Annotated in this window: 38 protein-coding genes; 28 read left to right on the top strand and 10 right to left on the bottom strand. The window is 50.2% G+C overall.

Annotation, left to right across the window (positions count from 1 at the left end):
* From BMW41_RS07210 to metF, 3 genes are all read right to left on the bottom strand, one after another.
* The coding region (locus BMW41_RS07210; RefSeq protein ID WP_177171189.1) for a homocysteine S-methyltransferase family protein at nucleotides 1-1,542 on the bottom strand (1,542 nt) is incomplete at its 3' end.
* Between the two features lie 127 nt (nucleotides 1,543-1,669).
* Nucleotides 1,670-2,575, bottom strand: a complete 906-nt coding sequence (locus BMW41_RS07205) for a vitamin B12 dependent-methionine synthase activation domain-containing protein (protein WP_074649511.1) — start codon at nucleotides 2,573-2,575, stop codon at nucleotides 1,670-1,672.
* A gap of 24 nt (nucleotides 2,576-2,599) precedes the next feature.
* Nucleotides 2,600-3,463 (bottom strand): methylenetetrahydrofolate reductase [NAD(P)H], encoded by an 864-nt coding sequence (metF, locus tag BMW41_RS07200; protein WP_074649510.1) that lies wholly within the window; start codon nucleotides 3,461-3,463, stop codon nucleotides 2,600-2,602.
* A 559-nt stretch (nucleotides 3,464-4,022) separates the two neighbouring features.
* Between metF and BMW41_RS07195 the strand changes: the two genes are divergently transcribed.
* The 10 genes from BMW41_RS07195 (at nucleotide 4,023) to BMW41_RS07150 (ending at nucleotide 18,385) form a co-directional block, all read left to right on the top strand.
* Nucleotides 4,023-4,988, top strand: a complete 966-nt coding sequence (locus tag BMW41_RS07195) for a P1 family peptidase (RefSeq protein ID WP_074649509.1) — start codon at nucleotides 4,023-4,025, stop codon at nucleotides 4,986-4,988.
* A 335-nt stretch (nucleotides 4,989-5,323) separates the two neighbouring features.
* A complete protein-coding gene (locus BMW41_RS07190) occupies nucleotides 5,324-6,598 on the top strand; it encodes an ATP-binding protein (protein ID WP_074649508.1) in 1,275 nt (424 codons plus the stop codon).
* A 50-nt stretch (nucleotides 6,599-6,648) separates the two neighbouring features.
* Nucleotides 6,649-9,231, top strand: coding sequence for a type I restriction-modification system subunit M (locus BMW41_RS14945; protein WP_074649507.1), 2,583 nt, complete (start codon nucleotides 6,649-6,651; stop codon nucleotides 9,229-9,231).
* A 1-nt stretch (nucleotide 9,232) separates the two neighbouring features.
* Nucleotides 9,233-10,474: a restriction endonuclease subunit S gene (locus BMW41_RS07180; protein WP_074649506.1), complete on the top strand. Its 1,242-nt coding sequence runs from the start codon at nucleotides 9,233-9,235 to the stop codon at nucleotides 10,472-10,474.
* 122 nt (nucleotides 10,475-10,596) lie between these two features.
* A complete protein-coding gene (locus BMW41_RS07175; protein ID WP_074649505.1) occupies nucleotides 10,597-11,175 on the top strand; it encodes a restriction endonuclease subunit S in 579 nt (192 codons plus the stop codon).
* 94 nt (nucleotides 11,176-11,269) lie between these two features.
* Entirely contained in the window at nucleotides 11,270-11,683 is a 414-nt protein-coding gene (locus BMW41_RS07170; protein ID WP_074649504.1) for a restriction endonuclease subunit S, read from the top strand.
* A gap of 19 nt (nucleotides 11,684-11,702) precedes the next feature.
* Nucleotides 11,703-14,888, top strand: a complete 3,186-nt coding sequence (locus tag BMW41_RS07165; RefSeq protein ID WP_083378825.1) for a type I restriction endonuclease subunit R, EcoR124 family — start codon at nucleotides 11,703-11,705, stop codon at nucleotides 14,886-14,888.
* 44 nt (nucleotides 14,889-14,932) lie between these two features.
* A complete protein-coding gene (locus tag BMW41_RS07160; RefSeq protein WP_074649502.1) occupies nucleotides 14,933-15,862 on the top strand; it encodes a site-specific integrase in 930 nt (309 codons plus the stop codon).
* Between the two features lie 114 nt (nucleotides 15,863-15,976).
* Nucleotides 15,977-16,807, top strand: a complete 831-nt coding sequence (locus BMW41_RS07155; protein WP_207646874.1) for a GIY-YIG nuclease family protein — start codon at nucleotides 15,977-15,979, stop codon at nucleotides 16,805-16,807.
* A 168-nt stretch (nucleotides 16,808-16,975) separates the two neighbouring features.
* Nucleotides 16,976-18,385 carry an alanine/glycine:cation symporter family protein gene (locus tag BMW41_RS07150; RefSeq protein WP_177171188.1) on the top strand — a complete coding sequence of 470 codons (1,410 nt, stop codon included), beginning with the start codon at nucleotides 16,976-16,978 and terminating at the stop codon, nucleotides 18,383-18,385.
* A 311-nt stretch (nucleotides 18,386-18,696) separates the two neighbouring features.
* On the opposite strand, the gene BMW41_RS07145 is transcribed toward BMW41_RS07150, so the two are convergent.
* The 3 genes from BMW41_RS07145 to BMW41_RS07135 are packed head-to-tail and all read right to left on the bottom strand — an operon-like array spanning nucleotide 18,697 to nucleotide 21,094.
* A complete protein-coding gene (locus BMW41_RS07145) occupies nucleotides 18,697-19,656 on the bottom strand; it encodes a hypothetical protein (protein ID WP_074649500.1) in 960 nt (319 codons plus the stop codon).
* Nucleotides 19,653-20,402, bottom strand: a complete 750-nt coding sequence (locus BMW41_RS07140) for an ATP-binding cassette domain-containing protein (RefSeq protein ID WP_242870308.1) — start codon at nucleotides 20,400-20,402, stop codon at nucleotides 19,653-19,655. The genes BMW41_RS07145 and BMW41_RS07140 overlap by 4 nt, the downstream gene beginning before the upstream one ends.
* Nucleotides 20,399-21,094: a GTP-binding protein gene (locus tag BMW41_RS07135; RefSeq protein WP_242870307.1), complete on the bottom strand. Its 696-nt coding sequence runs from the start codon at nucleotides 21,092-21,094 to the stop codon at nucleotides 20,399-20,401. Before BMW41_RS07135 ends, BMW41_RS07140 begins: the two co-directional genes overlap by 4 nt.
* 448 nt (nucleotides 21,095-21,542) lie before the next feature.
* On the opposite strand from BMW41_RS07135, the gene BMW41_RS07130 reads away from it, so the two are divergent.
* The 5 genes from BMW41_RS07130 (at nucleotide 21,543) to BMW41_RS07110 (ending at nucleotide 26,228) form a co-directional block, all read left to right on the top strand.
* Nucleotides 21,543-22,214 carry a Crp/Fnr family transcriptional regulator gene (locus BMW41_RS07130; RefSeq protein WP_177171187.1) on the top strand — a complete coding sequence of 224 codons (672 nt, stop codon included), beginning with the start codon at nucleotides 21,543-21,545 and terminating at the stop codon, nucleotides 22,212-22,214.
* 73 nt (nucleotides 22,215-22,287) lie between these two features.
* Nucleotides 22,288-23,184 (top strand): sugar phosphate isomerase/epimerase family protein, encoded by an 897-nt coding sequence (locus BMW41_RS07125; protein ID WP_074649513.1) that lies wholly within the window; start codon nucleotides 22,288-22,290, stop codon nucleotides 23,182-23,184.
* 231 nt (nucleotides 23,185-23,415) lie between these two features.
* On the top strand, nucleotides 23,416-24,195 hold the full coding sequence (locus tag BMW41_RS07120) for a class I SAM-dependent methyltransferase (RefSeq protein ID WP_074649497.1): 780 nt from the start codon (nucleotides 23,416-23,418) through the stop codon (nucleotides 24,193-24,195).
* Between the two features lie 298 nt (nucleotides 24,196-24,493).
* Nucleotides 24,494-25,363, top strand: a complete 870-nt coding sequence (locus BMW41_RS07115; RefSeq protein WP_074649496.1) for an ATP-binding protein — start codon at nucleotides 24,494-24,496, stop codon at nucleotides 25,361-25,363.
* A gap of 517 nt (nucleotides 25,364-25,880) precedes the next feature.
* Entirely contained in the window at nucleotides 25,881-26,228 is a 348-nt protein-coding gene (locus BMW41_RS07110; protein ID WP_074649495.1) for a hypothetical protein, read from the top strand.
* A gap of 131 nt (nucleotides 26,229-26,359) precedes the next feature.
* Here the strand turns inward: BMW41_RS07110 and BMW41_RS07105 are convergent, their stop codons facing one another.
* On the bottom strand, nucleotides 26,360-27,229 hold the full coding sequence (locus BMW41_RS07105; RefSeq protein ID WP_074649494.1) for an AraC family transcriptional regulator: 870 nt from the start codon (nucleotides 27,227-27,229) through the stop codon (nucleotides 26,360-26,362).
* A gap of 404 nt (nucleotides 27,230-27,633) precedes the next feature.
* Here BMW41_RS07105 and BMW41_RS07100 point away from each other — a divergent pair, with 404 nt between their 5' ends.
* On the top strand, nucleotides 27,634-28,506 hold the full coding sequence (locus BMW41_RS07100) for a DUF4392 domain-containing protein (protein WP_074649493.1): 873 nt from the start codon (nucleotides 27,634-27,636) through the stop codon (nucleotides 28,504-28,506).
* Between the two features lie 20 nt (nucleotides 28,507-28,526).
* Here BMW41_RS07100 and BMW41_RS07095 read toward each other — a convergent pair whose 3' ends face one another.
* Nucleotides 28,527-29,144, bottom strand: a complete 618-nt coding sequence (locus tag BMW41_RS07095) for a hypothetical protein (protein WP_074649492.1) — start codon at nucleotides 29,142-29,144, stop codon at nucleotides 28,527-28,529.
* Between the two features lie 401 nt (nucleotides 29,145-29,545).
* Between BMW41_RS07095 and BMW41_RS07090 the strand changes: the two genes are divergently transcribed.
* From BMW41_RS07090 to BMW41_RS07065, 6 genes are all read left to right on the top strand, one after another.
* A complete protein-coding gene (locus BMW41_RS07090) occupies nucleotides 29,546-31,381 on the top strand; it encodes a peptide ABC transporter substrate-binding protein (protein ID WP_074649491.1) in 1,836 nt (611 codons plus the stop codon).
* A gap of 99 nt (nucleotides 31,382-31,480) precedes the next feature.
* Nucleotides 31,481-32,416, top strand: coding sequence for an ABC transporter permease (locus BMW41_RS07085; protein ID WP_074649490.1), 936 nt, complete (start codon nucleotides 31,481-31,483; stop codon nucleotides 32,414-32,416).
* A gap of 3 nt (nucleotides 32,417-32,419) precedes the next feature.
* On the top strand, nucleotides 32,420-33,415 hold the full coding sequence (locus tag BMW41_RS07080; protein ID WP_242870306.1) for an ABC transporter permease: 996 nt from the start codon (nucleotides 32,420-32,422) through the stop codon (nucleotides 33,413-33,415).
* A 4-nt stretch (nucleotides 33,416-33,419) separates the two neighbouring features.
* The gene (locus BMW41_RS07075) at nucleotides 33,420-34,424 is read left to right on the top strand and encodes an ABC transporter ATP-binding protein (RefSeq protein WP_074649489.1); all 1,005 of its coding nucleotides are present in this window, start codon (nucleotides 33,420-33,422) and stop codon (nucleotides 34,422-34,424) included.
* Entirely contained in the window at nucleotides 34,421-35,377 is a 957-nt protein-coding gene (locus tag BMW41_RS07070) for an ABC transporter ATP-binding protein (protein WP_074649488.1), read from the top strand. The genes BMW41_RS07075 and BMW41_RS07070 overlap by 4 nt, the downstream gene beginning before the upstream one ends.
* 174 nt (nucleotides 35,378-35,551) lie before the next feature.
* Nucleotides 35,552-36,985 carry an aspartate ammonia-lyase gene (locus BMW41_RS07065; RefSeq protein ID WP_074649487.1) on the top strand — a complete coding sequence of 478 codons (1,434 nt, stop codon included), beginning with the start codon at nucleotides 35,552-35,554 and terminating at the stop codon, nucleotides 36,983-36,985.
* On the opposite strand, the gene BMW41_RS07060 is transcribed toward BMW41_RS07065, so the two are convergent.
* Nucleotides 36,986-38,569, bottom strand: a complete 1,584-nt coding sequence (locus BMW41_RS07060) for a glucose-6-phosphate isomerase (protein ID WP_074649486.1) — start codon at nucleotides 38,567-38,569, stop codon at nucleotides 36,986-36,988.
* Between the two features lie 372 nt (nucleotides 38,570-38,941).
* Here BMW41_RS07060 and BMW41_RS07055 point away from each other — a divergent pair, with 372 nt between their 5' ends.
* Nucleotides 38,942-42,214, top strand: a complete 3,273-nt coding sequence (locus BMW41_RS07055) for a response regulator (protein WP_074649485.1) — start codon at nucleotides 38,942-38,944, stop codon at nucleotides 42,212-42,214.
* Complete coding sequence (locus BMW41_RS07050; RefSeq protein WP_051684632.1) at nucleotides 42,214-42,615, top strand: response regulator; 402 nt, start codon at nucleotides 42,214-42,216, stop codon at nucleotides 42,613-42,615. Before BMW41_RS07055 ends, BMW41_RS07050 begins: the two co-directional genes overlap by 1 nt.
* Before the next feature lie 191 nt (nucleotides 42,616-42,806).
* Here the strand turns inward: BMW41_RS07050 and BMW41_RS15300 are convergent, their stop codons facing one another.
* Entirely contained in the window at nucleotides 42,807-43,808 is a 1,002-nt protein-coding gene (locus BMW41_RS15300; RefSeq protein ID WP_074649484.1) for an FKBP-type peptidyl-prolyl cis-trans isomerase, read from the bottom strand.
* Between the two features lie 765 nt (nucleotides 43,809-44,573).
* Between BMW41_RS15300 and BMW41_RS07040 the strand changes: the two genes are divergently transcribed.
* From BMW41_RS07040 to BMW41_RS07025, 4 genes are all read left to right on the top strand, one after another.
* Nucleotides 44,574-45,797, top strand: coding sequence for a M20 metallopeptidase family protein (locus BMW41_RS07040; RefSeq protein WP_074649483.1), 1,224 nt, complete (start codon nucleotides 44,574-44,576; stop codon nucleotides 45,795-45,797).
* A complete protein-coding gene (locus BMW41_RS07035; RefSeq protein ID WP_074649482.1) occupies nucleotides 45,790-47,166 on the top strand; it encodes an MATE family efflux transporter in 1,377 nt (458 codons plus the stop codon). The genes BMW41_RS07040 and BMW41_RS07035 overlap by 8 nt, the downstream gene beginning before the upstream one ends.
* A gap of 284 nt (nucleotides 47,167-47,450) precedes the next feature.
* A complete protein-coding gene (locus BMW41_RS07030) occupies nucleotides 47,451-48,143 on the top strand; it encodes an FAD-dependent thymidylate synthase (protein ID WP_074649481.1) in 693 nt (230 codons plus the stop codon).
* The gene (locus BMW41_RS07025) at nucleotides 48,143-48,868 is read left to right on the top strand and encodes a class I SAM-dependent methyltransferase (protein ID WP_074649480.1); all 726 of its coding nucleotides are present in this window, start codon (nucleotides 48,143-48,145) and stop codon (nucleotides 48,866-48,868) included. The genes BMW41_RS07030 and BMW41_RS07025 overlap by 1 nt, the downstream gene beginning before the upstream one ends.
* The last annotated feature ends 36 nt before the right edge of the window (nucleotides 48,869-48,904 follow it).

The following is a 48,904-nucleotide window of genomic DNA, read 5'->3' as shown; positions in this document are numbered from 1 at the left end:
CGACACACCGAGAATCGAGCTTCCGCCCAGTTCATCCCGGATCCGGCGAACGGTCTCCAGTGTGGTGATCGCGCTCCGGGGATCACTTGAGATGGTCATACAGAGTCCGTCGATGATGACATCTTCTTTCGGAATGCCGTAGGATGCTGCCGTCTCATAGATCTTTTTTGCAATCCGGATGCGGCCGTCGGCATTGTCCGGGATGCCGTCTTCATCGAGCGCCAGGCCGACGATGACACCGCCGTATTTTTTGACCAGCGGAAATACCGCCTGCATAACCTCCTGCTTTCCGTTTACGGAATTGATCAGTGCCTTGCCGTTGTAATGCCGCAGTGCCCTCTCCATGGCTGCAGGATTTGCCGTATCAATCTGGAGCGGAAGTGCCAGCACACTCTGGAGACGGATGATAACCTCGTCCAGAAGCTCTGTCTCGTCAATCTCCGGGGAGCCGACATTGACATCCAGAACGAGAGCGCCGGCATCCTCCTGCTGAAGACCCTGCTCCACGATATAGTCAATGTCATGCTCGATCAGTGCCTGCTTGAAGCGTTTTTTGCCCGTCGGATTGATACGCTCGCCGATGATGACCGGTTTTGCGCCGCCGCCGATTTCTACGGTCTGTGAGAAGGAGGAGATGACGGTGTGTTTTTCCGGTGTCGGTATACGGAACGGAAGCGCTGTGACTGCAGCGATCTCTTTTCGGATATGTTCCGGCGTTGTTCCGCAGCAGCCGCCGAGCCCGGATGCGCCGAGTCCGGCGATGGTTTTCATGTAACCGGCAAAGGCATCCGGATCCACATCGTAGACGGTCTTTCCGTCAACGGATTTCGGAAGCCCCGCATTCGGGTTGACGATGACCGGAACGTGGGCAGCTTTCACCAGACGCTCCACGATGGGGATCATCTGCCGTGGTCCGAGGGAACAGTTGGTACCCAATGCGTCGACGCCGAGACCCTCCAGCATCGCGGTCACCGATTCCGGCGTTCCGCCGGTCAGCATTTTTCCGGATCCGTCGAAGACACAGGTGATGAAGACCGGAAGATCGCAGTTTTCCTTTGCGGCGAGAACGGCTGCCTTCGCCTCATAGGAATCGTTCATGGTCTCGATGAGGACGAGATCCGCGCCTTCTCTCGCTCCGATGCGCACGACTTCGGCAAAGATCTCAACCGCGTCGTCGAAAGAAAGATCGCCCATGGGCGCAAGGAGTTTTCCGGTCGGTCCGAGATCCAGGGCAATATAGGCGTCGTTCTCGCGGCCGGCACGGGTTCGGGCTTCTTTCGCGAGACGTACGGCGGATGTGACGATCTCGTCCAGATTCTCCGGGAATTTCAGACGGTTGGCGCCGAAGGTGTTCGTGTTGAAGATATGAGAACCGGCATTCAGATAACCGAGATGCAGGTCAATGATGTCGTCCGGATGGGTGAGATTCCATGTTTCCGGGAGTTCGCCCGGCTGAAGACCTTTTTCCTGAAGAATCGATCCGGTACCGCCGTCAAAAAATATCCATTCTTTTCCGATCCGGTCTAATATGTTTTTGCGCATCGCAGTTTCTCTCTTTCTTTCTGAACTATCTTTCATGAAATCATTCTGTCCGAACACCCGCGGAATGCGGGAATCGGACGATACATATGCCGCGGGGAATGTGCGGGGCTGAATTACGGTTTGACGTTCAAGGAGTGTTTGCGCCCGGCTGTTTCCGGTAGAGGCAGTCCGGAGCGTGGCTGCAGGTCAGACACGAGTCCGATTCCGAAGGAATGCCTGTCATGTCGGAGGTCTGTTCCGGCTGTTCCGCATCCCTGTCGGGGGAACGGAAAGACTGGTGGGAGTCAGGCTCCGGTTTTTTACATGAGGTTTCCAGTTCCAGCGGATTGACAATATCGGCGAGATATTCGGAATCATCCGGATTGGAGCCGGTTCCGGAGACAACGGTTTCATAGACCGCGGTTCCGGAGACGATTCCTCCGGAGACACCGGTTTCTCTGTTGATCCGGTCGGAATTCTTCACGCATCCGATGAAGGCGGTGATGGATTTGCTGGGGACCATGAGGAGCGTATCGGTCAGAGTGATGCCGCACCATTTTTCCATATCCAGAAGACGCGAAAAGTCCCTCTGAAGAGACAGAGGGAGATCTCCGTAACCCGGGGAATACCGGGGACGGAATGTGTAACCTGTTTTTTGGGCTTCATCGGCGAGGTCCCGGACTTCGGCGTCTGCATAAGCTTCGATCATCGCCGCGCCCGCCGCCTGATAGATCGCGGCGTCCAGAATGCTTGTGACCTCGCTCCGGCGGATGAGCCGGTCGATGCCGACCCCGACGGTTGCGGCAAAGAGGATTACTTCATCGCAGCCCTTCAGGTTTTTATACAGGTTTTTGGACCGGATCGTCAGATCCGCGATGAAAACAAGATCCGGAGATTTGGTCCGGACCGGAAATCTCCGGTGGATGCTTCGCGGAGCAGCTGACTGCTGCATTTTTCCAATGCAGCGGCGGATCCGTTCATCGAGTTCGTCTCCGGGGCGGATGGTCCGATCCCCGAGAAAACGGTATACCTCATGCAAATTGATGTCAATCATGATTTCTTTCCGCGGACAATCGCATCAGACCTTCAGGATTTCGGAGAGATTCTTCTGAATGGCTTCTGCGATATCCGGCTTGTTCATGGAGTAAACGTGGATGTGGCGAACGTCGTTCGCGATGAGGTCCACGATCTGTTCGGTTGCGTAAATGATGCCGGCCTGCTTCATCGCTGCCGGGTGGTCTCCGAACTTGTCCACGATCTCACGGAAGCGGGTCGGGACACTGGTTCCGGACAGGGCAACGGAGCGGCTGAGCTGCACGGCGTTTGTGATCGGCATGATACCGGCAAGCACCGGAACGCGGATGTCGTTTTCGCGGAGGCGATAGAGAAAGTTGAAAAACTCCGCGTTGTCAAAAAACATCTGCGTGGTGAGGAAATCCACACCGGCGTCGACTTTGCGTTTCAGGTTTTTGATGTCTTCATTTTTGTGAGAACACTCGACATGACCTTCCGGATAGCAGGCTGCGCCGATGCAGAAATCACCGTGAGCGCGGATATCCTCAATCAGCTCGGAAGCATAGTGGTAGTCGTCGTGCGGGGCACCGTCCTTCGGGATATCGCCGCGGAGTGCCATGATATTGTCAAAACCATTGGCCTGTATCTTCCGGAGCATCTGATGGACATCCTCTTTGGTGGAGGAAACGCAGGTGAGGTGCGGAAGCACCTCCACACCGTATTTGTCGCGGATATTTTTGGCAATGTTGAGCGTGAACTCGGAGGTTCCTCCGCCCGCGCCGTATGTCACGGACATGAAACTCGGTTTTAATGCGGCAACTTCCTCGGTGACCTGCTGAACGGAATCAAAGTTCTCGATCTTTTTCGGCGGGAATACTTCAAAGGACAGCGTTGTTTTCTTCTTGTTCAGTATATCAATAATTTTCATGATGGTTCCTCACTTTTAGTATATTTTTTTCGCAGTAACTGTCCGCAGTAAAATGTAGTCCGCCGGACGCCTTTGCTTATATGACCTGCCGGATTTTTCCGCAAACGTCCGGAACTTGCCGGAGCGTGATTTGCCTTGGTTTCTTTAAAACATAGGAGTTTAATTGGTTATTGCCATTAAAGCATGTTTTTTGCGGAAAATACAATATTTTATAAAAGGGGATAGCCATAGATTTTTGCTATGACAAATGGGATGAAATGATGAATGATCTATGCTCTGTGCCTGGCAATTCTTCACGGCCGGATAAACCTGCGAAGGAACAGAGTGTAATCTTTCCGGCGCGTTCATTGAGCCTCTGCCGGATTGACCGGGAAAACCGGCGAAAGATCAGATCGCAATGACGGTATATTATCGAGTCTTTTTTTATAGTATAATTAGCAAAGAATTCGAAAGCAGGGCAAGTGTTATGGAAAAAACAGAGCTTGGAGCGGAAAAGGGGCAAAACCACAAAAGCTGATTGGCTGCGGGTTTTGCTGGAAAATGACGGGGAGAAGAGAGCATGAAGCAAATCGGAATTAATGACATTAAAGGTTTTCGGATCGGACAGGCAGAAAATGCGGAAGCAGCCACCGGCTGTACGGTGATTCTTGCCGAAGGAGAGATGGCAGCGGGTGTGGATGTGAGAGGCGGCGGCCCGGCTTCACGGGAATGTGAGTTACTTAGACCGTTTTCCACAACGCCGACAATTCACGCGCTGGTTCTCGGCGGCGGAAGCACCTTTGGTCTGGGGGCGACGGACGGCGTGCTGCAGTACCTCGAAGAGCGGGGAATCGGATATGATATGGGAGTCACGCATATTCCACTGATCTGTCAGTCGGACATCTTTGATCTGACGGTCGGCGATCCGATGGTGCGTCCGGACAGGGCGATGGGATATCAGGCCTGTGTCAATGCGGAAAAACGGAACTACCGGGATGGCAATTACGGCGCCGGCTGTGGGGCGACCGTCGGAAAATATCTCGGCATGGATTACTCCATGAAGAGCGGAATCGGAAGCGCCGCCGTGCAGATCGGCGATGTTCAGCTCGGTGCGATCGTTGCGGTCAATGCCATCGGCGATATCTATGATCCGGAAACGGGAAAGATGATTGCAGGTCTCCTCACGGAGGATAAAAAGTCTTTCCGCAGCACCGAACAGGTGATGTATGAGATGGCGGAAAACAAAAATAAAGGCTTTGTCGCCAATACGACCATCGGAGCGATCCTGACCAATGCGGTGTTTGACAAGGCCCGGCTCTCTAAGATCGCATCCATGACACACAACGGATATGCCCGCTGTATCCGCCCGGTGCACACATCGCTGGATGGTGATACCATCTATGCTCTCTCTAACGGAACGGTTCAGGCGGATATGGATATGGTCGGAACACTGGCTGCACAGGTGATGTCTATGGCGATCGTAACCGCGGTCAAGAGTGCGGTGGGAGCATACGGTTTTCCGGCATATGGGGATATCAACCTGTAACCGCTGAAGAAAAGGACCGCAAACAAAGGAAAACAGGGAACGAGTCAAAGAAAGAGGAATAATTTGGAGCATCCCTGTCCGTAGTTTTTTGGAACGACAGGAAAAGCCACAGAGCGTCAGACGCAGCAAAAGACTGCGGAAGGATGTCCTGTGGCTTTTTTTGAACGAAAAGTGCCAACTCGCCGAACGAAAATGCGCCAACTCGCTGAATAAAAACGCGCCAACTCGCCGAATGAAAACGTGCCAACTCGCCGAATGAAAACGCGCCAACTCGCCGAACAAAAAGTTGCCAATTCGCCGAAAAAGTATTATTCTTTGAGGTAAGAGGTGAATCTATGAAAGAATACAAACCACGTATTGTAGATGATATATTAAAGGACAAACTGGAAGCGAAGGGAGCAGTCGTTATCGAAGGACCTAAATGGTGCGGAAAGACAACCACCGCCATGCAGGTTGCGAACAGCGTACTTCGAATGGATGAACCGTCCAGGCGGGATGCCAATATTCAGCTGTCGGAGATTGCGCCGGAACGACTTCTTCAGGGAGAGGTTCCGCGACTGATCGATGAATGGCAGATCGCGCCCAAACTTTGGGATGCGGCAAGATATGAGGTGGATACCAGAGGTGAGGAAGGCCAGTTCATTTTGACCGGATCGGCTGTGCCGGTGGAGTCAAGAGAGATCACGCATTCGGGAACCGGTCGGTTTACATGGCTTACGATGCGCCCGATGTCCCTCTATGAATCCGGTGAATCCTCCGGCGAAGTCAGTCTGGAAGAATTATTCAAAACGCCGGAACAGATTGTGGGAACCAATTCGCTGGATATCGGTAAGCTTGCATTTCAGATCTGCCGGGGCGGCTGGCCGCATGCCATCGGCATGAGGGAAAAGATCGCTCTTACACAGGCAGTAGACTACTATGACGCTGTGGTGAAATCGGACATCAACCGGGCGGACGGCGTGACGAAAGATCCGGAGCGAGTGAAGCGCCTGATGAGATCCTTTGCACGCAATCAGGGCGGACAGGTTGCGAATACCGTCCTCCGGGATGACATTCAGGCAAATGACACGGAGTCACTGAGTGAGGATACGATTGCATCCTATATCAACGCGTTAAAGAAGATATTTGTTGTGGAGGATATGCCGGCGTGGAATCCGAATCTGCGCTCGAAGACATCGATCCGGACAACCGACACGAGATACTATGTCGATCCGTCGATTGCGACGGCAGCTCTTGGAGTAGGCCCAAACGATTTAATTAACGATCTGAATACCCTGGGTCTGCTGTTTGAGACGCTGTGTGTCAGAGATCTCCGTGTTTATGCGGAATACCTTGGCGGTGATGTCCTGCATTACCGGGATAAAACCGGTTTGGAATGTGATACGGTGATTCATCTGCGGAATGGGAAATACGGACTGGCAGAGATCAAGCTCGGCGGACAGCGGTTGATCGAGGAAGGTGCCGCGAATCTTAAGACACTTGCAGCAAAGATCGACACAACGAAAATGCCCGCACCATCCTTTATGATGATCGTGGTTGGCACCGGAGAGTACGCATATCGAAGAGAAGATGGAGTTTATATTGTCCCGATCGGGTGCTTGAAACCGTAATGATAAAAAAGACGGTATAGAATATTACAGATAGTAAAGGAGCTTAAGCTATGAATAAGCAGCAGCTTGCAACAAAGATTTGGGAGTCCGCAAATCAGATGCGGTCAAAGATTGAAGCGAATGAATATAAGGATTATATTCTTGGATTTATATTTTATAAATACCTTTCTGACAAGGAAGAACAGTGGCTTGTTTCCAGAGGATTTGATCACGAATCGATAAAGTCATATGTCAATGAAGAAGCTGATGATCGGTATTCGAGCAAATCAAGCGCGCAGCAGAATCTGGGATATTTCATCGCATATAAGGATTTGTTCTCAACATGGATTCATATGGGATCCGATTTTACCGTTGATAATGTTAGAACAGGATTATCGTCCTTTAATCGTTTGATTTCGTCGTCTCATAAAAAAGTATTCGAAGGAATCTTTAATACGCTGGAAACCGGTCTGTCCAAGCTGGGGGAGAATACCAAATCTCAGACGAAAGCAGTCAGTGACCTGATTCATCTGATTGATGAAATTCCGATGAATGGAAAGCAGGATTACGATGTCCTGGGATTTATCTATGAATACCTTATCTCAAACTTTGCAGCAAATGCAGGGAAAAAAGCCGGAGAATTCTATACGCCGCACGAAGTATCGCTTTTGATGTCCGAAATCATCGCAGATCATCTGAAAGGACGTAATGAAATCAAAATCTATGATCCGACGTCCGGTTCAGGTAGCCTTTTGATTAACATCGGTAAGACAACTGCAAAATATATGCAGGATGCAAACCGCATTCGGTATTATGCGCAGGAATTGAAGGTGAATACGTATAATCTGACTCGTATGAATCTCGTGATGCGCGGTATCCTGCCGGATAACATAGTGACAAGAAACGGCGATACTTTGGAAGAAGACTGGCCGTATTTTGATGAGAATGATCCGCAGGGAACGTATGATCCGTTATACGTCGATGCGGTTGTGTCTAATCCGCCGTACTCACAGAGATGGGATCCGGCAGGAAAGGAAAATGATGCAAGATATTCCAGATACGGGGTGGCGCCTAAATCCAAGGCGGATTATGCATTTCTTTTACATGATCTCTATCATCTTCAGCCGGATGGAATTATGACGATTGTTCTGCCACATGGTGTTTTGTTCCGCGGCGGAGAAGAAGGACAAATTCGGAAGAATCTGATCGAGCAGAATAATATTGATGCGATAATAGGTCTTCCGGCGAATATCTTCTTCGGTACTGGGATTCCGACCATTATTATGGTTCTTCGACAGAAGAGAGAAAACAGTGATGTACTGATCATTGATGCGTCGAAAGGATTTGCTAAAGTTGGAAAGAATAATGCTCTTCGCGCCTCTGACATTCGAAAGATTGTTGATACAGTCCGGGAACGTAAGAATGTTGAGAAATACTCACGCGTTGTCAGTCTCGAGGAGATAAGAGCAAATGATTACAACCTGAATATTCCACGTTATGTTGATTCGTCGGAAGAGACGGAAGGCTATGATATTTACGCATCGATGTTTGGAGGTGTTCCGGAGAACGAATTAAAACAGTTTGATAAGTTTTGGAAGGTTTTTCCAGCTTTGAAAAACGAACTGTTTGATGGAAATGGATCATATAGTCAGCTGAGAACGAAGGATGTTGTTAAGACAATTCAGAACAACAAAGATGTGAATTCGTTCCGAAAAGCGTTTGAAGGTGTGTTCGCGGATTTTGAAGAATACATGGATCATACTCTGATTGACAGCGCGGAGACACTGGCGATACCAAAGACAGAGGAAGCGATTGCGGCGAATATTTTTGAACGCTTTTCAAGTATTTCCTTATTGGATCCATATGAGGCATATGAAATTTTTGCGACCCAGTTTTCCGACATTGCCGGAGATCTGGAGGTGATTCAGACAGAAGGCATGAAAGCGGTAAAACAGGTTGATCCGAACATGATCGTCAAAAAGAAAAATGGCGTAAATACGGAAGTGCAGGACGGATGGAAGGGACATGTTCTTCCGTTTGATTTGGTTCAAAGAACATACATGGCAGATCAACTGAATTCGATGAAGAAAAAGCAAGAACAGTTAGATGCAATTCCGTCATCGTATGAAGAGCTTCTTGAAGCGCTGAGCGAAGAGGATAAGGAAAATATCTCTGACGCGCTGAATGATACGAATGATGCTTTTGTGTTTAAGAATATCAAAGCGGTGGTTAAGGTGCTGAAGGACGATGCCATATCAAATCGCAATTTGATTGAGTCTTTGCAAAAGGCAGAGCGATTAAATACAGAAGAAAAGCGTCTTAAAACAGAGGTAAAACAGGATGAAGACAGGTTGCATCTTGAAACGAAGGAACTGATGGAAAAACTCAGTGACGATCAGGTTCGTTACCTTCTTCATGAAAAATGGGTTAAGACGATAAAAGATGGAATCCTGAGCCTTGACAGCGAAATGCTGACCCAGTTTTCAAAGGCGATTGAAATACTCGGATCAAAATATGCAATTACAATGAATGATCTTGAGAAGGAGATCGCAGAAACAGAGAAGTCTCTTGCTGAAATGTTGGGGGATCTTACTGGATCGGAAACAGATATGGAAGGTATCCGGGAATTACAGCTTCTTTTGGGAGGTGCGTAAAATGGAAAATAAACGTGCACCAAGAGTGCGATTTAAAGGGTTTACGGAGGATTGGGAACAGCGTAAGTTCTCTTCGGTCTTTGAGGGATTGCAGAATAATACCCTGTCGAGAGCGGAATTGAACTACGAAAGCGGTACAGTAAAGAATGTGCATTATGGCGATGTGCTGATAAAGTTTGGAGACTATATTGATGCCTCCGAAGCAGAATTGCCGTACATATCCGACGATGCTAAAGCCGATAAGTTTAAGAACTCTTTTTTGCAAGATGGGGACATTATAATTGCAGATACAGCAGAGGATGATACTGTTGGTAAATGTACAGAAATACAGGGTTCCAAAGGTTTGAAGCTACTGTCAGGACTTCATACGATAGCTTGTCGTCCAAAGGAAAAATATGGTCCGATGTTCCTGGGGTATTATATCAATTCTCCTGCATATCACAACCAGTTAAAACCGTTAATGCAGGGAATAAAGGTTACTTCAATTTCAAAGTCAGCCCTCCAAGATACGGATATGATTATGCCGAAATCTATAGATGAGCAGATTAAAATCGGAGAGTATTTTTCATACCTCGACAACCTTATCACCCTTCATCAGAGAAAGCTGGTAAAACTGAATTCTGTGAAAAAATCAATGATGGGAAAAATGTTTCCGAAAAATGGAAAACGAGTTCCAGAAATTCGATTTGCAGGATTTACTGATGATTGGGAACAGCGTAAGTGCGGTGATGTACTCTCTGAAAGTCGAGAACAAGGACATTCTGGTGATAAGGCGAAGAAGCTCACTGTAAAATTATGGGGCAAGGGAGTTGTTGCCAAAGATGATAAAGGTAGTGCGGCGACACAATATTTTATACGACATGCAGGACAGTTTATTTATAGCAAATTGGACTTTTTAAATTCAGCATTTGGAGTAGTGCCAGAAGAGCTTGAAGGCTATGAAACCACTGCAGATTTGCCTGCTTTTGATTGTCATGGAATAAATCCATATTTTATGTTTTATAGAGCAGTACAACAAGACTTTTATCTCAAAAATGGAATCATAGCAGACGGAAGTAGAAAAGCAAAAAGAATACATGCTGATACTTTCCTTGAAATGCCATTACTGCTTCCACATATAGGAGAACAGAACAAAATTGTATCTTATATACAACAACTCGACAACCTTATCACCCTTCATCAGAGTAAGTTGACGAAACTGATGAAAATAAAACAATCAATGCTGGAATCAATGTTTGTATGAGACAAGTTTGTTGATGGATCGAGGTTAAAGGAATATCTGAACGAAAATACTATTTTTAAAACTGAGCGAAAGTCCCTGCGAAAGGGACTTTCAGAGATTATGAGAAAAATGATGAATATAGGATGATTTATTTTTGGGAACAGCGTAAGTTGGGAGAAATGTCTACATCATTTGAGTACGGACTCAATGCTGCAGCCAAAGATTATGATGGTACAAATAAGTATATTCGTATCACAGATATCGATGATTACAGCAGAAAGTTTTCTCAAGAGGATGTAACATCTCCTGATGCAGACTTATCGAAATCAGAAGCCTATAAATTATCTGAAGGAGATATTTTATTTGCCAGAACAGGGGCAAGTGTTGGAAAAAGCTATATTTACAGGGCTTCGGATGGATTGGTATATTATGCAGGATTCTTAATTCGAGCAAAAATTAAACCTGAATATAACCCTGAATTTGTATTTCAGAATACTCTTACATCAGATTATGAGAAGTTTATCAAGGTAACTTCCATGCGTTCTGGACAGCCTGGAGTTAACGCTCAGGAGTATTCGCAATTCGAAATTCGTGTACCTAGCAAAGCTGAACAAGATAAAATTGCCACCTATTTAAGAAGCCTCGATAACCTTATCACCCTTCATCAGTATGTGTCTTTTTTTTCTAACACAAAGGTTTGCTCATTTTTGGGAACAGCGTAAGTTAGGACATCTATATATTGAAAGAAACGAAAGAGGAAATGATAATCTTCAAATACTATCTGTTTCGATTCATACAGGAGTATCCGACGGAGCGTTGGATGAAGACGCACTTGGTAAATTTGTCAAACGAAGTGAGAATAAATCCACATATAAACATGTATATTCAGGTGACCTCATTTTTAACATGATGCGTGCTTGGCAAGGTGCAATTGGAGTAGCTAAAAATGAGGGAATGATAAGCCCTGCATACATTTCAGCTATTCCAAATGATGAGGTCTATCCTTTGTTTATGGATTACGCACTACGACGAGATTCGACAATTTCAGAGATAAATAATCTTTCCTATGGAGTGACGGATTTCCGTAAAAGATTATATTGGGATTCATTTATTAAAGTAAAATGTGCGGTGCCTTCGATTGAAGAGCAAAAGAAAATATATTGTGTTTTAAAGCGTCTCGATACCCTTATCACCCTTCATCAACGAGAGATAGAATACATACAAAAATGATAAAAACAGGAGCATGATTATGGATCATTACGAGAAAGAAGCTGATTTTGAAAAAGCGCTTATCGCTGCACTCCAGAGTTATGGATGGGAGAAAAAAGTAATCTACAATCCGACGGAGAAGGATCTGATTCAGAACTGGGCAGATATTCTCTTTGAAAATAACAGAGAGATTGATCGTTTGAACGGCTGTCCATTGATCCCCGAGGAAATGGATGAACTTCTTGAACAGATTCAGGAGAAGCGCACTCCACTTGCGTTAAATGGTTTTATCAATGGAAAAACGGTGGCAATTACCAGAAAAAATCCGGATGATAAGCTTCACTACGGTAAAGAGGTCAGTCTTAAAATTTATGATCGCATGGAGATTGCAGCGGGGCAGAGCCGTTATCAGATTGTGGAGCAGCCGCTTTTCTCCAGACATGAGCAGGTGCTTCAAGATCGACGTGGAGATCTGATGCTTTTGATTAACGGAATGCCGGTATTTCATATCGAACTTAAACGTTCCGGCGTGCCGGTACAGGAAGCTGTAAACCAGATTGAGAAGTATGCGCATGAGAATATCTTTACTGGTTTGTTTTCATTGGTACAGGTGTTTGTGGCGATGAATCCGGAAGAAACCCTGTATTTTTCTAATCCGGGGCCGGAAGGAAAATTCAATCCGGATTTTTATTTTCATTGGGCAGATCTGAACAATGATCCGATCAATAACTGGAAGCAAGTTGTGGAGCGCCTGTTATCGATTCCTATGGCACATCAGCTGATTGGGTTTTATACAGTGGCGGATGATGCGGACGGGATCCTTAAAGTAATGCGAAGCTATCAGTATTATGCGGCAAATAAGATTTCGGATCGTGTCGCGAAAAATGACTGGGATGCAGGAAGCCAATTGGGAGGATATGTCTGGCATACAACCGGATCCGGAAAAACGATGACATCGTTCAAATCTGCACAGTTGATTGCGAATTCGAAAGATGCAGATAAAGTCGTTTTCTTGATGGATCGTATCGAACTTGGAACACAGTCTTTGAAGGAATACCGTGCGTTTGCGGATAATGCGGATGACGTTCAGGAAACGGAAGATACGGTGACATTGATTTCCAAATTGAAGAGTACAGATCCCAAAAACACATTGATTGTTTCGTCCATTCAGAAGATGAGCAACATCAAGGAAGATGCAGAAGGAAAGATGCGGGCACGGGATCTGGAGATGATGAAAGAAAAACGCCTTGTGTTCATCATCGACGAATGTCATCGATCAACTTTTGGCGAGATGCTGTCGACAATCAAGGAAACATTTCCCAATGCGCTGTTTTTCGGATTTACCGGTACACCGGTCTTTTCAGAAAATGAACAGGCGATGAGCACAACGGCGGATATCTTTGGAGATGAATTACACCGATACAGTATTGCCGACGGAATCAGAGATAAAAACGTATTGGGCTTTGATCCGACCATGGTGTGTGTTTATCCGGATAAGAGTCTGCGCAAACAGGTGGCTCTTCAAAAGTCGGGTGCAGCTTCGGAAGAGGAGGCGATTGCAGATCCGGCGATGAGTAAAGAATACTACCATTATATGTCTTCTGTAGAAGTGCCAATGGCAGGAAAACTTCTTGAGGATGGAAAGTATCTGAAAGGAATTGAAGACTATATTGGCAAAGAAGCGTGGATGACCGATAAGTTCCAGGAAGCCGTGGTTGATGATATTTTGGACAACTGGGTTATGCTGAGCAGAAATAGCAAGTTTCATGCGGTCTTTGCAACATCAAGTATTCCGGAAGCAATCCGGTATTATCGAAAATTCCGCGAGAAAAATCCAAAGCTGAAAGTGACCGGATTATTTGATCCGACAATTGATAATCAGGGGGGAAAGCGGTCTCTTGATAAGGAAGACGGGCTGAAAGAGATGCTGAACGATTATAATCAGATGTTCGGACAGAATTTCGACATTGGTGGATATGCCGGCTTCAAGACCGATGTTTCTTTTCGACTGGCACACAAGAAAATGTATTCCCGCGTAAAACCGGAGCAACAGCTGGATCTGCTGATCGTTGTAAACCAGATGCTGACCGGATTTGATTCAAAGTGGGTCAACACACTGTACCTGGATAAAATTCTGGTGTACCAGAATCTGATTCAGGCATTTTCCAGAACCAACCGGTTGTTCAATATCAATGAGAAGCCGTTTGGCTCTATTCGGTATTATCGTATGCCTCACTCGATGAAGCGGAACATTGAGGATGCGGTTAAATTGTATTCCGGTGACCGTCCGCAGGGACTTTTTGCGGATCATCTTCCGACAAATGTGGAACATATGAATGTAACATTTAAAGATATGGAGGAGCTCTTTAAAAATGCGGGAATCTCGGATATGGATAGGCTTCCGACTGATGTTCCGTCGAAAGCAAAATTTGCAAAACTGTTTCGCGAGTTTTCAACATATCTTCAGGCAGCGAGAATTCAGGGATTTAGTTGGAAACAGACTGAGTATGAGCTAAGGGTTGATGCAGAAGATGAGAGAGAGGATGTGATCAAGTTGATCCCTCAGGAGGAGCAATATGAGATTCTTCTGCAGCGATACAAGGAACTTCGTACAGGTGGAACCGATGGCGGCAATGGTGATGATGAAATCACGTTTCCGATCGATCCTTATCTGACGGAACAGAACACCGGCGTCATTGACAATGATTACATGAATTCCCGGTTTGAAAAGTGGAAAAAGCAACTCAACGATCCAAATGTTGATCCGAAAGAGGTGGAAAATACACTGGAGGAACTTCATAAATCGTTTGCTTTTTTATCACAGAAAGAGCAGAAATATGCGAATCTGTTCCTTCACGATATTCAGTCCGGAGATGTGAAGTTTGTTACGGGAATGGTTTTCCGGGATTATATCGTGATGTATGAGAAAAATGAGAAAACGATGCAGATTAATCGCTTGATTCATTATCTCGGATTATCTGAAAAGCAGCTTCGGGATATCATGGATGCGCATGTATCAAAAGATAATTTGAATGAGTATGGAAGATTTAATGCGCTGACTGCAACGGTAGTACGCGAACAGGCACGGGATTATTTTACCAAAGTGGACGGTGAACCGATTCCGCCATTTCTTGTCTGCAATCGGGTAGATGATCTTCTGACAAAGTTCATTCTGGAAGGGGGATTTGATATTCCTGATCCGGATAACTGGAATTCTGCGGAATAAACAAAAGGAGTTCGGTCCTTCATCGGCGTAGGAAGGAGAGACTTATGCCTGTTGAATTTCAAACGACCGATCAACTGAAGGATTACTATCGAAATTGGATTTCTGTGTACAAAGAAGGTGCAATACGGGATGTTACATTGGCCAAGTATTGGATGAGCCTTTCGTGGATTGAAAAATTAGCGCCTGATCTGGAACTGTGCGATGTGACTCGTGTGGTATACCAGCAGATCATCAATGAATACGCCAAAGAGCACGAACGTCAGACGACGATGGATTTTCATCATCAGCTAAAAGGAGCAATTCTGGATGCGGTGGATGAAGGGCTTATTCCGGTGGATCCCACTCGGAAAGTGATTATTAAAGGGAAAGCGCCATCTGGAAAGAAGACGAAGTATTTGAACCAGTTTGAATTGCATACGCTGTTAAAGAACCTGAAGCTGGGAGAAAAAGTGAACTGGGATTGGTTTATACTTCTGGTTGCAAAGACCGGTATGCGTTTTTCGGAGGCTTTGGCCATCACTCCGGGTGATTTTGATTTTGCGCATCAGACTTTGTCGGTCAGTAAAACCTGGAATTATAAGGATGGAGGCGGTTTTGCTCCAACGAAGAATAAGTCGTCAGTCCGGAAGATTCAAATCGATTGGCAGCTGGTGATGCAGTTTGCAATGCTTGTGAAGGATTATCCCGTGGATACACCAATCTTTGTAACAAAGGAGAGAGTCTACAATTCTACAGTAAACGACATATTAGAACGTTATTGTCAAAAACTGGAGATTCCTGTGATTTCTGTCCATGGGCTTCGGCACACTCATGCGTCAATTCTTTTGTATGCAGGAGTGTCGATCGCGAGTGTAGCAAGACGGCTTGGACATGCAAGTATGACGACAACTCAGAAGACATATCTTCACGTAATTCAGGAGTTGGAAAATCAGGATGTGGATCTTGTCATGAGATCTCTGGCGAACTTAACATAATTACAAATTGAGTTATTGCGCCGATGAAGGATTCGGAGATAATTCATTTTAATTTCGATTGGAATGAATCATGATAGAGTCGATGATTGTTGAAGAGCAGGGGAAGTTACGATTATGTACGGGAAAACGATTGAACTATTTCTTGTAAACGGGACGGCAGACAGTCTTATTACAGCAGAGTTATCAAACTGGAATGGAAAGGCCATTAAGATTCCTCGTACAGAAGTGCAGGACTGCGAAAGAGATGATATACGGGGAGCCGGTGTTTATTTTCTATTCTGTAAAAAAGAAGATGGGGATGACGCCGTATACATTGGAGAAGCCGAGAGTGTTTTGGATCGATTGAAACAGCATCTCAGAGATTATCAGACCGACAAGGAAGAGTACTATTGGAATACGGCAGTTGTTTTTGTCGGGAGAGACTTAAACAAAGCACTGATACGTTATCTGGAAGACCGTCTGGTAAAGATGGCTTGTGAATGTGATCGTTATAAAGTTCTTACAAAAAATACGTATAGTAAAACGGTTATGAAAGAATCACAGATTGCCACAATGGAAGAATTTATCGAGAATATCCGGATTCTGATTGCGACACTTGGATATAATGTTCTTACAGCGATGCCAAAGGCAGTGGATGATACAAAGTATCTGTATTGCAAAGGATCCGGTGCACACGCAACGGGATTCATCAGTGTGAATGGGATTACAGTGCTGAAAGGTTCTCTCGTTTCGGAAAGTACAACCCCGTCGTTTGAAACCAGGGGAAAATCCTACTTTAAGCTAAGGAAAAAACTGGAGATGGATGGAACGATCCAGAACAGAGTATTTCAGAAGGATTATGAATTCAATGCTCCTTCTGCGGCGTCTGCAGTCGTAATGGGACGTACGTCCAATGGGAATCTTGATTGGAAAGATGAGAATGGGGTTCGATTAAAAGAACTGTAACAGGTCTTTTGACGAAGATGAGGCAGAAGTGTGCCGTATACCCCTCGCTATTTGAATCTGAGATAACGCTTATCTGTATTACACATTACCGCATTTTTCTGGTTCATGATAAGATTTTTCGTGCAAAGTGCATATCATTTTATCAAGATGAATGGGGGATTAGTGTGTATGATTATGCAAATTCTTGATGCTGTGGATAGTTTTCTGTACTATCCCGTACTGGTGATCGTGATGGCTGCGGCAGGTCTGTATTTCAGTATCCGCATGGGATTCGTACAGATCCGGATGCTCGGAGAAGGAATTCACATTCTGAAGACAACGCCGGCAGATGAAAATGGTGCTTCACCGTTTCAGGCACTGATGATCTCGACGGCTTCCTGTGTCGGAACCGGAAACATCATCGGCGTTTCCACCGCGATCTGTCTCGGCGGTCCGGGCGCGGCGTTCTGGATGACGGTGCTCGCGCTGCTTGGCTGTGCATCATCGTTCACCGAGTGTACACTGGCTCAGGTGTATAAGCGCAGAAAACCGGACGGATCCTTTTACGGCGGTCCGGCCTACTATATCGAGGGCGCGCTTCACAACAAAGGTCTGGCGATGACATTTGCCGTGTTCCTTCTGCTGACGTATTCGTTTGGATTCAATCTTCTGTGCTCCTATAATGTGCAGTCGACATTTTCCACATACAGCTTCTATCAGGAAGGCGTTACGCCGGCAATTATCGGTGTGATCATGGCGGCATTGGTTGCTGTCTGCATCATGGGCGGCGGAAAGCGGATCGAGAAGACCGCCGGCATTCTGGTTCCGGTGATGGGCGTTGCATACGTTGTAGTTGCGCTGATTGTTCTTCTGATGAATGTCACCGAGCTTCCGCACGTTTTTGGTGTGATCTTTGAGGATGCATTCAATTTCAGGGCAATCTTCAGCGGATTTGCCGGTTCCTGCCTGATGTACGGCGTGAAGAGAGGCCTCTACTCCAATGAGGCCGGCGTCGGCGCAGCCCCGAACGCGGCTGCGGCTGCAACGGTATCGCACCCGGCAAAGCAGGGTCTGGTACAGATGCTGTCCATCTATATTGATACCATTATTCTCTGCAATGCGACGGTTCTGATGTGCCTCGCTTCCGGCGTGGCTCCGACTCCGGAGCTGGCAGGCGCTGAATGGGTTCAGGCTTCCATCGCGTCCGCGCTCGGTGCGTTTGGTCCGATTTTCATCACCGTAGCGATGATTCTGTTCTCGTTTACCACGCTGATCGGAAATATCTATTACTGTGAGAATGGTCTTGCTTATCTGAACAACAAGAAGCTTCCGTCAAAGACATTTATGAATCTTTTCCGCGCGTTTGCGGTTCTCGTAATCTTTGTGGGCGCGATCATCCCGATGGCAGCAGCGTGGGATGTCGCAGATATCACCATGGGCGGTATGTGCCTGATCAACCTTGTGGCCTGCACGATGCTGAGCAATGTTGCGGTAAAAACCTATCGCGATTATGTCCGTCAGAAGAAGGCGGGACTGGATCCGCAGTTTGTCGCAACAGAAGTCGGACTTCGGGACGACGAGGTGGAATGCTGGAAGTGAACCATGCCGAAACGAAACATAGGATTTGAGAATTGAAAAACCAATAATTTTGACCGGCAGATGGAGACATCTGTCGGTCATTCGTTTTTGTTTCATAGGGGATTTCTCCGAAATTCCCTATGAAACAAAAACGCCCCGCGAGGATGCGCACGCCGCTGTAAGGAAGCTGTCACCTAACGGTGACCAGCGGCGGCGCGCAAAGTCCGCAAGCGGACTTTGTTCTTTTTCGGGTTTGCCATAAGTAAATGTTCATCCGACATCAGGGATGAGAAAAAACGGATCAGAAAAGATTTTTCTATGCGGTCAGCGCATCATTCTTCCGCACGCGGATGGTTACGCGGTGCTTTGGAATAATCCACCGCAGTCGGCAGGATCCGGCAATAGCTTTCGTAGAATTCCGCCGGTCGCACACGGCGGAACCAATCCTCATTTGGATAGAGGTATTGAGCATCGGCGATGGCACCGGAATGGCATTCGGATGTTCCTTCGATGCAGGAGATCAGATCCCCGTTTGAGACAAAGAAATTGCAGAAAGACGGGGAGAGGAGACGGAACAGGATGGTTCGGGCGGTCTCTTCATCAATGCTGTTCCGCACTGCGGCAAAAGACGGGAGGACAATGCATCCGTCGGACAGAGGATAGGCAAACTCATGGATCATATCGGCGCGGAGTGCGTAGATGGATGGAACGAGGGACGCTTCTGCGGAACCGGTTTTCACCGCATGCATTCCCTGAATCGGCATGTCATAGAGATCGCACCGCTCCAGAAAATCGGATGCTGTTTTCTTTCCGAACTGCGCCCACAGATATTTGAAAATGCATTTTGCCGCAGAGTTGTTGATGCCGCCGAAGGCAATTCGGGAGTTTACAAGATCTGCCAGAGAGGTATCATGCCAGGAAGAATCCCTGGAGTAGAGCATCATCGGGATGGCGATAAAGGGAAGAAGGTGCGGATCTCCGTAGAGAGAGCGGTAGTTCTCCTTCTTTTTTTTCGGAAACCATGTCCCGATCTCATAGAGATCCCGGGAATAGGATTCATAGAGCTCCCTGTTTTCAAAGACCTCCAGATCGGTGGAAATGATGATGTCCGGAAGAGGCTTTGCCGGGTCCAGCATGGCCTCACTCATACGCGTCGGATAACCGAGACCGAAGTATTCGGTCTGAAGATCGATCCCAAGAGACAGAAGTTCCTGACGGATGGTTTCGATGTGATCCCGCTCAAATTTGTGAAGGACGCAGATATTGCTCCAGTACATGACGACTTTCTTCATAACAGTGATCTCCCTTCCCGCATGGCATTCTGCAGTTTTCTTCTTTTCTGATAAGATTTTTCCAGTTCGTGATAAAGAGCCTCTTCATCCGGCGTTCGGATGGCAATCGCCTTAACTCCGCCATTTTCCATAATGATTCGTTTCTGCGACATCAGTGCGGTGTGAAGATCATGGGTGACGATAAGGACAAGTTTTTGACGGTTCAGTAAAAGCTGCAGTGCTTTTGTCTTATCGATTCCGGCGTTTTCGATCTCATCGATGAGGACGACCGGGCTGTCGCAGATACAGGAGATATCTGCGATCATCAGCGCCCGGCTCTGACCGCCGCTGAGCGTGTTCAGATTCATGGTTCGGGTGACCGGTTCCGGTGTGATCCCGTTGGCAACCTCGAGGATGCCGTCGATGTCCGGATTCGGGATATCCCGGCACTCGGCGTGCAGTTTCAGGAATTCCTCCACTGTTTTGTCGAGAACAAACCGCATGTTCTGACCGAGATGGGCGATGAGATTCCGGCTGATGGTCAGCCTCTCTTCCGGAGACGGAAGCCGGCCGTCCAGAAGAATCGTCCGCTGCGAAACGGAGTCCTGTTGGACAAACTGTTCCAGATCCTTGATCAATCGGCTTTTTCCGGAACCGGTATTGCCGACAATAGTGTAAAGCTCGCCTGATTTCAGATCGATTTCGGAATAGTTTTCCGGTTTTCCGTTTTTGTCTGCGCCCGGAAGTATACGAATCTGATGAATCATGATGACACCCCGCTTTCAAAATGTATCTTTCCGACCACGCCCTGCTGAAATGCGCTTCCGACCCGTTTTTCGCCGATGCAGTAGGAGCAGACACCGCTGGGCATGGTGTGGCGGAGCATGTCGCCGTCATAGACGTCCACCGGCGGCGCGGAAAGAATTGCGTGTCCCAGCGATTCCACTCCGTAGCCGACGAGACCGTCGACGGGGAAGATTTTTGCGCCCTGATTGAGCTGAGAAAGGGAATGGATGAGAATCTCCCGTTCCGCCTGTGAGACCATATCGATTTTGGTGAGGACAATGAAGTCGGACAGTGTGACCATCGGACCGAGTTTTTTTGCGGAATGGGTGCTGGCGGTCGCATCCAGAACGCAGACACTCAGAGTGTGCTCGGTTGCGGGACAACACCGGCTGCAGAGTCCGGCTGTTTCGATGATCAGGCTGTCACATTGCTGTTTCTCTTTCCAGTCCCATAATTCGCAGAGATTGGAGACCAGAAAATGATCCGGGCAGATATCGCCGCTCAGTCCTACCACATAGGGGACATTCAGATTCCGATACGTTTCGGAGTCGTTGGTGTACAGACAGTCGATCTTGCAAAGACATGGTTTGATCCGGTTTTCTTTCAGATATGGGACCAGCCACCGGATCACGGAGGTCTTTCCCACCGAAGCTGCGCCTAAAATCATGATCATTCGGTTCATTTAGCCTATCCTTCTTTCTGCAAATGATATGAGGTATTCATTAAAACGTTGAGCACCGTTCGCTCTTCGTTCGGCCTGTGAGTGAAAGAGCCAGTGAGCGAAAGCCGGTGCGGTTTGGCTGTTTTTTAGGGGAGAACGGAACCAGTTATAATACGGATTAGCTGAATAAAACTGTCCAACATGAGACATTCTGCAAAAAAAGATAAGACTAACTAAATAATATCGGGCTAAAGATCAAGGTTTTTCAATAAATATCGGGAAGAGAGAATGAAACAAGAGGATAGAAGTTAGTCATATATTTCTGAAATTAGATAAAACTATCATTAGCGCGGGAATGTGTGGTAAACTAAAACAAACATTGATTAGATTAAAATAACTGTCTTTTTGAGAGGAGTTGTTTTGAGCGTTTGCCATGACGAAAACTGAAATAAAAAAACAAATGGCCGCAGTGCCGTTGTTCCGCGGCATTTCGATCGAAGACCTGCACTTCGTTTACCGCCGGATCCGAAAAAACTCGATCGCGAATGAGGTGGATTCAGGGAGGGAGCATGTCGGCATTATTTTATCCGGATCAATGGACGTGTACTCGGTTCTTCCGGATGACACGGAGGTGCGGCTGTCAAAGCTGCAGGCCGGCGATCTGTTCGGAATCTGCAATCTGTTCTCCTCCTATGACCGGGAAACGATACTGAAATGCCGGAGCGACTGTGATGTGGTGTTTGTGCCGAAGGAAGAGTTCCGGCACCTTCTGATGAGTAACGGGGAGCTGATGACCCGGTATCTGCGTCTGTGCAACGATAAGATTGCATTTCTCCTACAGAGGACGGAAAATCTGGCAATGCAGTCCTGCCGGGGGAAGGTGATCCGGTATCTTCTGCTCAACGCGACCGGCAGCAGCGGTGAGACGGTTGTGCTGAAGGACTCGAAGGAAATCTGGGCCAAGAGTCTCGGCATCAGCCGGGCGGCGCTGTACCGGGAACTGGCGGAACTGAGGGAGAAGGGGATAATCCGGATCAAAGGGCGGCAGATTACGTTGCTGAAACGGGAGATACTGGAGAACACCGTTTGCGGAACAAACACCGGATGTGATCTTGACAAATTATCAGGGTGAAGTGTATCGGAATAAAAGGTATATAATGGTCTCGAAAAAAGAATGTTGAAATTCGAAAATTGGGAGACACATGATGAGAGAATCCATTCATAAATACTTTAAAGTCGGAACACTCCTCTGGATGAGCTATCCGAGAACCGATTTTGTGACCGGAGCGATGAAGATCGCCAAAGACGACTATTTTGACGCGATTGAAGTGACACAGTGCCCGGACGAGGCGGAGCGGGCAAAGCTTCAGAAGATTCTGGAGGCTTCCCATCTTTCGGTGGGCTACGGTGCGATGCCGAACCTGCTCGGGCCGAAGCTCAATCCGAACGATACCGATGAGGGGGAACGAAAAAAGGCGGAAGAGGCGCTTTTTCGCGCCATCGACGAGGCGGAGTATCTCGGATCGAAGGGAATTGCGTTCCTATCCGGAAAGTGGAAGGAAGAGACCAAAGAGACCGCCTATCAGCAGCTTTTAAAGACGACAGGCAATGTATGCGATTATGCGGCGAAAAAAGGTATGTTCGTGGAACTGGAAGTGTTTGACTATGATGTCGATAAGGGATCCCTGATCGGTCCGTCCGCGCTGGCGGCGCGGTTTGCGGCGGATGTCCGGATCAAGCATGCGAATTTCGGGCTTCTGGTGGACCTTTCCCATATTCCGCTCTGTCATGAGGTGTCCGCGGATGTGATCCGCGTCTGCCGTCCGTATATCACGCATTTCCACATCGGAAATGCTGTCGTTGATCCGGACGCTGAGGATTATGGCGATCATCATCCTCGTTTCGGATATCCCCACAGCGCCAACGATGTCGAGGAACTCTATGATTACCTGAAGGTTCTCAAGGAGGAGGGATTCTTCCGGAAGGAACAGCCAATGTTTCTCTCCATGGAGGTTGCGCCGAAGGCCGATGAGGATGAGGATATCGTACTGGCAAACACAAAGCGGTGCCTGAACCGCGCATGGGCGATGCTGGAAGACTGAGCGGAGAATAAGGTTTGTGTCAGTTTCTGTTTTGAAATCAGGGTATTTTAAAATGTATGCGGAGACAGCTTCCATGGGCTGCCTCCGCATTTTTATCTTTGTATTGGACAAGGCGATGATTTCGTGATAGTATCAACGGTTAGATGAGACTAACATAAAAGCCGGAACACTTAATTGGACGGAAACGTCCACTTTGAAATCTGATACATCAGATAGGATAAGGAGGCTGCGATGGAACTTACTTTCGGAGATGTCGAAGAAACCGCGCTGATCCCGCTGGCAATCAAGGCAAGTGAAACGAAAAGACCGAATCCGCGTATTATTGACCGGAAGGCCAAGGAGATCATCGATACGCTGGGGGTGGATGTGAGTAAATATGATCCGTTTTTGTCTCACGAAGGGGTCGTGGCAAGAACGATCCTTTTTCGGAATGAATTAAAAAGGCTGATCGCAGAATATCCGGATGCGCTATGCATTAATCTGGGCTGCGGATTTGACGATAAGTTTTCGCAGGTGGACAACGGGAAAATTCTCTGGTTTGACGTGGATCTTCCGGATCAGATCAAAAAGCGAAGAAAAGTATACCAGGACCGGGAGCGCTGCCGTATGCTGGAGGGAAGCGCGCTGGAAGCGGAATGGACCAAAAATCTTCCAAAGCGGATGATGAATATCATTGTCATGGAGGGCGTGCTGGAGTATTTTCGAAAGGATCAGGTGAATACCTGCCTTCATATGCTCTGCGATTCCTTTGAACATGGCTATCTTCTCGCGGAACTCCACTCAAAGTTTCTGGAAAAGCACGGGAAAAACCATGACGCGGTGCGGCACACTAACGCGACCTTTGGCTGGGGAACCGATTCGGGGGCGGAATATCTGGAACTGGAGCCGAGAATGCAGCTGATCTCCGAGACAAGTTATAATGATGAGATGAAGAAGTATTCGATCCGCGCGAAGATCTTTGCCATCATTGGGAAAAACATCAATAACCGTCTTGCGGTGTTTCAGTGGTAAATGCGGTCAGAGAAAAAGGGACCGCGTTGGAATGTCAGGGGCGGGGAGGATCAGCGGTCGGACAGCTTGTTATGAGAGATGAAATAAGGAGATGTCCGGCTGCGAACGATCGTCTTTACTGCTTGAAAGAGAACTGTGAATGAACTCAATGGTTGATTCACAGTTCTTTTTTTCTTTTCGTATCCGATGATACCGATTTTTTCTTCACAGATCCATAAAATAGGGGCAAACAGTATCGGCGGGGCAGATACGAGCCGGGATGAATCCGGCTCGTGGCTGAGCACCGGAGGAGGAAATCATGATTCGAAAGATTATTCATATTGATGAGGAAAAATGCAATGGCTGCGGCATTTGCGCAACCGCGTGCCATGAGGGCGCAATCGATATCGTAAACGGAAAGGCAAGGCTTGTCCGGGAAAATTTCTGCGACGGCTTTGGCGACTGTCTGCCGGGATGTCCGACGGGAGCGATTACCTTCGAGGAGAGAGAGGCACCGGAGTATGACGAGGCAGCAGTCAAGAGATCGCAGGAGGAAAAGAACAAGAACGAGAGGAAGACGGACGAGAGGAAGGCCGATGAGACGAAGATGAATGGGATGGAGATGACCGGGATGAAAATAAACGAGATGAAGACGGACAATGTGATGACGGAAAAGATGAACGAGATGAAAAAACACGGAATGAGTCTGGACGGAATGCATATGGAACACCTGCACGGCGGCTGCCCGGGATCCCGCGTGATGGAATTCCACCGCGGGGAGGGGCCGGCATCGGAAGCGGTTCCAACCGGTGTGTGCAGACCGGCGTCCCGGCTGAATCAGTGGCCGTGTCAGATCAAGCTTCTCCCGACAAAAGCCGGATTTTTTGAGGGCGCGAAGCTCCTGATCGCGGCAGACTGCACGGCCTACGCCTACGCCAATATGCACGAGGACTTTATGAAGGGAAAGATCACTGTCATCGGATGTCCGAAGCTGGATGCGGTGGATTATTCGGAGAAGCTGACGGAGATCATCCGGAACAACGACATCCGGAGCGTGACCATCGTCCGCATGGAGGTACCGTGCTGCGGAGGCCTTCAGAGAGCGGCGGAAACTGCTCTTCAGAACAGCGGAAAGTTCATTCCGTGGCAGGTCGTAACCATTTCCACAGACGGACAGATTCTGGATTGAGCCGAAAAGACCAAACGCAGCTTCGGACCGGAGGCTGCCGGACTCCGCAAGTGGAAGCGCAGTCTCAGAACCGGGAAAAGAAATAGGTAGAGGAAGAGGTGGAGATAGAGGTGGAGATAGAGGTGGAGGAAGAAAGACAGGAAAGAATAATCAAAAAAACGGAGAAAAACAGAATAAAATGATATTTTCCCGCATGCCTCGTGGAGGAGGCCTTTTTCCTTATAATCAAATCTGACAAGCCGATAACTTGCATATAAAACAGAAAAAATCGAACCGAAGTGTCGGCGCGAAGTGGGAATGACCGTGTTCAAACTTCGTTGGCGGATCAGATCGAGCGATGAAAAATCGGATTCGCATCTGATTCCGTAAGTGAAATATATGATCGAGGGACCGGTATCTACCGCTCGCAGGAGCAGAGGCCAGGGAAGGCAGGATATCGGAAGAACAGAGGGAACATAACGAAGGAGCGTTTTGACCGTACTGCCATACCCGTGATCAGGAAAGGCAGGTAGTTGTTATGCGGATTAATAGTGTCAGTCAGAGCAATGCCATTCAGCTTTCAAAATCGAATGTTTCCGGCGGTTCGAACCGGGAATCTGTTATTCAGCGGAAGATTCAGGCCCTGCAGAAGCAGCTGAGCACACTGGAGAGTAAGAGCGAGGAAGAGTTATCGGAGTCTGAAATCGCCAAAAAGCAGGATATCCGGCAGCAGATTGTTCAGCTTCAGCAGGAACTCCAGAGTATCCGGGCGGAAGAAACGGAACAGGAAGAAGCAAGTATGGTAAGTCAAAAGGAAGTAGATGGCCAGATGAGGACGCAGGTAAAAGAAGACGGATTAGGCGATTATATCGATGAATACGCATAAACGAAACAGGCGAAAGAGAAACGGAATGTTGCTCTTTCGCCTGTTTTGTTGCGTCATAGGATCGTTCTCCGATTTTTTCATGGCATCAAAACGCTCCGAAAGGTTTTCACGGCGGATCCTTCCAATCCGTTTTACGGAGTTTGCAGATGGGTCTTTCTCCACTCGGACGGCGTTGTCCGGTAACGGGTCCGGAAGGCCCTCGTAAAATAGCTCATGTCGGCGAAACCGACTGCCCTTGCGATATCGGCGATATTTTCGGAGGTGTGTTCCGGAGATGCCAGCATTTCGGCCGACTTTTCCAGACGATACTGCTTCAGATACTGGATCGGTGTGGTGTGAAGGACACTCCGGAAACAACGGAGGCACTCGCTGACGCTGATTCCGGCGCAGACTGCCAGCTCGCCGATGGAGAGATCTTCGATGAAATTTTCTTCCAGATAAGCGAGGATCCGTTTCGTGCGGTCCTCCTGACGGCGGTATTTCTCCGCCGCTTCGCCGGAAACTGCGGGACGGTGCAGGATTTCGGAAAGAATGCGTGAGATGCAGTCCCGAACGGTCAGTTCATAGTCCGGTGCGTTGGCGTTGCCGCTGTTCCAGGCCTGTTCGATCCGATTCAGAAGGAGGTTATCTTCCGGCTCGGATTTGCGGAGCACCACCCCCGGTACCGCATCTTTTCGGGAGAACGGAAGAACATATTTCCGGAAGAAAATGTCGCAGGAACCGCTTTCCGGATCCATCCTGCCGATGAGATCGGACGAGAAGAGAATGGTGCGCTGCCGGCAGATATCTCCGGAGGAGGCACAATGGCTGAGAAATCCGCTGTTGACAAAATAACCGTCGCCGGTACGGAGATCGTATTCTTCCCCTCCGAGGGAAAGCTTCATCGTGCCCTGCGTGAGAATTGACAAGGTGAATTCCGGTTTCCAATGCCATCCCTCTGACGCAGCGGACAGGCCGGTGTCGGAAAAGAGAGCGGGAAAAGCCGGCGCGGTATTGGCCATACAAACCGTGGGCTTTCCTGAAATAACAGTTTTTGGTGATAAAGCCATATAAATTTATGCGTGCCTTCGTAAATCCGGGACAGACCGAAGGCACTCTCCTTTCTGTAAATAAAAGATGTTTTTCTGCGCAGCCTCCTTCGGGAGACGCGTTGTGAAGAAAATAAAAAATGACAGGAGAAAACATCTTTGGCGATTATGTCATAGTATATACAAAAGAATATAACAAGCTTCATGGGATGTAAATAGTCGAAAAACAATGATTTCGGAGGATTTCCGAATGTATCGTGATATACTGCAAATATAATGCTGAAAGATGAAAATTTTTGGACAACATGACGGAGCGGCAGTGTGAAAGACCAAAAGCGTGACAGCGAAACAGCGCGACAGAATGAAGGGAGCGGTTTATGAAAACGGACAGCACAGAAGACATTATTCTGAAGTATTCCGCCAGAGGAATGCCGGTCCTCCGGCAGTATCTGGCAGAGCACTATTGCCGGCAGGCGGCGGAAGAGATTCTGACATGGCCAAAGGGATGCGTTGTTCTCACAACGGGATTTTATGTCAACGGCGCCGCGGAGACGGACGGCCCCTCCGGAACGGCGGTGGTCGCAAAAGCCCTTCAGGGGTTGGGATATCGCCCGGTGATTGTGACGGATGAGAACTGCAAGGGATATTTCGAGCCGGAGAGAATCGAGACCGTCTATCTTTCCATGCAGGCAGACGATGATTCCTGCAGGACACTTCTCCGGAATCTGAATCCGGTCGGCATGATTTCGATCGAACGCTGCGGAAAGAATGTGAAGGAAGATTATGCCAATATGCGTGGAATCAGCATCCGGGAGCACACCGCGCCCTGTGACCGGCTGTTTGAGCTGTGCGAGGTGCCCACCATCGGTGTCGGTGACGGCGGCAACGAGATCGGCATGGGGAATCTGAAGGATGTGATACAGGAAAAGCTGGAACTGACTCCGTGCCGTATCCGGACGGACCGCCTTGTGATCGCGACGGTTTCCAACTGGGGAGCCTACGGGATCGCCTCCGAACTTGAGGCACTGACAGGGAAAACAGTGTTCAGCCGGATCGACGGATCGCATGTCACACAGTTTGTGGAGGATTTTCTCCAGAGGACGGTGGATCTCGGAAGCGTGGATGGTCTTTCCGGAGAACGTATTGTCAAGGTGGACGGATTTGAGCGTTCCGTTGAGCTGGAGATTCTTAGTCTGCTTGTTTCGAAGCTGAAGAGAATTTCGCATTCCGAACAGAATGTCCGGCTGTAAAAGCTGCACTCAAAGATCTGTCAGGAGGTGGCATACGCCGCGGCGGCACAGAACAGGGCGATTGCGGCAGCAATCCAGAGAATGTGCCGGTCAAAGAACAGGCGGAGATCGCGGAGTCTGTTTTCAAAGCCGACGCTTCGCTCGGTAAATCGAAGCAGAACCTGATCGGCGGCATCTTCCTCGGAAGCTCTGTCCGGAACGATCACGGACAGAAGAGAGACGATGCGGGAACATTCTTCCCGCGAAAGATCCGGAAGCCGGGACACATGGACAGCCATGATGTCTGCGGCTTCTTTTTTGGTGAGACCGACTTCTGCCATGAGAAAGACCGCTTCTTTTTCCGGGACTGGTTTTTCCAGAAAATCCCAGAGCCCGTCGCTGATCGGAAAGGTTACGCCGGCGGTGATCTCATCCCGGCTCCTGCGCCGGCGGAGACTCCGCAAAAAGAAATCATTCAGAACGGAGTGCGCATTCTGCCAGACGGACCGGTCGCCGCGGTCCGGATCGACGCTGTACAGAAGGGCCTGAAAGGTAATGTCTTTTGCGGAAATATCGTGACAACTTTCGATGAAAGCGTATTTGTACAGTTTTGCGTAATTCTCACGGACGATGTTCTCATAGTTGTGTACAATTTTCATTGTATTCCCTCGATTTATGATGATTATGTTATTTTTTGCATAAAAAAGTTGCTATTGAATGGATTGATATGTTAAAATGAATAAAAATAAATGGTAAATACCACATGAATAGTGCAATGTGACATTTACCAGATTTTAACATTTGAGGCAGTATTCAACAAGCGGACTTTTTCACGCAATCATTGCAATAGCTCCAAATGAATCAATGGTTACGATATCCGGTTTGCTTTCCTGATATCGTAATTTTTTTTGTGCAGGCAGCGGGCCGGTGCCGCGGAAGCCGCACTGGCAGGCGATGATGGAGCAGACGAAGCGATGAAGCCGCTAAGCGTGTTTCGGCCGTTGTGCGGCCGAACATTCTGGGTATGAATACAGCCCCGGAGGAAAGGGAAGGAGAATCTATGAAGAAAAGAGGATTATCTTTGGCACTTGCGATGGTGACCGCACTGTCACTGGCAGCCTGCGGCGGATCGGGGGGATCCGCACCGGCCGGCGGCAGCACGGCAGCGAATGCGTCGGAAGCTTCGGGAGCTTCAGAAGCTGCGGGCGCAGAGAGCCAGACCACGGCAGCATCCGAGGATCAGGCTGCCCTTGCAAGACAGCTGAATGTGAATCCGAACGCCGGAAAGGGAATTTATCCGGGAACATCCAAGAAGAATTCCATTACGGCAGAAGTGACCACCATGTCCGTTATGAACCCGTTGCTGATGACATACAACAACGAGTTTTCCGTTGCCCGTCACTGTTGGGACGGACTGGTAAAAATGGATGCGAACAACAATGTGGTTCCGGCAGCAGCGGAATCCTGGGAGTCTTCTGAGGACGGCATGAAGTGGACTTTCCATCTTCGCAAGGATGCGAAGTGGGTGGATTCCACCGGTAAGGAAGTGGCACCGGTTACCGCGAAGGACTTTGTATTCGGCTTCTCCGAGCTGATGAATCCGGACAATGCCGCAGAGTATGCTTCGTTCGCCACCATTTTCAAGAATGCACAGAAGTATTACGACTTTAAGTCCGGCGCCAGCACGGAGGAGGTTACCCTCGATCAGGTCGGCATTCGCGCGAAAGACGATTACACTCTGGAGCTGGAACTGGAGAACTACATCCCGTACTTCCTTCAGTATGTAAAGTTTGAGGTTATGGTTCCGATCTATCAGCCGTTCTATGAGAAACTCGGAAAAGGAGAGTACGGTACAAGCCCGGACAAGCTCCTCTATAACGGACCGTTCTACATGAGCGAGTGGGTGACCGAGAACCGCGTAACCGTCAAGAAAAACGAACTCTGGAGAGATGCGGCGAATGTTGAGACAGAGGAGATTAACTTTGTAAAGTATTCCGATACCAATACAAAGTATAACGCATTCCTCGGCGGCGAGCTGGATATCATGGATATCACCGGTGAGCAGCGCGAAGCATTCAAGAATGAAGATTTTACCGTCAGCAGCTACATCGGCGGATACAGCTACTTTATGTGGACCAACACCCGTGAGAACTCCGATATGCGCTCTCTGAACCTGCGCAAGGCGATCTCCGCGGCACTGGATCGTCAGCAGCTGATTGACACCGTATTCAAGAATGACAATGAGGTTCCGAAGACGATGACCCTCGGCGTTTCCGGTGTCAATACCAATACATTTTCCGAGGCGGTTGTCGCAGAAAACGGCGGAAAGGGCCTTTACAGCGAGACAGCAGATCCGGCAAAGGCAAAAGAGTATCTTGCGAAAGCAGTTGAGGAACTGGGATACAAAGACGCTTCCGAGATCAAGCTGAAGATCATGACTTCCGAGGGAACCCAGAACGAGCTTCTGTCCCAGGTAATTCAGGAGCAGCTTCGTCAGAATCTTGGCATCGAGATCGGAATTGAAGTTCTGACCATCACCGAGTGGAGAGCACGCCGCAATGCGGTCAACTTTGACTTCTGCATGGGCGGATGGGGACCGGACTACAACGATCCGCTGACGGACCTGGAACTTCTTGAGTCCGGCAACAGCAACAACCACACCGGATACAGCAATGCAGACTATGACAAGATGATCGCGGATTCCAAGGACGAGAAAGATCCGGCTGCACGCGAGAAGATTTTTGTCGAGTGTGAGAAGAAGATTGCGGAAGACCTGCCGGTTATCCCGGTTTACTGGAGACATGAGGATTATGTTGCCAGTGAGAAGCTTCAGTGCGGTTACTATCGTAAGCCGTTCCAGGCATACTATTTCACCTATACAAAATTCGCAGACTGATCGCGGACACAGCATCAGCCTGTAAGGAAATCGTTCGATGCCGGGGCTGGCACATTTTCCGATGTGGCAGCCCCGCTGTTCGTTTCAGGGGGAAAAGAAATGACAAGATACATCCTGAAGCGCGTGGGATATGCCGTCCTGACGCTCTTTGTGCTGATTACACTGACTTTTTTTATGATGAGAATGCTTCCGGGAGATCCGTTTCTGGGAGATAAGGCGGTCACGGGGACTGTTCTTGAGAATATGAAAGCAAAATACGGGCTGGATCAGCCGGTATTTATCCAATATTTTATGTACATCGGAAATGTTGTACGTGGGGATCTCGGAACTTCCATTACGTACAATAAGCCGGTGAAAGATCTGATTACGGAGGCATTTGCCGTTTCAGCGGATCTGGGAACCAGAGCGCTGCTGTTCGCGCTTATCGCCGGTGTTCTCCTGGGTATGGTTGCTGCGGTCAAGCGCGGATCCGCCTGGGATTCCTTCTCGATGTTTATCGCCATGATCGGCGTATCGGTTCCGAGTTTTATCATGGGTGCCCTTCTTCAGTATTTTCTCGCACTCCAGTTCCGCAAGGTCTTCGGAGTCACTCTCTTTCCGGTTCAGGGATGGGGATCCTTTGCGAAAACGGTTCTTCCGTCGTTCGCCCTCGGACTGGGCTCTCTTGCCACAGTGTCAAGACTTATGCGAACCAGCATGCTGGACGTTCTGAGTCAGGACTATATCAAGACCGCAAAGGCAAAAGGTCTTTCCCAGCGGCAGATTCTGTTCCGCCATACCGTCCGCAACGCGATCATGCCGGTTCTCACGATCATGGGACCGACGGTGGCATCGGTTCTGACCGGTACTTTCGTCATCGAGAGTATTTTCAATATTCCCGGACTTGGCAAATATTTTGTCATGAGCATTAAGGATCTGGATTACATGATGATCTCCGGAACGACCATTTTCTACGGAGGACTGCTGGTTCTCTGTACTCTGATCGTCGATCTTCTGTACGGTTTCATCGATCCGAGAGTCAAGTTGGAGGGATAAGAGATGGAAATGGAAAAAAACATCAATCAGTCAGCGGAACAAGAGTTTTCCCATATCGATGCTTCGGAGTTTGAGCACATCGGCGCATCGGCCAGCGAGGGAGAAGAAACCAACAGACCGAGTCTCACCTCCTTTCAGGATGCCATCCGGAGACTGAAGAAAAACCGGATTGCGATGGCCTGTCTGGTGGTTCTTCTCATCATGGTGCTGATGTCGGTCCTTGCACCGATGATCTCGCCCTTTGATTTCCGCGAGCAGCACTATACCCATACCAATGCGCCGATGTTTTCGGTCTGCAATGAAGCCGGTGCCAGCGGCTGCGGTCACATTCATCTGTTCGGGACGGATACCCTCGGGCGTGATATCTTTACGAGAGCCTGGATGGGCGGACGCGTCTCTCTGACCATCGCGGTGGTCAGCGCGATCGTGGATCTGGTACTCGGCGCGGTCTACGGCGGTATCTCCGGATACTTCGGCGGAACGGCGGATATCATCATGATGAGAATTCTTGAGATCATCAACGGTATCCCGTATCTGATCATTGTCATCCTTCTCATGATGATCCTGAAACCGGGCATGATCACCATCATCGTGGCATACTCGCTGGTGGGATGGATTCCGATGGCAAGGCTTGTCCGAGGTCAGGTGGTGGCTCTGAAAGAACAGGAATTCATCACGGCGGCAAAGGCATTGGGTGCAAGCCCCAGCCGCATTATTGCAAAGCATCTGATCCCGAATACTCTTTCGGTCATGATCGTCCGCGTCACTCTGGCGATCCCGGCAGCGATCTTCTCCGAGGCATATCTGAGCTACGTCGGTCTCGGCGTGCAGCTTCCGATGTGTTCCTGGGGTTCGCTTGCCCAGCTCGGTATCGAGAACTTCCGCGTCTATCCGTACCAGCTGATGATTCCGGCGATCTGTATCTCTCTGACCATGCTCGCCTTCAACCTGTTTGGAGACGGCCTGAGAGACGCATTTGATCCGAAGTTAAGGAGATAAGTTCATGGGAAAAAGATTATTGGATGTAAAGAATTTAAAGGTGTCATTCGACACCTATGCCGGAGAGGTTCAGGCGGTCCGCGGCGTCAGCTTCCATGTGGATGAGGGAGAGGTCGTTGCCATCGTCGGAGAGTCCGGATCCGGAAAATCGGTTACCGCGCAGACCATTATGAAGCTGAATCCGATGCCGCCGGCGAGAATCAAAGAGGGATCGATTCTTCTGGATGGAAAAGACATCGTCGCGGCGACGGAGGCAGAGATGCAGAAGATTCGAGGACGAGAGGTCGCCATGATCTTCCAGGATCCGATGACCTGCATGAATCCGACCATGCAGGTGGGAAAGCAGGTTGTGGAGACGGAAAATCTTCACAAGAAGATGTCAAAGGACAACATGTTTCAGCGTGCGGTCGAGTGCCTGAAGCAGGTCAACATTCCGAATCCGGAAGACCGCGCAAAGCAGTATCCCCATGAGTTCTCGGGCGGTATGCGGCAGAGGGCCATGATTGCGATGGCATTGTCCTGCAATCCGAAGCTTCTGATCGCGGATGAACCGACCACCGCGCTGGATGTGACGATTCAGGCACAGATTATGGAGCTCCTGAATGAACTGAGAGAGAAGATCAATACAGCGATCATCCTGATCACCCATGATCTGGGTGTCGTTGCCGGATCCGCCGACCGTGTTGTGGTCATGTATGCCGGAATGATCATGGAGACCGGCGATACAAAGCAGATCTTCTATAACCCGCAGCACCCGTATACCAAGGCGCTCATAAAGAGCCTTCCGTCCCCGGATACCACGAAGGACGAGGTTCTGGTCTCCATTCCGGGAACGCCTCCCTACCTTCTGGTTCCGCCGAAGGGATGCGGTTTTGCGGCAAGATGCAGCAGCTGCATGAAAATCTGTAAGGAAAAACAGCCGCCGGAATTCGTCATCGAAGAAGGACACAAGGCGTCCTGCTGGCTGCTGCACCCGGATTGCCCGAAGGAAGGAGCGGATAAGGCATGAGTCAGGAATTGATGAGAGCAGAGCATATCTGCAAATATTTCCGCGTGAGCGGAGGAAGACTCCTTCATGCGGTGGAAGATGTCAATCTCACAATCTATAAGGGAGAGACCCTGGGGCTTGTCGGAGAATCCGGCTGCGGAAAATCCACGCTGGGAAGAACGCTGATGGGAATCTACAATGCGACAAAGGGCGATCTGTTTTACGACGGAAAACCGTTGGTGCTGCATACGGCGGAAGAGCGGTTTGAATTTACCAAAAAGGCCCAGATTATTTTCCAGGATCCCTACGCGTCGCTGGACACCCGCATGACGGTTGGACAGATCATCGCCGAGGGAATGGAGATTCACAATATGTACGACGTCCAGAAACGTCGGGAACGTGTTGCCCAGCTTCTTGACACAGTCGGACTGAACCGGGAGCATGCGAACCGCTTCCCCCACGAGTTCTCGGGAGGACAGAGACAGCGTATCGGCATCGCCCGGGCGCTGGCGATCGAGCCGGAGTTCATCGTCTGTGACGAGCCGATCTCCGCGCTGGATGTGTCGATTCAGGCGCAGGTTATCAATCTTCTCCGGAAGATGCAGAAGGAAATGGGGCTGACGTATCTCTTCATCGCCCATGATCTGAATATTGTCAAATACATTTCGGACCGCATCGCGGTCATGTATCTCGGATCCATCGTGGAGCTGGCGTCCAGTGATGAGCTCTACCGGGAGACCCTCCATCCGTATTCCCAGGGACTTCTGGCTTCCGTGCCGATTCCGAATCCGGATCAGGAAAAGAGAAAGGAGCGAACCATCATCACGGGAGATATCCCGAGCCCCATCAATAAACCTAAGGGGTGTCCGTTCCACACTAGATGCCCGAAGTGCTGTGATATCTGCAGGGAGAAAGTTCCGGAGCTGCGCGAGCTCAGACCGGATCATTTCGTGGCCTGCCATCTGGCGGAGTAATCACAGGCAAAAGGAAAATTCCGGATAATACGGGACATTCCGATAACGAAACGGGCCGAAACACGCTTCGCGGTTCTGGTCCGTTCCTGCGGCGGCAGCCAAGGTCATATGCAAGCCCGGACTTTGGCGGGGAGCCGCGTAAACAAGAAAATCCATACAAGGAGGATCTTCATAATGGAAGTCAGAGAAGGTTATCGTCTGGAACACGATTCCATCGGTGAAAAGGAAGTTCCGGAAGAAGCCTATTACGGGGTGCAGACGCTCCGCGCGTATGAGAATTTCCACATTACAGGGCTGAAAATTCATTCCCAGCTCATCGTGAGTGTGGCGCAGATTAAAAAAGCCGCCGCCATCACAAACTGCGAGGTCGGCGTTCTGAGCCGAGACAAGGCGGACGCCATCGTCCGCGCCTGCGATGAGATCATCAAAGGCAGGCTTCACGATCAGTTTATCGTCGATCCGATTCAGGGCGGCGCCGGGACGTCGCTGAATATGAACGCTAACGAGGTCATCGCCAACCGCGCGATTGAACTCATGGGCGGGAAAAAAGGCGACTATTCGGTCATCAATCCGAACGACGATGTCAACTGCGGTCAGTCGACGAATGATGTCTTTCCGTCCTGTGGAAAAATGACGACGCTGACACTGCTGGAAAATGCGCAGGAACAGCTGAACCGGCTGGAAGAGGCGCTTCTCGCGAAGGCGGCGGAATTCGATTCCGTCATCAAGATGGGACGCACCCAGCTGCAGGATGCGGTTCCGATCCGTCTCGGACAGGAGTTTCACGCCTATGCGGGGGGAATCCGCAGGGATATCGGCCGCTTTGAGGCGGCGAAAGAAGAAGTCCGGTCCCTGAATCTTGGCGGAACCGCCATCGGAACGGGACTGAACGCCGACACGGCATATTTCCGCCGCGTGGTGAAGAACACGTCCACCATCAGCGGTGAAGAACTGGTGCAGAGCTATGACACCATCGACGCGACGCAGAATCTGGACAACTACGCCATGGTTTCCGGTATCGTGAAGAGCTGCGCGGTCAATCTCTCGAAGATGTGCAATGACCTGCGGCTCATGTCTTCCGGACCGCGAACCGGTTTCTGCGAGATCAACCTTCCGGCCAAGCAGAACGGTTCCTCCATCATGCCGGGCAAGATCAATCCGGTCATCCCCGAGGTGGTGAATCAGGTCGCCTTCAACATCATCGGCAACGATATGACGATCGCCATGGCGACGGAAGCCGGTCAGCTGGAACTGAATGCATTTGAGCCGGTGATCTTCTACAAGCTCTTTGAGTCGATCCAGACGCTGACCAACGCGGTCCGGACGCTGGTGGACAACTGTATTACCGGCATTACAGCCAATGAAGAACACTGCCGTGAAATGGTCGAGAACAGCATCGGCATCATCACTGCGATCTGTCCTTACGTGGGGTATGAGACGGCGGCGAATATAGCAAAAGAGGCATTGCGCAGCAATGCCTCCGTGCGGGACCTGATTCTTCAGAAAAAACTGATGACGGAAGAACAGTTAAAAGATATTCTGGACCCGTATACCATGACAAAACCCGGTATCCGGGGAAAAGATCCGATGGATATTCTGAAAAACTGATCAGATGTTCAGAAGATCACTGTAAACTTTCAAAGCCCCATCTGTATCATGTGCCAGGACTTTCTTCGCAAGCAGCTTTCCGAGCTGAACGCCCTCCTGATCAAAGGAATTCACGTTCCAAAGGAAGCCCTGGAACATGATTTTATTTTCGAAATGTGCCAGCAGAGCGCCGAGGGATGCCGGTGTCAGCTGGTCGCCGACGATGATGCTGGACGGTCTGCCGCCCTTGAAATCCTTATTCTTGTTATCATCTTGCTTTCCGCAGGCAAAGGCCACGATCTGCGCTGCGACATTGGCACAGAGCTTCTGCTGGCTGGTAGAATTCTCAATCACAACATCCGAACCGATCTGACTCTTCCGGAACCCGACGAACTGAAGAGGGACAATGTCTGTTCCCTGATGAAGGAGCTGATAGAAGGAGTGCTGACCGTTGGTGCCCGGCTCACCGAAGATGACCGGACCGGTCACATAGGAAACCGGTTCGCCGAAGCGGTTGACGGATTTTCCGTTGGACTCCATATCCGCCTGCTGGAGATGTGCCGGGAAGCGGGAGAGCGCCTGAGAATACGGAAGGACCGCCGTTGCGCCGTAACCGAGAATATTCCGCTCGTAGACCCCGATCAGAGCATCCAGCATGGCCGGATTCTTTAACGGATCGGTCTCTTTGGCCGTGACATCCGCCTCGTGAGCGCCGCAAAGGAAATCCGCGAAGACCTTCGGGCCAAAGGCGAGGGAGAGAACCGCGCCGCCGACTGCGGACGAGGACGAGTAGCGGCCGCCGATATAGTCGTCCATATAGAACGCGTCGAGATAGCCGGCATTTTTCGCCAGAGGAGACGTCTCACTGGTGACCGCGATCATATGCTTTGCCGGATCGAAGCCGCCCTTTGTCAGTGCGTCTTTTACAAAAGATTCGTTGGTCAGGGTCTCCAGAGTGGTTCCCGACTTGGACACAAGGATGAAGATGGCGTGCGCAATGTCGCAGGATGCAAGAACTGCCGCGGCATCATCCGGATCCACGTTGGAGATGAACTTTGCGCTCATCTTCATATTGCCGGTGGTTTTTGCCCAGTTTTCCAGAGCAAGGTACATCGCTCTCGGGCCGAGGTCAGAGCCGCCGATGCCGATCTGAACGACTTCCGTAAACTTCTCACCCTTTTCGTTGGTGATTTCTCCGTTATGAACCCTGTCTGCAAATGCGGCGATCCGTTCCTGCTGCTCCACATAGAATGCCCGCTTGTCGGTGCCGTCCGCCTGAACGGCTTCGCCCAGCTGACCGCGGCAGAGGTGGTGGAGTACCAGACGCTTTTCGCCGGTATTGATCACTTCGCCGTTATAGAGAGCGGCAAATTTCTCGGAGAGCTGCGCTTCCTCCGCCAGCTTTGCCAGAGCGGCAAGAATACGGTCATCAACGCACTTTGCCGCATAGTTATAGGAGAGTCCCTCCGCCATCGGAATCTGATATGTCTTTGCGCGCTTTTCGCCGGATTCGCCGGTCATGGCCGATGCGAGATCGACCGTCGATTCCTTCTGAAGTGCCTCGTAAGATGCGAGGGTATCCAGATTTTTCCATTCTACTGCCATGTTCGCTTCCTCCCTGATCGTAATTTGTGTCCGTAATTATGGTGATATTATACCATTTTTTCCGTGTGATAGAGGGCCCATTCAGAAATTTGTAAAAAGATTAACAAAGCGATGGATTTTCTCATAGGGAAGCTTTATAATGTGCCTTTCTCCCGTCGATATAAAAACGATAACGTGTGTTTTGGAAAACGAACAGCAAATTAACGGATACGAAACAGTATAAAACGGCACGAAAACAGTTCGAGAGCAGAATGAGAACAGCGAGTGAACCGCAGGAGAGCGACGTTACAGGAGACTTGTGCCGTTTCCGCCCGGATCGGAAGAGAAATTCACCGGAAAGCCGGGATGACCGTGGCAGAATAAGGAGACCACATGGAACAGAGAACCTACGTTGTACACGACGAGAGAGATACCTACGAGCTGCTGAACAATGTCGATCTGGAAGCAAAGTATCTTCAGGCCAATGCTTCCGTCGCGATCATTTATACCAACCGGGTACCGCGCGAGCTGATCACGCAGGTCATGCGTGTTTTAAACCGCGCCTATCCGAAGATGATCATCACCGGGGCATCGCAGTTCGGACTTTTGAATTTTGACAGCAAGTTCGAGGCGAAAGTCAGCTTTTTGTTTTTCGATGCGGCGGATCTTGCGAGCCACATCTATGAACTTCATGAAAGTACTCTGGACGACTGCATTTTCCAGCTGCGGAATATTCTTTCCCAGACGAAGAATCTGAAGGGAGTTCAGCTTTTTGTGAACGGGGATACGCTGGAGATTTCCCGTTTTATCCGCGAGATTTCCGATGGCTTTGAGGATGTCGCTTTTTTCGGAACCAAGGCAAACGTCTTTCTGGATGACATGATGAAGGGCGAGCAGCCTTATATTATCAGCAATCACAAACTGATTTCGGATGGAATTCTTGCCGTCACGTATTCCGGCGAAAACCTGAATATCATGATGGACTACCGCCTCGGATGGACACAGCTTGGCCGCGGCATGGTTGCGACGGTGGACAAAGACCGGCCGAGACAGATCGGTGACACCTGTCTTCTGAGTGTGGACGGAAAACCGGCGGTGGAGCTTTACGAGCGGTATCTCGGCGTAAAAAATACGCCGGATTTCCTGCTGAATATCAATGAATTTCCGCTGGTGCTGGAGCGCGGTGACACCACGATTGTCCGCGTACCGTTCTACAACGGGCCGGAGGGAGAACTTTATTTCTTCGGCGATATCTACGACGGGGAGATTCTCCGGCTCGGCTACGGAAGCAGTTCGGCGCTCCTTCATGAGGCTGACCGCGGAAGCAAAGCCGTCGATGAATTCTGTCCGGAAGCGCTGCTTCTTTACCGCTGCGCGAGCCGCGCGGGACTTCTCGGCGTCCGGGAATCGGAGGAGATCAAATGTTATCTCCGGGCGAACATCCGGCTGATGTCGGGCACCAGTTCGGGGGAGATCTACGCGTGGCACGGCGTGTGCGGCGTGTTCAGCGGTGCGGTGGTGGCAGTGGCGATGCGGGAAGGCGACCGGAAAGACCACGATTCCGAGGCAATGTTCCAGATGCTTTCTTTTAAAGAGGCGGAGGCCGGACTGACCCTGGCGGATCGTCTCACGAACTATCTGACCACCACCACTTCCGAGCTGAATGAGATGGCGCGTCACGCGCAGGCGGCGAGCGAGGCGAAGACGGCATTTTTGTCCAATATGTCTCATGAGATCCGCACGCCGATCAATGCGATCCTTGGAATGGATGAACTGATCCTTCGCGAGGAGAATCTGCCTCCGAAGGTCCGGGAGTATGCGAATAATATTCAGGAGGCAGGCAATACGCTTCTTTCCCTGGTCAATGACGTTCTGGATTTCTCGAAGATCGAGGCCGGAAAGATGGAGATCATCGAGGAAGAGTATGATTTCCGCACGCTGATGGACGATCTGGACGGTCTGATCCGGCACCGGATTGAGTCAAAGGGACTGAAGTTTTACAGCCAGATCGATCCCAGAATCCCACAGAACCTGATCGGTGACGTGATGCGAACCAAACAGGTTCTGATCAACCTTCTGACCAACTCGCAGAAATATACCTCGGTCGGAACGGTTCTCCTTCGCTGTGCCATGAAGGGAGGAAATGGCAAGGAACTCGCATTGAACGAAGCGATTGAGAATCCGACGGATCTGACGCTTCATTTTGCCGTGATCGATTCCGGCATGGGAGTAAAACGGGAAGATCAGGCGAAACTCTTTGAGTCCTTTGAACGCCTGGACCTCAAAAAGAACCGGAGGATTCAGGGAACGGGACTTGGACTCAGCATTGTGAAGCGTATTCTTGAAAAGATGAACAGCAGGCTGGAAGTCAAGAGCGTTTACGGCGTCGGTTCGATCTTTTATTTCGATCTTCCGGTCAGGGGATACGGAAAACCCATCGGATCGTATGCGATGAATGTGAATAAGAAACGGAAAGAGAGACATTATCAGGAAAGCTTCCATGCGACGGATGCGTCGATCCTTGTGGTGGATGATGCGATGATGAATCTGATGGTCATCAGCGATCTTCTGAAAAAGACGGGACTTCACATCGACACGGCGTCGGGCGGCGAAGAGTGTCTTCTCTGGATGAAGCGGAAGACCTATGATCTGGTGCTGCTGGATTACCGGATGCCGGATATGGACGGAATCGAGACACTTCAGCATATCCGGAAGATGGAACCGGAATACTGTCGTTCCGTGCCGGTGATCTGCCTGACGGCCAATGCCATCGAAGGAGCGAGGGAACAGTATCTGGAGGCCGGGTTTAACGACTACGTGCCGAAGCCGGTGAAGCCGGACCGTCTGGAGGAAGTGGTTCTGCAGTGGCTTCCGAAAGAAAAAGTGGAAGTGGTTCAAAGGGACATCACTGATTCCCTGAATGAGCGGACCAGAGAACTCATTGACAGTGAGAATCAGAAAATGTTTCCGCCGGTTCCGACATGGACGTTCCGTGTGGATGAGATCGATGTTATGAGCGGAATCCGGTTCTGCGGTTCGCCGGAAGGATTTTTCACTTCTCTGGAAATTCTGCTGAAGGAACTGGAAAGACTCAGAGAGAAATTTGAACTCATGATCTATCACCGGGAAGCGGATGATTTTTCAATGCAGATGCATAAGTTAAAGAGCACTGCCAGTCTGGCGGGGGCGGATCACCTGAGCCGTCTGGCGGCTCTTCTGGAGGCCTACCATGACACCGGAGATCTGAAAAGCATGTGGGAGCAGGCACCGGCTGTTCTCGAAATGATCGATGCACTGCAGAAAGATTCCTACGATGCAAAGGTCGAGATGGGATTCATCCAGCCGGAGAATGTTCCGGATCCGCTGATCAGGGAGGAACAGGCGGATCAGGGCAATACGCCGGAGGAGGAAGGGGCCGCTCAGGCAGAGGCCGAAGCGGAGCTTCGTGAAATTACCGCTGCACTGAAGACCGCCATTGAGATCTATGATTATGACACCGCACTGAAAAACGGAGAAGTGCTTGCGGAGATCGTGAGAAATCCGGAACTCAAGGAGCTGTCGAAGCGGTTTATGGATGCGCTGGATGAATTTGACTGGGAACAGATGGGCCGTCTTATCCGTGCAATGGAAGAAGTGTACAACAGTCTGGAAAGGGCAGGTGACTGATGGAACAAAAAAAGAAGATAGTGATTGTAGATGACGATCTGGCCTACCTGAAAATGATGAGAGGAAGCCTTGCCCAGGATTATTCGGTTATTCCGACAACCAATGGAGCCCAGGCTCTGAATATCATCAAGGTAGCCCGACCGGATCTGGTCCTTCTGGATTATATGATGCCCGGAATGGACGGCGCCGATGTCCTTGCGAAACTCCGGTCCAACCCGAGAACCGCAGCCATCCCGGTGATGTTTCTGACCGGCAAGAACGATTCGGAGAGTGTGCACAAGGTTCTGGGAGAGAAGCCGGAAGGATATATTCTGAAATCCATGTCGATTTTGAAGATCGCACAGGTCATTGAGGATTATTTTAAGATGAAGGACCGGCAGGAAGAGATGGATCAGCTGTGACAACGGTCCCATACAGACAGATTATCGAATGAAAGAACAAACATAATCCATAAAACAGAAAACCTTCGGGGTTCTCCTCCTGTCAGAGGCGGCCCCGAAGGTTTTGTTGTATTGTCGTTTTGTTCTGTTCTTTTCTTTTGGTCTGCGGGAGGTACTGCCTCGCCGGTGCCGTTCTGTTTCCGCCTGACGCGTTATTCCGCTTCGTCCACGGAAACGAGAGTGATCTCGAAATTCAGTTCTTTTCCGGCCATCTCGTGGTTGGCATCAAAGGTGATGTCGGTTTCGGTCTTCTCGGTAACGACAACCGGGAATGCCTGACCGTAAATGTTTCTCAGATGAATGTGATCGCCGACGTTCAGGTTCTCGGAGCCTGGGAGTTCCTCGATCTTTACGTGAATGATCGCTTCTTCATTTCTTACGCCGTATGCCTCCTCCGGCATCAGGTGGATGGTTCTGGTCTCTCCGACTTCCATGTCGACCACCGCTTTATCAAAGCCGGCGATCATCATGCCGGTGCCGCTGACAAACTCGATGGGCTCGCCGCGGTCGTAGGAAGAATCGAACTTCGTTCCGTCATTGAAGGTGCCGGTATAGTGTGCACGGACGGTTTTTCCTGCATTTCGGCCCTCCAGAATCACCGGACGCGGGCCGTGGCAGCCACCGCCGCATCCGCCGCATCCGTGACCGCAGCCTTCTTCCGCCTCACCGTGGCCGCAGCAGCCGCCGTCTTCGCCGTCGGAATCGTGATGACCGCAGCAGCCGCCATCTTCACCGCCGTGATCGTGATGACCGCAGTGGTGATCTTCGCCGTCGTGGTCGTGGTGGCCGCAGTGGTGGCCCTCCTCGTGTCCGTGTTCATGATCGTGATGATCGCAGTTGATGCCTGCGGATTTCAGATCGCCTTCCAGGAATGCGGCTACAGCGGTATCGGTTGCTCCGGTGACGCCGGAGATGACCTTGATGCCGGCCGCTTCGAGGGCTGCGCTCATGCCTCCGCCGAGTCCGCCGCAGAGAACGGTATCGACGTCATGCTCTGCGAGAAGTCCGGCGAGTGCTTCGTGGCCGGTGCTTCCGCACTCTAAAATGGATTCCGATACAACCTGACCGTTCTCCACGTCATAAATCTTGAATTCTCTGGTCTTTCCGAAATGCTGGAATACCTGACCGTTTTCGTAGTTGACTGCGATTTTCATAGAATCCTCCAACTGATATATCTGTTCTGTATGGTGTCTGTTTTTATTTGTGTTTCATGCCGGGCCGGCATTTTTGCCGACAAAGCTTTTTCATTATATCATCGGAAAACAGAAAACGCTATGAGAAGAAGGTTGGATATTGGAAGAGGATTTTGGAGAATTCATGGAAAAAACGGTGAGAGTGCAGGGGAAGAAGTTCGGCGGACGGCGGATTCTTCATGAAACTTTGGAATACGCAAATAATCCGCTGAGGCATGAAAAAATGAGACTATAATGGATAGATTATATGATATATTCTTTATTTTATATACAATTTGATAAATTGATACCCAAACACACTTCCGGGAACCGGATCATTGAGCAGAATGCCAAAGTTAAAATTAAGGGGTTTACATCGCAAAAATGGGGACTATAATGTGCACTGTGTTCGAGAGAACATCAAAATAAATCAAAAAAAGCCAGAATCCGTCAGAGTTGGAATAGATATCCATGACGAAAACGACTGAATAAACGGAGGTAAGAGAACATGAAGTCTTTCATCAGTGCGATGGTAAGCTGTGCAGTTGTTCTTGCGTGCATGTTTGCATAATCGGAAAGTAAGTTGTACCCTACACATACGATAAAAGAGCCGCATCCGTCCGGGATTGTTTCGGGATGGATGCGGTTCTTTTATTGTTTCATGGGAAATTCTTCTGCATATTTGCCCCCGTATCATGGTAAGATGATAAGAACGATCACCACACGCAGTCAGACGGAGGCGCGATTATGATAGAGAAAGAGTACTTTGATGCGATGGAACAGCAGCTGGTCGAGTGGAGAAGGGATTTCCACCGTCATCCCGAATTGTCGGACTGTGAAATACGGACAAAGAAAAGGGTGGAGGACATTCTTGATGAGCTTGGAATCGAGCACCGGACCTGCGCGGACACCGGAATAATCGCCGTCATCCGCGGAACCGGAAAAAACTCCGGGGAGAGCAGCGGCGATGCGGGCGGAAAGCGGATCACGGTCGGAATTCGCGCGGATATGGACGCGCTTCCGATTGAAGAGCCGAAGGACCGGCCGTATTCGTCGGAGAATCCGGGGGTCATGCATGCTTGCGGACACGACGCTCACACGACGATTCTGCTCGCGGTTGCGAAGACCGCGGCGGAACACCGGGAGGAGTTTACGGGAGACGTGAAGCTGTTTTTCCAGCCGGCGGAGGAGACCACCGGCGGCGCGGACCGGATGATTTCTGAGGGCTGCCTTGAGGAGCCGCATGTGGATTATATGCTCGGTCTTCACGTGGAGCCGGCCTATCCGGCGGGACAGGTCGGCGTCCGCTACGGTGCCATGTACGCGGCGGAAGATATGTTTGACATTGACGTGAGCGGGGAGAGCTGTCACGGCGCGCACCCCGAACAGGGAACCGACGCGGTCTACGTCGCCGCGAAGATCGTGGATGCGGTTCAGAGTATCGTGTCCCGGGGAACCGCGGCGGCAGAGCCGGCGGTTCTCTCCATCGGAACCATTTCCGGAGGGCGGGTACGCAATCAGATCGCCGATCACGTTCATATGGAAGGAACGATCCGCACATTCTCCGATGAGGTCCGCGTCCGCACCCGGGAGCGGCTGAAAGAGGTGGCGGAGAGAACGGCGGAAGTCTACGGTGCGGAGGCGAAGGTTACCCTCTATGAGTCCTACCGGAGTCTGATTAACGATGACGCCGTGACGGCGCTCTGTGAGGAGACTGCGAAAAAAATGCTCGGAGAAGAGCAGGTGATCCGGGAGACGCTGCCGGATATGAGCTGTGAGGATTTCGCGTATTTTGCGGCGGCGAGACCGGCGTGCTTCCTGCATCTCGGCTGCCGGTGTGAGCGGCCGGACACGGTTCCGCTTCTCCATAACCCGAAATTTGATATCGATGAGAAATGCCTCCGGATCGGGGCGGAACTGCAGATCCGGAATATTCTGGCATTAATGGAGTCAGGAAATCAACATGAGTGAGATAAAACAAAAGAAAAACAATACGGATCTGCTTCACGGTCCGCTTCTGGGGCCGATGCTTCGGTTCACGTTTCCCCTTGCGGCGAGCAGTATGCTGCAGCAGCTCTTTAACGCTGCCGACACCGCGGTCGTCGGACGTTTCTGCGGCAGTGAGGCGATGGCGGCGGTCGGGAGCAACTCGTCCGTCATCAGTCTGATCATCGCCCTTTTTCTCGGCGTCTCGGTGGGAGCGAATGTCGTGATCGGACGGCTCATCGGCGGAGGACACAAAAACCGGATTTCCGATGCGGTGCATACGGTGATTACCGTGGCATTTCTCAGCGGAATTCTTCTCCTGTTCGCCGGATTTGTCTCTGCAAGATCAATTCTGGAACTGGTCGGTTCACCGGAGGATGTCATCGATCTGGCGGAACTCTATTTGCGGATTTATTTTGTCGGCATGCCGTTTATTATGCTGTATAACTTCGGCGCCGCAATTCTGCGCAGTATGGGAGACAGCCGGCGGCCGTTCCTGTCTCTCGTGGCGGCCGGAATCATCAATGTGGTGCTGAACGTCATTCTTGTGGTCGGCTTTCATCTGTCGGTTGCCGGTGTTGCCATCGCCACCGTCATCTCCAATGCGGTCAGCGCGGCGATGATCGTCTGGTTCCTGATGCGGGAGGAGGAACCCTTCCGCCTGCATCCGCAGCGCTTCATGATCGAAAAAAATCATCTGGCGCAGATGCTTGCGGTCGGCGTGCCGGCCGGAGTTCAGGGCATCGTCTTTTCCCTCTCCAACACCGTGATCCAGTCGGCGGTCAACGGTCTCGGTTCCGTGGCGATGGCGGGAACGGCAGCGGCGGTCACATTTGACTATATCTGCTTTTATACCGTCAATGCCTTTAACCAGACGACGATGACTTATACCAGTCAGAATTTCGCGGCGAAGGATTTCGACCGGTGCAAAAAGATCTACCGCATCGCGCTTTGGGGCGGAATTCTCTCCTGTATGGCGATGAACATCTTTTTTGTCGTCGGGAGGGAGTTCTGGATCGGCCTCTTTACCAAGGATCCGGCGGTCATGGAACTTGCGTATTCCCGTCTGTTCCACGTGCTCATTTTCCAGTGGATGGTTGCGACGTATGAGATTGCTTCCTCCACGATGCGCGGAATGAACGTCTCCGTGCTTCCGGCGGTGCTGACGATTTTCGGAACCTGCGCGCTCCGCGTGATCTGGGTTCATGTGGTCTTTCCGTATTTCGGAAGCTACGAGGCGCTGATGAGTGTCTATCCGGTTTCCTGGATCGTGACCGGAACCATCGTGACGGCAGCCTACTTCATTGTGCGGAACCGGCAGTTCCGGGAGCAGCCGGTACATGAGGATCTGTAAGGAAAGGCTGTTAAGGAAAGACCGTTAAGGGAAGCGCGGGGAACGTCAGTCCCGTGCAAAATCTGTAAGGAAAGAACGTTAAGGAAAGCGCGGGGAACGCCAGTCCCGTGCAAAATCGGCCGGAATGTGATAAGATAACGAGATGACATGCGCTTCGGGAGTTCCGGGCGTTTTGCGGCAGCCGCCGGGGCTTCGTGCAGGCACGGGTCTTGGCGGATTTGCCGCGCAAAAAAGAAAAAGGATAACAGGATCACCGGAAAATACGGTGGGGAAAGGTGAATGACATGGGAAGAATCATTATTCAGGAAGAGACGGAGAAGTTCCCGATCTCGCTGATCGGAAAAGAGGCCGGTGTCTGTTGGGGAGGCAATACCGCAGATCAGGCCAAGAACTATAAGAGAGGTCTCGGCTGCATCAGGGACGGACATGGCAGAACCATGGAGTATCCGCAGATTTATATGATTCTGGACGGATACTCCGCGAGAGTCATCCGTGAGCTGTACACACATATCGCCGGCGGACCGACACGCCTTCAGGCGTCCACCCGCTACATTGATTATGAGTCCGGGTTTGACTATATCACACCGCCGTCCATCTCGAAGGATCCGGAGACGGAGAAGGTATACCGTGAAGCCATGGCCGGCATTCTGGAAAATCTGCAGAAGCTGGAGGCAATGGGGGTTCCGAGAGAGGACAATGCGCTCCTTCTTCCCCTCGGCATGACCACGAAGGTCGTTTTCCGCACCAATCTCCGCAACCTTGCCGACATGTCCCATCAGAGACTCTGCACGAGAGCTTACTGGGAGTACCGTGAGATGATGAAGGATATCATCGACGCACTGGTTGCCTACGGTGAAAATGAGGGCGAAAATGAGTGGAAGAAGGCTTCCGAGCTCCTGTTTATGCCGAAGTGCGATGTGGTCGGCTTCTGCACCGAGTCCAAGTGCTGCGGAAGAAGACCGAAGAAGGAAGTCTGATGGGGCGAAAAAAGGAAAATGCGGCAGGCGCGGAAGCAGGGGCCCAGTTTCAGCATGACTGGCGCCGGATGCTTCCGCGGCTTCGCTATCACAACCTCTCTCATGAGATGCTGGTGAAAGCCGCGAAGGCGACAAAGCTGGCGGCCGGCGAGGCGTCGCGTGCCGATGAATGCTGCGAGACACCGTCTCCGGAAACGGAAAACTGCGCACGCCCGTGGGCATTTGACTGTACCGCCGGCATGGGAGAGGATTCACTGATTCTGGCGGCGGCAGGATTCCGCGTGACCTTCTGCGAGTACAATCCCGTGGTGGCGGAACATCTTCGCGAGTGCCTGAAGAATGCGCTGAATGACGACGAAAATCCGCAGCTGAAGGCCATCGCGTCCCGGATGGAACTGATGGAAGGAGACAGCGTGGAGATTATGAAGCGTCTCTTTTCGGAGGCGGATGCACCGCGGCCCGATCTGATTCTTCTGGACCCCATGTTTCCGGAGCGGAAGAAGAGCTCGCTGGTGAAGAAGAAACTTCAGCTGATCCAGCAGCTGGAAAAGCCCTGTGCCGACGAGGAGACACTGCTGAAAACCGCGATGGCCTCCGGCGCCGGACGGATCATTGTAAAAAGGCCGGTAAAAGGGCCGTACCTTGCGGGGGTAAAGCCCGGCTATTCGATTTCCGGGAAGGTGATCCGGTATGACTGTATCGTGAAGACGGATAACGGACAGTGAGCGCGGGCCGGCGCGGAAGCGGCGCCGGTGAAAGAA

It is taken from the genome of [Clostridium] aminophilum (genome assembly GCF_900101295.1).
Classification (GTDB): Bacteria; Bacillota; Clostridia; order Lachnospirales; family Lachnospiraceae; genus Clostridium_R; species Clostridium_R aminophilum_A.
This window is presented reverse-complemented; position numbering and strand designations above follow the sequence as displayed.

What these genes read in the sequence shown, in the direction of transcription:
- BMW41_RS07145 (WP_074649500.1), bottom strand. Translation starts at nt 19,656, where the DNA reads ATGAAGAAAGTCGTCATGTACTGGAGCAATATCTGCGTCCTTCACAAA.
- BMW41_RS07155 (WP_207646874.1), top strand. Translation starts at nt 15,977, where the DNA reads ATGTACGGGAAAACGATTGAACTATTTCTTGTAAACGGGACGGCAGAC.
- BMW41_RS07135 (WP_242870307.1), bottom strand. Translation starts at nt 21,094, where the DNA reads ATGATCATGATTTTAGGCGCAGCTTCGGTGGGAAAGACCTCCGTGATC.
- BMW41_RS07205 (WP_074649511.1), bottom strand. Translation starts at nt 2,575, where the DNA reads ATGATTGACATCAATTTGCATGAGGTATACCGTTTTCTCGGGGATCGG.
- BMW41_RS07085 (WP_074649490.1), top strand. Translation starts at nt 31,481, where the DNA reads ATGACAAGATACATCCTGAAGCGCGTGGGATATGCCGTCCTGACGCTC.
- BMW41_RS07110 (WP_074649495.1), top strand. Translation starts at nt 25,881, where the DNA reads ATGCGGATTAATAGTGTCAGTCAGAGCAATGCCATTCAGCTTTCAAAA.
- BMW41_RS07175 (WP_074649505.1), top strand. Translation starts at nt 10,597, where the DNA reads ATGATTTATTTTTGGGAACAGCGTAAGTTGGGAGAAATGTCTACATCA.
- BMW41_RS07195 (WP_074649509.1), top strand. Translation starts at nt 4,023, where the DNA reads ATGAAGCAAATCGGAATTAATGACATTAAAGGTTTTCGGATCGGACAG.
- BMW41_RS07075 (WP_074649489.1), top strand. Translation starts at nt 33,420, where the DNA reads ATGGGAAAAAGATTATTGGATGTAAAGAATTTAAAGGTGTCATTCGAC.
- BMW41_RS07120 (WP_074649497.1), top strand. Translation starts at nt 23,416, where the DNA reads ATGGAACTTACTTTCGGAGATGTCGAAGAAACCGCGCTGATCCCGCTG.
- BMW41_RS07090 (WP_074649491.1), top strand. Translation starts at nt 29,546, where the DNA reads ATGAAGAAAAGAGGATTATCTTTGGCACTTGCGATGGTGACCGCACTG.
- BMW41_RS07190 (WP_074649508.1), top strand. Translation starts at nt 5,324, where the DNA reads ATGAAAGAATACAAACCACGTATTGTAGATGATATATTAAAGGACAAA.
- BMW41_RS07165 (WP_083378825.1), top strand. Translation starts at nt 11,703, where the DNA reads ATGGATCATTACGAGAAAGAAGCTGATTTTGAAAAAGCGCTTATCGCT.
- BMW41_RS07140 (WP_242870308.1), bottom strand. Translation starts at nt 20,402, where the DNA reads ATGATTCATCAGATTCGTATACTTCCGGGCGCAGACAAAAACGGAAAA.
- BMW41_RS15300 (WP_074649484.1), bottom strand. Translation starts at nt 43,808, where the DNA reads ATGAAAATCGCAGTCAACTACGAAAACGGTCAGGTATTCCAGCATTTC.
- BMW41_RS07180 (WP_074649506.1), top strand. Translation starts at nt 9,233, where the DNA reads ATGGAAAATAAACGTGCACCAAGAGTGCGATTTAAAGGGTTTACGGAG.
- metF (WP_074649510.1), bottom strand. Translation starts at nt 3,463, where the DNA reads ATGAAAATTATTGATATACTGAACAAGAAGAAAACAACGCTGTCCTTT.
- BMW41_RS07030 (WP_074649481.1), top strand. Translation starts at nt 47,451, where the DNA reads ATGGGAAGAATCATTATTCAGGAAGAGACGGAGAAGTTCCCGATCTCG.
- BMW41_RS07130 (WP_177171187.1), top strand. Translation starts at nt 21,543, where the DNA reads ATGGCCGCAGTGCCGTTGTTCCGCGGCATTTCGATCGAAGACCTGCAC.
- BMW41_RS07160 (WP_074649502.1), top strand. Translation starts at nt 14,933, where the DNA reads ATGCCTGTTGAATTTCAAACGACCGATCAACTGAAGGATTACTATCGA.
- BMW41_RS07050 (WP_051684632.1), top strand. Translation starts at nt 42,214, where the DNA reads ATGGAACAAAAAAAGAAGATAGTGATTGTAGATGACGATCTGGCCTAC.
- BMW41_RS07095 (WP_074649492.1), bottom strand. Translation starts at nt 29,144, where the DNA reads ATGAAAATTGTACACAACTATGAGAACATCGTCCGTGAGAATTACGCA.
- BMW41_RS07105 (WP_074649494.1), bottom strand. Translation starts at nt 27,229, where the DNA reads ATGGCCAATACCGCGCCGGCTTTTCCCGCTCTCTTTTCCGACACCGGC.
- BMW41_RS07065 (WP_074649487.1), top strand. Translation starts at nt 35,552, where the DNA reads ATGGAAGTCAGAGAAGGTTATCGTCTGGAACACGATTCCATCGGTGAA.
- BMW41_RS07060 (WP_074649486.1), bottom strand. Translation starts at nt 38,569, where the DNA reads ATGGCAGTAGAATGGAAAAATCTGGATACCCTCGCATCTTACGAGGCA.
- BMW41_RS07125 (WP_074649513.1), top strand. Translation starts at nt 22,288, where the DNA reads ATGAGAGAATCCATTCATAAATACTTTAAAGTCGGAACACTCCTCTGG.
- BMW41_RS07080 (WP_242870306.1), top strand. Translation starts at nt 32,420, where the DNA reads ATGGAAATGGAAAAAAACATCAATCAGTCAGCGGAACAAGAGTTTTCC.
- BMW41_RS07040 (WP_074649483.1), top strand. Translation starts at nt 44,574, where the DNA reads ATGATAGAGAAAGAGTACTTTGATGCGATGGAACAGCAGCTGGTCGAG.
- BMW41_RS14945 (WP_074649507.1), top strand. Translation starts at nt 6,649, where the DNA reads ATGAATAAGCAGCAGCTTGCAACAAAGATTTGGGAGTCCGCAAATCAG.
- BMW41_RS07035 (WP_074649482.1), top strand. Translation starts at nt 45,790, where the DNA reads ATGAGTGAGATAAAACAAAAGAAAAACAATACGGATCTGCTTCACGGT.
- BMW41_RS07150 (WP_177171188.1), top strand. Translation starts at nt 16,976, where the DNA reads ATGATTATGCAAATTCTTGATGCTGTGGATAGTTTTCTGTACTATCCC.
- BMW41_RS07070 (WP_074649488.1), top strand. Translation starts at nt 34,421, where the DNA reads ATGAGTCAGGAATTGATGAGAGCAGAGCATATCTGCAAATATTTCCGC.
- BMW41_RS07055 (WP_074649485.1), top strand. Translation starts at nt 38,942, where the DNA reads ATGGAACAGAGAACCTACGTTGTACACGACGAGAGAGATACCTACGAG.
- BMW41_RS07115 (WP_074649496.1), top strand. Translation starts at nt 24,494, where the DNA reads ATGATTCGAAAGATTATTCATATTGATGAGGAAAAATGCAATGGCTGC.
- BMW41_RS07100 (WP_074649493.1), top strand. Translation starts at nt 27,634, where the DNA reads ATGAAAACGGACAGCACAGAAGACATTATTCTGAAGTATTCCGCCAGA.
- BMW41_RS07025 (WP_074649480.1), top strand. Translation starts at nt 48,143, where the DNA reads ATGGGGCGAAAAAAGGAAAATGCGGCAGGCGCGGAAGCAGGGGCCCAG.